48 protein-coding genes, 1 tRNA gene and 1 pseudogene (1 of these 50 running past the window's edge) are annotated in these 57,671 nt (G+C 71.1%); 32 read left to right on the top strand and 18 right to left on the bottom strand.

The genetic code is table 11. The annotated features are described in order from the left end of the window. Positions 1–684: GDP-L-fucose synthase family protein (locus ME121_RS11290; RefSeq protein WP_059408890.1), on the bottom strand; the 684-nt coding region annotated here is incomplete at its 3' end. 320 nt (positions 685–1,004) lie between these two features. Between ME121_RS11290 and ME121_RS11295 the strand changes: the two genes are divergently transcribed. The 4 genes from ME121_RS11295 to ME121_RS33560 all read left to right on the top strand — a co-directional run bounded on the left by ME121_RS11295 (position 1,005) and on the right by ME121_RS33560 (position 5,415). Further along, positions 1,005–2,483, top strand: a complete 1,479-nt coding sequence (locus ME121_RS11295) for a hypothetical protein (RefSeq protein ID WP_244413261.1) — start codon at positions 1,005–1,007, stop codon at positions 2,481–2,483. 74 nt (positions 2,484–2,557) lie between these two features. Beyond that, on the top strand, positions 2,558–4,081 hold the full coding sequence (locus tag ME121_RS11300) for a phytoene desaturase (RefSeq protein WP_059408859.1): 1,524 nt from the start codon (positions 2,558–2,560) through the stop codon (positions 4,079–4,081). A 34-nt stretch (positions 4,082–4,115) separates the two neighbouring features. Continuing rightward, positions 4,116–5,132, top strand: a complete 1,017-nt coding sequence (locus ME121_RS11305) for a phytoene/squalene synthase family protein (RefSeq protein WP_408902644.1) — start codon at positions 4,116–4,118, stop codon at positions 5,130–5,132. Between the two features lie 22 nt (positions 5,133–5,154). Further along, positions 5,155–5,415, top strand: a complete 261-nt coding sequence (locus tag ME121_RS33560) for a hypothetical protein (protein WP_089231597.1) — start codon at positions 5,155–5,157, stop codon at positions 5,413–5,415. Between the two features lie 145 nt (positions 5,416–5,560). Here ME121_RS33560 and ME121_RS11310 read toward each other — a convergent pair whose 3' ends face one another. After that, positions 5,561–6,433 (bottom strand): PhzF family phenazine biosynthesis protein, encoded by an 873-nt coding sequence (locus ME121_RS11310; protein WP_053622165.1) that lies wholly within the window; start codon positions 6,431–6,433, stop codon positions 5,561–5,563. 10 nt (positions 6,434–6,443) lie between these two features. After that, entirely contained in the window at positions 6,444–7,367 is a 924-nt protein-coding gene (hemC, locus tag ME121_RS11315; protein ID WP_059408861.1) for a hydroxymethylbilane synthase, read from the bottom strand. A gap of 184 nt (positions 7,368–7,551) precedes the next feature. Between hemC and ME121_RS11320 the strand changes: the two genes are divergently transcribed. From ME121_RS11320 to ME121_RS11330, 3 genes are all read left to right on the top strand, one after another. After that, positions 7,552–8,472 (top strand): metallophosphoesterase, encoded by a 921-nt coding sequence (locus tag ME121_RS11320; protein WP_024829683.1) that lies wholly within the window; start codon positions 7,552–7,554, stop codon positions 8,470–8,472. Positions 8,473–8,661: 189 nt separating this feature from the next. Next, entirely contained in the window at positions 8,662–9,216 is a 555-nt protein-coding gene (locus ME121_RS11325; protein WP_059408862.1) for a tellurite resistance TerB family protein, read from the top strand. Positions 9,217–9,293: 77 nt separating this feature from the next. After that, on the top strand, positions 9,294–9,755 hold the full coding sequence (locus tag ME121_RS11330) for a hypothetical protein (protein WP_059408863.1): 462 nt from the start codon (positions 9,294–9,296) through the stop codon (positions 9,753–9,755). Positions 9,756–9,791: 36 nt separating this feature from the next. Here the strand turns inward: ME121_RS11330 and ME121_RS11335 are convergent, their stop codons facing one another. Next, positions 9,792–11,324 (bottom strand): acyl-CoA carboxylase subunit beta, encoded by a 1,533-nt coding sequence (locus ME121_RS11335; protein ID WP_012319788.1) that lies wholly within the window; start codon positions 11,322–11,324, stop codon positions 9,792–9,794. Between the two features lie 157 nt (positions 11,325–11,481). Further along, positions 11,482–11,556: transfer RNA gene (locus ME121_RS11340), tRNA-Val, on the bottom strand. A 258-nt stretch (positions 11,557–11,814) separates the two neighbouring features. Here ME121_RS11340 and ME121_RS11345 point away from each other — a divergent pair. Both ME121_RS11345 and ME121_RS11350 read left to right on the top strand, forming a co-directional pair. Continuing rightward, entirely contained in the window at positions 11,815–12,156 is a 342-nt protein-coding gene (locus tag ME121_RS11345; protein ID WP_210383092.1) for an Rdx family protein, read from the top strand. A gap of 55 nt (positions 12,157–12,211) precedes the next feature. Further along, positions 12,212–14,428, top strand: a complete 2,217-nt coding sequence (locus ME121_RS11350; protein WP_012319786.1) for a sensor histidine kinase — start codon at positions 12,212–12,214, stop codon at positions 14,426–14,428. Positions 14,429–14,452: 24 nt separating this feature from the next. Here the strand turns inward: ME121_RS11350 and ME121_RS11355 are convergent, their stop codons facing one another. Genes ME121_RS11355 through ME121_RS11390 form a run of 8 tightly spaced genes read right to left on the bottom strand, consistent with a single transcriptional unit; the run spans position 14,453 to position 25,761 of the window. After that, entirely contained in the window at positions 14,453–15,601 is a 1,149-nt protein-coding gene (locus ME121_RS11355) for an ABC transporter permease (RefSeq protein ID WP_059408891.1), read from the bottom strand. A gap of 11 nt (positions 15,602–15,612) precedes the next feature. Then, the gene (locus ME121_RS11360; RefSeq protein ID WP_012319784.1) at positions 15,613–16,629 is read right to left on the bottom strand and encodes an ABC transporter permease; all 1,017 of its coding nucleotides are present in this window, start codon (positions 16,627–16,629) and stop codon (positions 15,613–15,615) included. After that, positions 16,626–18,593, bottom strand: coding sequence for an ABC transporter substrate-binding protein (locus ME121_RS11365; protein ID WP_059408864.1), 1,968 nt, complete (start codon positions 18,591–18,593; stop codon positions 16,626–16,628). The genes ME121_RS11360 and ME121_RS11365 overlap by 4 nt, the downstream gene beginning before the upstream one ends. Further along, on the bottom strand, positions 18,590–19,456 hold the full coding sequence (locus tag ME121_RS11370) for a hypothetical protein (RefSeq protein WP_012319782.1): 867 nt from the start codon (positions 19,454–19,456) through the stop codon (positions 18,590–18,592). Before ME121_RS11370 ends, ME121_RS11365 begins: the two co-directional genes overlap by 4 nt. Continuing rightward, a complete protein-coding gene (locus ME121_RS11375; protein WP_059408865.1) occupies positions 19,456–21,297 on the bottom strand; it encodes an ABC transporter ATP-binding protein in 1,842 nt (613 codons plus the stop codon). Before ME121_RS11375 ends, ME121_RS11370 begins: the two co-directional genes overlap by 1 nt. After that, positions 21,294–23,246 (bottom strand): glycosyltransferase, encoded by a 1,953-nt coding sequence (locus tag ME121_RS11380; protein WP_059408866.1) that lies wholly within the window; start codon positions 23,244–23,246, stop codon positions 21,294–21,296. The genes ME121_RS11375 and ME121_RS11380 overlap by 4 nt, the downstream gene beginning before the upstream one ends. Next, positions 23,234–24,514 (bottom strand): glycosyltransferase family 4 protein, encoded by a 1,281-nt coding sequence (locus ME121_RS11385; protein WP_059408867.1) that lies wholly within the window; start codon positions 24,512–24,514, stop codon positions 23,234–23,236. The genes ME121_RS11380 and ME121_RS11385 overlap by 13 nt, the downstream gene beginning before the upstream one ends. Further along, complete coding sequence (locus tag ME121_RS11390) at positions 24,511–25,761, bottom strand: glycosyltransferase family protein (protein ID WP_012319778.1); 1,251 nt, start codon at positions 25,759–25,761, stop codon at positions 24,511–24,513. Before ME121_RS11390 ends, ME121_RS11385 begins: the two co-directional genes overlap by 4 nt. Before the next feature lie 147 nt (positions 25,762–25,908). Between ME121_RS11390 and ME121_RS11395 the strand changes: the two genes are divergently transcribed. Continuing rightward, a complete protein-coding gene (locus tag ME121_RS11395) occupies positions 25,909–27,243 on the top strand; it encodes a glycosyltransferase family 87 protein (RefSeq protein WP_059408868.1) in 1,335 nt (444 codons plus the stop codon). Here ME121_RS11395 and ME121_RS11400 read toward each other — a convergent pair. Both ME121_RS11400 and crtD read right to left on the bottom strand, forming a co-directional pair. Then, the gene (locus ME121_RS11400; protein WP_012319776.1) at positions 27,203–28,063 is read right to left on the bottom strand and encodes a carotenoid 1,2-hydratase; all 861 of its coding nucleotides are present in this window, start codon (positions 28,061–28,063) and stop codon (positions 27,203–27,205) included. The two genes, ME121_RS11395 and ME121_RS11400, sit on opposite strands and share 41 nt — an antisense overlap. After that, on the bottom strand, positions 28,060–29,595 hold the full coding sequence (crtD, locus tag ME121_RS11405; protein WP_059408869.1) for a 1-hydroxycarotenoid 3,4-desaturase CrtD: 1,536 nt from the start codon (positions 29,593–29,595) through the stop codon (positions 28,060–28,062). The genes ME121_RS11400 and crtD overlap by 4 nt, the downstream gene beginning before the upstream one ends. Positions 29,596–29,702: 107 nt before the next feature. Between crtD and ME121_RS11410 the strand changes: the two genes are divergently transcribed. The 15 genes from ME121_RS11410 (at position 29,703) to ME121_RS11475 (ending at position 44,219) form a co-directional block, all read left to right on the top strand. Beyond that, complete coding sequence (locus tag ME121_RS11410; protein ID WP_059408870.1) at positions 29,703–30,572, top strand: polyprenyl synthetase family protein; 870 nt, start codon at positions 29,703–29,705, stop codon at positions 30,570–30,572. Between the two features lie 29 nt (positions 30,573–30,601). Beyond that, positions 30,602–31,729, top strand: coding sequence for a methyltransferase (locus tag ME121_RS11415; protein WP_089231599.1), 1,128 nt, complete (start codon positions 30,602–30,604; stop codon positions 31,727–31,729). Positions 31,730–31,823: 94 nt separating this feature from the next. Then, a complete protein-coding gene (gene bchC / locus ME121_RS11420; protein ID WP_059408871.1) occupies positions 31,824–32,762 on the top strand; it encodes a chlorophyll synthesis pathway protein BchC in 939 nt (312 codons plus the stop codon). Further along, positions 32,759–33,763 carry a chlorophyllide a reductase iron protein subunit X gene (locus ME121_RS11425; RefSeq protein ID WP_029357442.1) on the top strand — a complete coding sequence of 335 codons (1,005 nt, stop codon included), beginning with the start codon at positions 32,759–32,761 and terminating at the stop codon, positions 33,761–33,763. The genes bchC and ME121_RS11425 overlap by 4 nt, the downstream gene beginning before the upstream one ends. A gap of 5 nt (positions 33,764–33,768) precedes the next feature. Further along, positions 33,769–35,298, top strand: a complete 1,530-nt coding sequence (bchY, locus tag ME121_RS11430) for a chlorophyllide a reductase subunit Y (RefSeq protein WP_059408872.1) — start codon at positions 33,769–33,771, stop codon at positions 35,296–35,298. Further along, on the top strand, positions 35,298–36,764 hold the full coding sequence (bchZ, locus tag ME121_RS11435; protein WP_024829699.1) for a chlorophyllide a reductase subunit Z: 1,467 nt from the start codon (positions 35,298–35,300) through the stop codon (positions 36,762–36,764). The genes bchY and bchZ overlap by 1 nt, the downstream gene beginning before the upstream one ends. A 35-nt stretch (positions 36,765–36,799) precedes the next feature. Next, complete coding sequence (locus ME121_RS11440) at positions 36,800–37,021, top strand: hypothetical protein (protein ID WP_012319768.1); 222 nt, start codon at positions 36,800–36,802, stop codon at positions 37,019–37,021. 127 nt (positions 37,022–37,148) lie between these two features. Then, a complete protein-coding gene (gene pufB, locus ME121_RS11445; protein ID WP_012319767.1) occupies positions 37,149–37,385 on the top strand; it encodes a light-harvesting antenna LH1, beta subunit in 237 nt (78 codons plus the stop codon). 10 nt (positions 37,386–37,395) lie between these two features. Next, complete coding sequence (pufA, locus tag ME121_RS11450) at positions 37,396–37,587, top strand: light-harvesting antenna LH1, alpha subunit (RefSeq protein WP_012319766.1); 192 nt, start codon at positions 37,396–37,398, stop codon at positions 37,585–37,587. Between the two features lie 80 nt (positions 37,588–37,667). After that, positions 37,668–38,492, top strand: a complete 825-nt coding sequence (pufL, locus tag ME121_RS11455; protein WP_012319765.1) for a photosynthetic reaction center subunit L — start codon at positions 37,668–37,670, stop codon at positions 38,490–38,492. An 80-nt stretch (positions 38,493–38,572) separates the two neighbouring features. Further along, a complete protein-coding gene (pufM, locus tag ME121_RS11460) occupies positions 38,573–39,553 on the top strand; it encodes a photosynthetic reaction center subunit M (protein WP_012319764.1) in 981 nt (326 codons plus the stop codon). A 10-nt stretch (positions 39,554–39,563) separates the two neighbouring features. Further along, on the top strand, positions 39,564–40,667 hold the full coding sequence (pufC, locus tag ME121_RS11465; RefSeq protein WP_012319763.1) for a photosynthetic reaction center cytochrome PufC: 1,104 nt from the start codon (positions 39,564–39,566) through the stop codon (positions 40,665–40,667). A 110-nt stretch (positions 40,668–40,777) separates the two neighbouring features. Next, positions 40,778–40,921 carry a DUF3096 domain-containing protein gene (locus tag ME121_RS33565; protein ID WP_012319762.1) on the top strand — a complete coding sequence of 48 codons (144 nt, stop codon included), beginning with the start codon at positions 40,778–40,780 and terminating at the stop codon, positions 40,919–40,921. 165 nt (positions 40,922–41,086) lie between these two features. After that, entirely contained in the window at positions 41,087–43,777 is a 2,691-nt protein-coding gene (gene ppdK / locus ME121_RS11470) for a pyruvate, phosphate dikinase (protein ID WP_024829700.1), read from the top strand. A 190-nt stretch (positions 43,778–43,967) separates the two neighbouring features. After that, on the top strand, positions 43,968–44,219 hold the full coding sequence (locus tag ME121_RS11475) for a hypothetical protein (protein WP_012319760.1): 252 nt from the start codon (positions 43,968–43,970) through the stop codon (positions 44,217–44,219). An 82-nt stretch (positions 44,220–44,301) separates the two neighbouring features. Here ME121_RS11475 and ME121_RS11480 read toward each other — a convergent pair whose 3' ends face one another. The 3 genes and pseudogenes from ME121_RS11480 to ME121_RS11490 form a co-directional block, all read right to left on the bottom strand. Continuing rightward, positions 44,302–45,801 carry a peptidoglycan L,D-endopeptidase MepK gene (locus ME121_RS11480; RefSeq protein WP_059408873.1) on the bottom strand — a complete coding sequence of 500 codons (1,500 nt, stop codon included), beginning with the start codon at positions 45,799–45,801 and terminating at the stop codon, positions 44,302–44,304. A 142-nt stretch (positions 45,802–45,943) separates the two neighbouring features. Next, positions 45,944–47,969 (bottom strand): annotated as a pseudogene (locus ME121_RS11485) (L,D-transpeptidase family protein). Between the two features lie 246 nt (positions 47,970–48,215). Next, entirely contained in the window at positions 48,216–49,700 is a 1,485-nt protein-coding gene (locus ME121_RS11490; protein ID WP_012319757.1) for a sigma-54-dependent transcriptional regulator, read from the bottom strand. 249 nt (positions 49,701–49,949) lie between these two features. On the opposite strand from ME121_RS11490, the gene ME121_RS11495 reads away from it, so the two are divergent. From ME121_RS11495 to recJ, 7 genes are all read left to right on the top strand, one after another. After that, the gene (locus ME121_RS11495) at positions 49,950–51,821 is read left to right on the top strand and encodes a M3 family oligoendopeptidase (RefSeq protein ID WP_059408874.1); all 1,872 of its coding nucleotides are present in this window, start codon (positions 49,950–49,952) and stop codon (positions 51,819–51,821) included. 109 nt (positions 51,822–51,930) lie between these two features. After that, a complete protein-coding gene (locus tag ME121_RS11500) occupies positions 51,931–53,292 on the top strand; it encodes an ABC1 kinase family protein (RefSeq protein ID WP_012319755.1) in 1,362 nt (453 codons plus the stop codon). Between the two features lie 122 nt (positions 53,293–53,414). Further along, the gene (locus tag ME121_RS11505; RefSeq protein WP_012319754.1) at positions 53,415–53,708 is read left to right on the top strand and encodes an aa3-type cytochrome c oxidase subunit IV; all 294 of its coding nucleotides are present in this window, start codon (positions 53,415–53,417) and stop codon (positions 53,706–53,708) included. A gap of 206 nt (positions 53,709–53,914) precedes the next feature. Then, positions 53,915–55,144 carry a Re/Si-specific NAD(P)(+) transhydrogenase subunit alpha gene (locus ME121_RS11510; RefSeq protein WP_059408875.1) on the top strand — a complete coding sequence of 410 codons (1,230 nt, stop codon included), beginning with the start codon at positions 53,915–53,917 and terminating at the stop codon, positions 55,142–55,144. A gap of 24 nt (positions 55,145–55,168) precedes the next feature. Further along, positions 55,169–55,624 carry a proton-translocating transhydrogenase family protein gene (locus tag ME121_RS11515; RefSeq protein ID WP_020092006.1) on the top strand — a complete coding sequence of 152 codons (456 nt, stop codon included), beginning with the start codon at positions 55,169–55,171 and terminating at the stop codon, positions 55,622–55,624. Positions 55,625–55,628: 4 nt separating this feature from the next. Beyond that, entirely contained in the window at positions 55,629–57,026 is a 1,398-nt protein-coding gene (locus tag ME121_RS11520; protein ID WP_012319751.1) for an NAD(P)(+) transhydrogenase (Re/Si-specific) subunit beta, read from the top strand. A gap of 132 nt (positions 57,027–57,158) precedes the next feature. Further along, positions 57,159–57,671, top strand: the 5' portion of a protein-coding gene (gene recJ / locus ME121_RS11525) for a single-stranded-DNA-specific exonuclease RecJ (protein ID WP_089231604.1). Its footprint extends 1,305 nt past the window's final position; 513 of the gene's 1,818 nt are visible here — the first part of the coding sequence; the start codon lies at positions 57,159–57,161; the stop codon falls past the right edge of the window.

The raw sequence follows: 57,671 nt of genomic DNA on the forward strand, positions 1-57,671 counted from the left end.
CCCCATCACGTAGACGCTGGCCCGCGCCATGTCGTCGACGTGCAGGAACTCGCGCATGGCGCGGCCGGTGCCCCAGACCGTGACCTTCGCCCGACCCTCCTGCTTCGCCTCGTGGAAGCGGCGCATCAGCGCCGGCAGGACGTGGGCGTTCTCGGGATGGAAGTTGTCGTTCGGCCCGTAGAGGTTGGTCGGCATGACGCTGCGATAGCGGCGCCCGTACTGGCGATTGTAGCTCTCGCACATCTTGATCCCCGCGATCTTGGCGATCGCGTAGGGCTCGTTGGTCGGCTCGAGCAGCCCGGTGAGCAGGGCGTCCTCGCGCATCGGCTGCGGGGCGAGCTTCGGGTAGATGCAGGACGAGCCCAGAAACAGCAGCCGGTCGACATCGTGCGTGTGCGCGGCGTCGATCAGGTTCGACTGGATCAGCAGGTTCTCGTGGATGAACTCGGCCGGGTAGGTGTTGTTGGCGTGAATGCCGCCGACGCGGGCGGCGGCGAGGTAGACCTGATCGATGCGGTTTTCGGCGAAGAAGCGCCGGACCGCCGCCTGATCCAGAAGGTCGAGGGTCCGGCGGTCGGCCGTGAGGATCCGCTCGTGACCGAGCTCACGCAGGCGACGCACGATCGCCGAGCCCACCATCCCCCGATGGCCCGCCACGAAAATGGTCTGACCTCGACCGTCCATCACGCAACCGTTCCCTGCCGAAAGCTCGGAATTCCAAGCCCCTATAGCCCCTTTGCGGCGCGATATCGCCGCGCAAACACGCGTTTTCTGAGGCGGGCCGCGGCGCCCGCGCGGGCGCTCGCGGACAGCGTCACTGTACGGGAAACGACGGATCCAAATACAACCGAAAGTTAGCGTTAATCATTCTACCAGAAGCTGCATCTTGTTCCTGCTCACCGACCAGCGGATGGCAGGGCCGGTTCGGAAACGCCCCCGGCCGCGCAGCAATGGAGTTCCAGATGCGTCCCTTGACCGTCGTCCCGGCTGTGCCGCGGACTGCGATGCTCTCTGCCATCCGTCCGGGCGCCGCCCGCGCGATCCCGATCGCGGCCGGCCTCCTCCTCTGCACGGCCCTGGCGACGCCCGCCCGGGCACAGCTCCTCCGCGGCACGCTCGATACAACCACGAATGGCATTCTCGGCACCGGGCTGACCATTGGCACGAGCAGCCCGGGTAGCGGGGTCCTCGGGACCGGCCTCAATGTCGGGACCACGACCGGCGGCAGCGTTCTCGGCACCGGCGTGACGGTGGGCACCACCGCTCCCGGAAGCGGAGTCCTCGGAACGGGGCTCAACGTCGGGACCACCGGCGGGGGCGTGCTCGGGACCGGCGTGCTCGTCGGCACGACCGGTCCGGGAGACGGGCTGCTCGGCACCGGGCTCACTCTGGGAACCGCGGGCGGGACCGGGACCGGAGGCTGCGGCACCTGCGGCGGCGGTGGTGGGACTGGCGGAGGCGGAACTGGTGGTGGGGGAACCGGTGGTGGGGGAACCGGAGGCGGCTCCAATCAGGGCATCTACATCATCACCGGCAACGTGACGCAGTCCCAAGGCCAGACTGTCATCAACGAGCTCAGGCTCTCGCAGCTCACCAGCGTCACGGGCGTCGCCGCCAACAACACCAGCAACCAGGCCGCGCCGATCGCCGTCGGCAGCGACGCGCTGGCTGTGGGCTACGGTTCGAGCGCGGCCGGGACCGCCTCGACAGCCGTCGGCACCGGCGCCAGCGCGGCCAACACCGGCAGCGTCGCCCTCGGCTACGCGGCGAGCGCCCAGGGGCTCGGCGGAACGGCGATCGGCACGGCGTCCGCGGCGTCCGGGGCCGGGAGCACCGCCCTGGGCTTCGTCGCCGGCGCGACCGGAACCGGCTCGACCGCCGTCGGTGCGGCCGCCTCGGCGGCCGGCAACAACAGCGTGGCGCTCGGCAACGGGGCGGCCGCCAATCAGGCCAACACGATCGCCATCGGCGCCAATGTGAAGACGACCCAGGCCAATCAAGTGGCGATCGGCAATTCCGCCAACACCTACAGGCTGGCCGGCATTGCCTCGCAGGCGAGCGCCGCCGCGCAGAGCGGAGCGACGGCCTTCGTGACCACGGACGCGAACGGCAACCTCGCGGCCTCGGCCTACGGACCCTCGACGATCGCCGGCCTCGGCAACCGGATCGACTCGGTGCAGGCGCAGGTCAACAACCTGGAAGCCAAGACCGACTCGGTCCAGCGCTACGCGATCCAGACCCGCAAGGAGGCCCGGCAGGGCGTCGCCATGGCGATCGCGATGGCGACCGCACCCATGCCGTCGGCGCCCGGCAAGACGACATGGGCCACCAACGGCGCGACCTACCGGGGCGAATGGGCCGGTGGCCTCGCGGTGGCGCACCGGTTGCCGACCTGCTGCGTCCCGATCGCCGTGACCGCGGGCGTGGCCTACGGCGGCGACAACGCTGTCGGCGTTCGCGCCGGTCTCGCGGGCGAGTTCTGAACGGTCTGCGCACCGATAGGCCGCGCACGTTTCCGGCCTTGCGCGCCGGGAAAGGACCGCGATAGTGTCAACTGATGCTGACACTCGCGGTCGACCACCGGGTTGCGCAAGAGATCGATCGGCGCCCGCACGCCGTCGTGGTCGGCTCGGGCTTCGGCGGTCTCGCCGCGGCGGTCCGGCTGGGCGCCCGCGGCTACCGCGTGACCGTGCTCGAGCGCCTCGCGCAGCCGGGGGGACGCGCCCGCGTCCACCGGCAGGACGGCTTCACCTTCGACGCCGGTCCAACCATCGTCACCGCGCCGCAGCTGTTCGAGGAACTCTGGCATCTCGCCGGTCGCAGGCTCGCCGACGACGTGACGCTAGTTCCGATGGATCCGTTCTACCGGATCCGCTTCGCCGACGGGACGTCCTTCGCCTACAGCGGCAACGTGGACCGGATGCGCGCCGAGGTGGCGCGCTTCGCGCCCGATGATGTTGCGGGCTACGAGCGCTTCATGGCGCACAGCCGCGCCGTGTGCCGGATCGGGTTCGAGCAGCTCGGTCACGTGCCCTTCGGCAGCGTCGGCGCGATGCTGAAGATCGCGCCGGACCTGCTCCGCCTCTCGGGCCACCGCTCGGTACACGACGTGGTGGCGCGCTTCATCCGCGACGAGCGGCTGCGGACGGTGTTCAGCTTCCATCCGCTCCTGATCGGGGGAAACCCGTTCCGGGCCAGCGCCATCTACTGCCTGATCGCCGACCTCGAGCGGCGCTGGGGCGTCCACTTCGCCATGGGCGGTACCGGCCAGCTGGTCGACGGTCTGGTGCGGCTGATCCGGTCGCAGGGCGGTCGCCTGCGCCTCGGCGTCGAGGTCGCGCGCATCCGGGTGGAGGAGGGGGCGGCGACGGGCGTGGACCTGACGAGCGGCGAGACGATCGCCGCCGACGTGGTGGTGTCCAACGCCGACTCGGCCGTGACGCACGCGCGTCTGCTGCCGGAGGCGCAGCGCTGGAGCCCGGGGCGGTTCCAGCGCGCCCGCTCGTCGATGGGGCTGTTCGTCTGGTACTTCGGCACCGCGCGGCGCTACCCGGAGGTGGATCACCACACGATCCTGCTCGGGCCGCGATACCGCGGCCTGCTCGCGGACATCTTCGATCGCAAGGTGCTGGCCGAGGATGCGAGCCTGTACCTGCACCGGCCGACCGCGACCGATCCGAGCCTCGCCCCGCCGGGATGCGACGCCTTCTACGTGCTGGCCCCGGTTCCCAACCTCGCCGGCGGCCAGGATTGGCAGACCCTCGCCGAACCGTATCGGCGCCGGATCGCCGCGATGCTGGAGGCGAGCGTGATGCCCGGCCTGTCGGAGGCCATCGTGACCTCGAAGGTGACGACGCCGCTGGATTTCCAGGACGACTTCCTGAGCTACCGCGGATCGGGCTTCGGCTTGGAGCCGGTGCTGACGCAATCGGCCTGGTTCCGTCCGCACAACCGGTCGAGCGCGGTCCGCAATCTCTACCTCGTCGGGGCCGGCACGCATCCGGGTGCGGGCCTCCCCGGGGTGCTCTCCTCCGCCCGCATCCTCGACAGCGTGGTCCCCGATGCCCGCGTTACCGCCTGAATTCGCCGCCGCAGCCGACCGGACCGCCTGCCGGATGGCGATCCGGGCCGGCTCGAAGAGCTTCTTCGCGGCCGGCCGATTGCTGCCGGCGGATATGCGCGAGGCGGCCTACGGCCTCTACGCCTTCTGCCGGCTGTCGGACGACCTCGTCGACGATGCGGCGAGCCCGGCCGAGAGGCGCAGCGCCGTGGCGCGGCTCGAGAGCAGGATCGGCCAAGCCTATGCCGGCCGCCCCGCCGACGCCCCGGCTGACCGCACCTTCGCGGAGATCGTCACGGCCCACGCGATCCCGGAGGCGCTTCCGCGCGCGTTGATCGAAGGCTTCGCGTGGGATGCCGAGGGCCGGCGCTACGCCGATCTCGGGGAGCTCCACGCTTACGCCGCCCGGGTGGCGGGCTCTGTCGGGGCGATGATGGCCCTGATCATGGGAACCCGCGATCCCGACGCGCTCGCCCGCGCCTGCGATCTCGGCGCAGCGATGCAGCTCACCAACATCGCGCGCGACGTCGGCGAGGACGCGCGGATGGGCCGCCTCTACCTGCCGCTGGACTGGATGCGGGAGGCCGGACTCGATCCGGACGCCTTCCTCGCCGATCCGCGGCCGAGCCCGGCGCTGGCTGGCACCGTGGCCCGTCTCCTCGCCGAGGCGGACGGCCTCTACGCCCGCGCGGAGGCCGGGATCGCGGTGCTGCCCCGCGGCTGCCGGCCCTCGATCCGGGCGGCGGGGCTGATCTATGCCGAGATCGGCAAGGTCGTGGCGGCGCAAGGCTACGATTCGGTTCGCCACCGCGCCCGCGTCACGACGGGGCGGAAGCTCGCGCTGATCGCCCGCGCGCTCCGCACGCCCGCGGACGCGGCCGGCCTCGGCGCGCCGCCGCTTCCCGAGACGGCGTTCCTGATCGAGGCGGTAACGGCCCAGCCGTTCCTGCCGATGCGCGGGCGACCGCCGCTGCGGCCCTGGTACGACGTCAGCGGCCGGGTCGTGCACGTCCTCGACCTGATCGAGCGGATGCGCGAGCGCGAGGCGTTCGGCCGCTCCGCATCGTCCTGATCGGCGCGGCGGAGGCTCCCGGGTGAGCGGCCGAGCGTTCGCCGCCCACGATATCGGCCTCGTCTTCGCCCCCGCACTGGGCGTCGGGGTCTGGCAGCAAATCGCGGTCCGCTCCAGCATCCGCCGCGATCTGGACGGCGAAGCGGATCGAATCGACCGCGACGGACGCCGGCCCCTCCAAGGTGTGACGGCTCGACGCAAACCTCCCCGCGATCCGGCCGCGCTCATCCACCGCGATCTCGCCCTTTCCGGCCGGATACCGCGCCAGGCACAGGCGGATTAGGCCTTCCACGAGGCCCAGGGCGCCTCGACGTTGATGATGTCGCGCCGGCTCACGTCCGGCGGCGTCGCCGCCTCGCGGACGTCGATGATGTGCTACGTCGTCGAGCCCTCCGACCTTCCGTGGACGGGCGCGGGTCGTCCCCGTCCTAGTGGCCGGACCTGTCGAGAGCGACGTCGCCCTCCAGCAGACACCCGACCGGGCGCCCGTTCGCGAAGCCGAGCCGCACCCGGATCTCGGACAGGCGGCCCATGACTCGGCCCTGCAGGATCCGGATCGGACGGTCGTCCGGCTCGATGAGGCCGTCCTGCAGCAGCCCGAAGGCCAGGGCCGCGGCGGCGATGCCCGTGGCGGCATCCTCGGGATAGCCGGACGCGCGGGGGAATTGCCGCGCCTCGAACAGCCGGGTCGGCCCGTCGAGCACGGCGTAGGGATACAGCCCGGTCGAGCCGATCCGCGCGCAGGCGGCCTCGACGGCGTCGCTCGCGGGCGCGAGGGCGTTGAGTGCGGCCGCATCGCGCATCGGCACGAGCGTCTTGACCCGCGAGGTCACGGCGTTGTGGACCGGCCGCGCGGCGAGGGCGTCCCGCCCGGACCCGAGCGCCGCCTGGACGTCGGCGCTCTGCTCGTCCGTCAGCGGCCGCACGCGGCCGACCGGCTGCGTGATCGCGACGCTCCAGACATCCGCGCCGCGCGAGCTCACGAATCCCGTCACGGAGCCGCTGCCGGTCGCGATCCGGACCGACGCTTCCGGAAGCCGCCCCTCGCGAGCGAGCACCCACAGGACGCCGATGGTGGCGTGGGCACACATCTCCATCTCGTGGTTCGGCACGAAGAAGCGCAGGCGCAGATCATGGGCGGCATCCTCCGCCGGCAGCGCGAAGCCCGATTCGTGGCCGTAGCGCCGCGCGACGTCGCGCATGGCGGACGCGTCGAGGTCCCGCGCGTCGGTCACGACGGGGCAGGGATTGCCGCCCGCGCCCGCGTGCGTGAAGACGTCGACCAGGGTCACGGGCGGCATCGGCCGGATCTCACTGGAGGTGGCGGGTGTAGGTGTCGCCGGCCGCCGCCTTGAGCGCGGCCCCCGCCTCGCGGCCGATGCGCTCTGCCTCCGCGACGAGCCCCTGCCGGGACGCGGCCCAGTGGCGGCTGCCGTCGGGCAGGAACAGAAGCCCGTCGATCCGCAGGCTATCCCCGTCGATCTGCGCGAGGGCCGCGATGGGGGTCCGGCAGGACCCGTCGAGTTCCGCGAGCAGCGCCCGCTCGGCCGAGACCGCGACGGTGGTCCGCTCGCACGCGATCGGCACCAGGAGGTCGCGGATCACCGCGTCGTCCGCGCGACACTCGATCCCCAGGGCACCCTGCGCCACGGCCGGCAGCATCTCCTCGACCGAGAGGACGCTGCGCGCCATGCTTTCCAGGCCGAGGCGCTGCAGGCCCGCCAGGGCGAGGAGCGTCGCGTCGCACTCACCGGCCTCGAGCTTGCGCATCCGCGTGTTGGCGTTGCCCCGCAGCGGCACGACCCGGAGATCGGGCCGCCGCATCAGGACCTGCGCACCGCGGCGGAGCGACGAGGTCCCGACCCGCGCGCCCGGCGCCAGCCCCGCCAGACCATCGGCGTGCGGCGACAGGAACGCGTCCCGCGGGTCGTCGCGCTCGAGGATGCAGGCGATGGTGAGGCCGTCGGGGAGCCAGGTCTCCACGTCCTTCATGGAATGCACGGCGACGTCGACCTCGCCGGCGAACAGGGCCTGCTCCAACTCCTTGGTGAACAGGCCCTTGCCGCCGATCTCGGACAGGGGCCGGTCCAGGATCTTGTCGGCCACGGTGGTCACGACCACCAGCTCGGTCTCCAAGCCCGGATTGGCCGCCACGATCCGGTCACGCACCATCCCGGTCTGCGCGAGCGCCATCGGAGAGCCGCGGGTGCCGATGCGCAGGGGGCGGTTCAACATCTGGTTCCGGATCACTTCGCTGGACGGGACACCGCCTTATAGACCGAGCGCGGCGGCAGGCCACATTCCGTCAACCGGTTTCGGGCCAGGGTCCTGCGGCCGTTGAGTCGGTCGCGCCCCGCTTTCGCCGGACTGCGCGCCTAGCGGGACACGGCGGGTTATCGAGTCAACAGGTCGTATCGCGATGCTGATCATGCCGAGCCGACGGCAGTTCCTGGGCGGGCTCGGCGTGGGGGCCGGCCTGACCGCCGCGACGGGCGTCTACGCCTTCGACGTCGAGCCGCTGCACCGGCTGGTGGTGACGTCCTACGCGCCGACCCTGCCGCGCTGGGATCCGGCGCTGCGCTTGCGGGTGGCGGTGCTGGCGGATTTCCACATCTGCGAGCCGTACATGCCGTTCGACCGGGTGGCGGAGATCGTCGCGGCCACCAACGCCCTCGAGCCGGATCTGGTCCTGCTGCTCGGCGACTACCCGGCCGGGCGCATCGCGTGGCGCAAGCTGCCGCTCGATCAGTTCGCCCGGATGATGACCGAGCTCAAGGCGCCCCTCGGCACGCACGCGATCCTCGGCAACCACGATTGGTGGGACGACCACGCGGTCCAGCGGGCCGGCCGCGGCGTGCCGGCGGTCCGGCGCCTGCTGGAGGCGCAGGGCATTCCGGTGCTGGAGAATCAGGCCGTGCGCCTCGTGAAGGACGGGCGGCCGTTCTGGCTGGCCGGGCTCGGCGACCAGCAGCCGTTCTTGAACGCGTGGAGCACCTTCAGCCTCGCGGACCTGCCGCGAACCTTGCAGGCGGTCACGGACTCGGCGCCCGTGATCCTGATGGCCCACGAGCCCGACATCTTCGTCTCGGTGCCCGACCGCGTGTCGCTGACCCTCGCCGGCCACACTCACGGCGGCCAGGTCCGCCTGTTCGGCCACGCGCCCGCCATCCGCAAGGTGCGCGGGCACGACTATTCCTACGGCCACGTCGTCCAGGACGGCCGCCACATGATCGTCTCGGGCGGCTTCGGGATGAGCCGCATCCCCGTCCGGATGGGCGTTCCGCCGGAGATCGTTCTCCTCGAACTCGGCAAGGCGGACACGTCCGCGGCGGCCAGCTGAGCGGCGGGCGCAACGAACTTCACTGTTGACCCATGTATCAGCGAAGTACACCTCGGTCGCGCGCAATGAATTCTTTTCCTGTGTCCACGTATCCGCGATGCATTCCGGTAATCGTCAGGCATTGACGCTGGTTTGACACGCCGAGATGCCCGTGAGATCGTCCCGCGTCGATTCGATCTGGGTACGCCCATGCCGATTTTGCTCGGCCTCATCGGGATCATCGTTGCGGGACTGTTCTGGATCTTGCGGACGCACGGGACCGTGAAGGGCCTGCAGGAGGTCAACCGGGACACGAAGGGCCTCCAGCGCCGCGCTGTCTCGACCTTCGAGAACCTCGTGGGGACGCCGTTGCAGCGCGTCCGCGATCCGCGCCTGGCGGCGGTCATCCTGATGATCCAGCTGGTCCGAACGGGCAGCCCCCTGACCGCCAGCGAGAAGACACGGATCCTCGAATACATGGAGACGCCGCTGGCTGTGGATCGGATCTCCGCGACCTTCGAGCGGGCCTGGGGCTATACGCAGGCGCGGCTACCGTTCTCGCAGGTCGCCGACACCCTGGCGCCGCTGCTGCGCGACGCGCTGACGCCGGCCGAGCGGGGCGAGCTGATCGCGATGCTGACCCAGGTGGCCGGCGCGCATTCCCCGCCCAGCGAGTTGCAGCGCGAGGGCATCGCCCGCCTCAAGGGGCGCCTCCTCGTCGGAGAGGGACCCGTCCTGGTCCAGAGGCGGGGCGAATCCGCCTGATCCGGATCGGAGCGGGGCCAGGCGCGCCGGAACGCCGCGCCGCTCGCCTTTCCGGATCGCCGCGCTACCTCGCGGGCATGCGCGCGCTCCTGCCTCTCATCGTCTTCACCGCCCTCTCGGCCGGCGCCGGCGCCGCTCGGGCACAATCCTGCGACGCGCTGGTCGACAAGGTCACGGCCGAGACGGAGGCCAAGACGGCCGAGCGCCGGAGCGATTATGCCAGCTTCACCGCCGGTCCGGACATGACCCTGACGCTGGCCTGTGGCGGGCCGGACCTGTCCTCGGTGGGCGCGCAGTTTCGCGGCGCCAACCCGCCGGACCGCTACTACGACCTGTTCGGGCACGCCGGGCACGCGGTGACCGGCATCGACGCCGCCGTGATCACCGAGGCGGCGCATCGTGCCCAGGCGACGGCCACGAAGCTCCGGCACAGCAACGTCGACCTCGGCGGTGCCCGGGTCACCTGTTCGGCGATGGTCTCGTCCGACAAGGGTCCGCTGACGCTGTGCGCGGTGATCGAGAACAGCAACCGGAGCTGAGGCCGGCGGCCACAGCCGCCGGCCCGGGCACCCGCCTCAGAGCGGGATGTTGTCGTGCTTCTTCCAGGGCTGCTCCATCTTCTTGGTGCGGAGCATGCCGAGGGCCTTGGCGATCCGGCGACGGGTCGAGTGCGGCATGATCACCTCGTCGATATAGCCGCGCTCGGCCGCGACGAAGGGTGAGAGGAACCGGTCCTCGTACTCGCCGGTGCGCGCCGCGATCTTCTCCGGATCACCGATCTCGCTCCGGAAGATGATCTCGACCGCGCCCTTCGCGCCCATCACGGCGATCTGCGCCGTCGGCCACGCGTAGTTCACGTCCGCGCCGACGTGCTTCGACGCCATGACGTCGTAGGCGCCGCCGAAGGCCTTGCGGGTGATGATGGTGACCAGCGGCACCGTCGCCTGCGAGTAGGCGAAGAGCAGCTTGGCGCCGTGCTTGATCAGGCCGCCGTACTCCTGCGCCGTGCCCGGCAGGAAGCCCGGCACGTCCACGAAGGTGACGATCGGGATGCCGAAGGCGTCGCAGTAGCGCACGAAGCGCGCGGCCTTCCGCGAGGCGTCCGAATCGAGCACGCCCGCGAGCACCAGCGGCTGGTTGGCTACGAAGCCGACCGTGCGGCCCTCGATCCGGCCGAACCCGGTGATGATGTTGCGCGCGTAGGCGGACTGGATCTCGAAAAAGTCACCCTCGTCCACGACGCGGCGGATCAGCTCGCCCATGTCGTAGGGCTTGTTCGGGTTGTCCGGGATCAGCGTGTCGAGGGACGCGTCGATCCGGCTGACGTCGTCGAAGCTCTCCAGCTCCGGCACGCCGTCGATGTTGTTGGCCGGCAGGAAGTCGAGGAGGCGACGGATCTGCAGGATCGCCTCGACGTCGTTCTCGAAGGACCCGTCCGCGATCGACGACTTGGTCGTGTGAACCTTGGCACCGCCGAGTTCCTCGGCGGTCACGACCTCGTTGGTGACGGTCTTCACCACGTCAGGGCCGGTCACGAACATGTAGCTCGTGTCGCGGACCATGAAGATGAAGTCGGTCATGGCCGGCGAGTAGACGTCGCCGCCCGCGCACGGCCCCATGATCACCGAGATCTGCGGGATGACGCCCGAGGCCATGACGTTGCGGCGGAACACCTCGCCGTAGCCGCCGAGCGCCGCGACGCCTTCCTGGATACGCGCGCCGCCGGCATCGAAGATGCCGATGATCGGGGCGCGCATCTTCAGCGCCATGTCCTGCACCTTCACGATCTTCTGGGCATGCGCCTCCGAGAGGGAGCCTCCGAACACGGTGAAGTCCTTCGAGAAGAGGAAGACCGTGCGGCCGTTGATCGTGCCCCAGCCGGTGACGACGCCGTCACCCGGGATCTTCTGCTTCTCCATGCCGAAATCGGTGGAGCGATGCTGCACGAACATGTCGAACTCTTCGAACGACCCGTGGTCGAGGAGGAGTTCGATCCGCTCGCGCGCCGTCAGCTTGCCGCGCTTGTGCTGCGCCTCGACGCGCTTCTCACCGCCGCCGAGCCGGGCCTGCGCCCGACGCTCTTCGAGCTTGTCGAGGATATCCTTCATGGCTGTTCCCGCCCTTCCCCTGCCCGTGGCCTGCGACCCGGATCGGGCCGGGTCCAAGCTTATGCGTTCACCGATCGAGCGCCCTTAGCACGCGGTTTTCGGGTGGCAAACCGACGCGGGGCGCGGCGGGATCAGACCTTCGGGGGATGGGGGATAATGGTGGACGGTGCAGGGATCGAACCTGCGACCTTTCCCGTGTGAAGGGAACGCACTACCGCTGTGCTAACCGTCCGTACCGGCGAGTCGCCTGAGCGCACGCCATCGTCGCTCGCCCTCGGGGGCGCCGCGACCCGGTGGCGGGCCTTCTAGTGCGCGGCAGGCCGCGCCGTCAAGCGTGGCCGGCGATGTTTGGCGACAACCGGACGAGCATCCGGAAGGCCTGTCAGATCCCGGTTCGCCCGGGCGCGGCGCAGCCGAAGCCGGCCTGGGGCTCGCCATCGTGTGCGCGGGCGAGGTTGACAAGGCCGCCGTGCCGGTGCGCTCTGCGGGCATGCACGATGGCCCAGCGGGCGCGGAGCCCGGCAGCGACGTGACGGCGGAGGGCGCGGCGGGGCCGGGCCGGCCGCGCGTCGCGATCACCTACTGCACGCAGTGCAACTGGCTGCTGCGCGCGGCCTGGATGGCGCAGGAACTCCTCTCGACCTTCCGGGACGACCTCGGCGAGGTCGCCCTGGTGCCGGCCACCGGCGGCACCTTCCGCATCGAGCTGGGCGCGGCCCTCCTGTGGGAACGGGTGCGCGACGGCGGCTTTCCGGACGTGAAGGCGCTGAAGCAGCGGGTGCGCGACCACCTCGACCCGGCGCGCGATCTCGGTCATATCGACCGGTCATGAGGCGAGGGAACGGCGACGAGCCCGCGGGGCGCCGCGGGCCGGGGACGGACCCCGCTTGAGTCCGGACCATCATGCCGAGGGCGCGGGCGTCCCCGCGGTGATCCCCGCGCGCCGTTCCTGGCTGTCGCGGCGGCTGCACCGCTTCGGGCGCAACGGCTTCTCGACCCAGGTCTACCTGATCGCGCTGGTGATCGCGCTGATCGGTCCCGGCCTGCTGTTCACCAGCATACTACTGATGCGCTACGCCTCCGCGGAACGGGCGCGGTTCGAGCAGGACGCCCGCGAGAACGTGCGCGGCATCGGCCTGTCTCTGGACCGCGACACCGCCGGCCTCGTGTCGGTGCTGCAGACGCTGGCGACCTCGCCGCGGATCCGGCAGGGCGAGTTCGAGGCGTTCGACGCCCAGGCGCGCCTCGTCCGCGAATCGATCGACCTGGACGTGCTCCTGCGCCGGCCCAACGGTCAGGAGGTGGTCAACACCGGCGTGCCGCGCGGCGCGCCGATGCCGATCGTCACGCTTCCCTTCGACCAGGATCTGGCCCGCGGCACGCAGCGCGCCATGGTGAGCGGCTACGTGCCCGGACCGATGCCGGGCGAGGCCACCTACGCGGTCGGCGTGCCGGTGATGGTCGACGGCGAGGTCGGGTACATCCTGAGCTTCACCGTGCCCCTGTCCCGCCTGCAGGGCATCCTGTCCCGCGAGGTCGTCCCGGGCTGGACGACGGGGATCAGCGACCGGTCCGGCATCGTCCTGGCGCGCCTGCCGGATCCCGAGGCGGTGGTCGGCAAGCAGCGCCTCGCCAGCCTCCGCCAGGTGCAGTCGTCGACGCCCGGCGTCTGGGAGGGCCAGGACCGCCAGCACAAGCCGGTGGTGGTGATCGAGGCGCGCTCGCGGCTCACCGGCTGGATGGTCGCGACCAGCATCCCGCAGGCCCTCGTCGACGCGCGGGTGCGGCGCTGGATCTGGGCCTTCGCGGGGTTCGGCCTGCTGGTGCTCGCCACCTCGTCGCTCCTGGCGGTGAACCTCTGGTCGCGGGTCTCGCGCCCCCTCCGGTTGTTGGCGGCGTCCGGGCCAGCCCTGGCCCGGGGCGAGGCGATCCCGCGCGTGTCGTCGCCGGTGCACGAGATCCAGCGGCTCGGGGTCGTGCTGTCGGAGGCGTCGCTGCGGCTGCGCACGCGGGAGGAGGAGCGCGACCGGGCGCTGGCCGAGACCAAGCGCGGCCTGAGCGCCCTCAGCGAGAGCGAGGCGCGCTTCAGGCACATGGCCGATTCGGCCCCGGCCCTGATCTGGATGACCGACGAGACCGGCGCAGTCAGCTTCGCCAACCTCCATTTCGAGCACCTGTTCGGGCTGCCGGCCGCGCAGTTCAACGATGACGGCTGGCACCAGATCGTGCATCCCGACGACTTGGAGAACTTCCGGACGGCCTTCACCGAGGCGTTCGAGGCCCGGATCCCGTTCCGCACCGAGGCGCGGGTGATCGACCGGACGGGCGCGGTGCGCTGGCTCCAGTGCGAGGGCGTGCCGCGGCTCGACGACGCCCAGAACTTCCTGGGCTACACCGGCTGCAACATCGACATCACCGACACGAAGAACGCCGAGGAGCACCTGCTGCTCCTGATCCACGAGCTGAACCACCGGGTGAAGAACACCCTCGCGACGGTGCAGTCGATCGCGGCCCAGTCCCTGCGCGGGCTGGAGGGCGCGGAGGCCGACGCGGCGCGCGCCGCCTTCGAGGCGCGCCTCCTCGCCCTGGCGCGGGTGCACGACGTCCTCACCCGGGAGAGCTGGGAGGGTGCGGAACTCTCCGCCGTCGTGGCGGACGCGATCCGGCCGCTGGAGGCCGGCGACGGCCGGACCTCGCGGTTCCAGGTCTCGGGACCGGCCCTGCGTCTGCCGCCGCGGCTGGCGCTGTCCATCGCCATGGCCCTGCACGAGCTCGGCACGAACGCCGTCAAGTACGGCGCGCTCTCGACTGAGGGCGGCACGGTCGAGATCTCCTGGACGGTGCGGCGCCTGGAGGAGATGCAGCTCTCGCTCCGCTGGTCCGAACGCGGCGGCCCGCCGGTCAAGAAGCCGACACGGACCGGATTCGGCTCGCGCCTGATCGAGCGCAGCTTGGCGCGCGAGCTCGCCGGCGAGGTCGTGCTGAGCTACGAGCCGACCGGCGTGGTCTGCACCATCGACGCCCCCGTGCCGCCGCCGGGCCTCTTGGAGCGCAAGGGCGTCGCCGCCCCGACGCGGATCGCGCCGCTGCCGCTCGCCGGGTAGGCCCGCCCAGCGCGGCGCCTCCCGTCAGTGATACGGATCCGCCGCGTCGCGCAGACCGTCACCCATGAAGTTGAACGCGAGCACGGTCACCAGCACGGGCAGGACCGGCAGCAGCAACCAGGGATAGAGCTGCACCGCCGCGAGATTCTGCGCCTCGTTGAGCAGCACGCCCCAGCTGGTCACCGGCGGTCTGAGGCCGAGGCCCAGGAATGACAGGGCTGTCTCGCCGAGGATCATGGTCGGGATCGACAGGGTCGCCGAGGCGATCAGGTGACTCATGAAGTTGGGGATCAGGTGCCGGCCGATCACACGGGTGGGCGAGGCGCCCATCAACTCGGCGGCCTGGACGTAATCCTCCTCGCGCAGGGCCAGGAGCTTGCCGCGCACCGCCCGCGCCAGCCCCGGCCAGTCGAGCAGGCCGAGGATCACCGTGATACCGAAGAAGATCAGCAGCGGGCTCCAGTTCGGCGGCAGCGCCGCCGACAGGGCGAGCCAGAGCGGCAGCTCCGGCAGGGAGCGCACCACCTCGATCAGCCGCTGCACCCCGGCATCGACGATACCGCCGAAATAGCCCGCGATGCCGCCGAAGAAGAGCCCCAGCGCGAACGAGATGGCGACGCCCACGAGGCCGATGGTGAGCGAGATCCGCGCCCCGTAGATCATGCGCGAGAACAGGTCGCGCCCGAGCTTGTCGGTGCCGAGGAGGAACAGCGTGCCGTTCTCCGGCGGGCAGACGAGATGCAGATCGGTGTGGGCGAGCCCGAGCCAGTCGTAGCCATCGCCCCGGCAGAGAAAGCGCAGTGGCTGCGGGGCGGACGCGTCCACCTTGTAGTCCCGGCGGAACGTGTCGAGGTCCAGGTGGGCCCGGTAGGGGTAGACGAACGGCCCGACGAAGCGGCCCTCGTGGAACAGGTGGACGCGCTGCGGCGGCGCGTAGAGGAAATCGCCGTTGCGGCGGGCCTGCCCGTAGGGCGCGAGCTGCTCGACGAACGGTACCGTGGCGTAGAGCGCGAGCAGGATCAGGGCCGAGGCCACGGCGAGGCGGTGGCGCAGGAACTTCCGGAGGATGAGCCGCCACGCGGAGGCCGTGGCGACCGTGCTCTCGGCCCGGGCCTCGGGCTCGAAGGGTGCCGGATCGACGAAATGTCCGGATGCGGGAAGCGCGTCGGTCATCGCGGGGCGGGTCATCGCAGGCCCATGCGGATGCGCGGATCGAGCCAGACCAGGATCAGGTCCGAGATCAGCATGCCGACGAGGGTCAGGGCCGCGACGAACATCAGGATGAACCCGGCCATGAACTGGTCCTGGCTGCGCAGGGCCTCGAGGAGCAGCGGCCCGACGGTCGGCAGGCTGAGCACCAGGGAGACCAGCACCGAACCCGAGACGAGGTGCGGCAGCAGATTGCCGATATCCGCCACGAACGGGTTCAGCGACATCCGGAACGGGTATTTCAGCAGCGCCTGCAGGGGCGGCAGACCCTTGGCGCGGGCGGTGACGGTGTAGGGCTTGGCCAGTTCGTCGAGCAGGTTGGCGCGCATGCGCCGGATCATGGCCGCGGTGCCGCCGAGGCCGATCACCAGCGTCGGCACGATCAGGTGCGCCATGAGCGAGCGGAGCTTCTCCCAGGTCCAGGGCTGGTTGGTGAGGGCCGAATCGTAGAGACCGCCGATCGACAGCCCGAACCACCGGTTGGCGTAGAACAGAAGGATCAGGGCGAGCAGGAAGCCCGGCACCGCGAGGCCGACATAGCCGAGCAGAGTGACGACAGCGTCGCCGAACGTGTTGCGGTGCGTCGCGGAGTAGATCGCCGCCGGGATCGCCACGAGGTGGACGAACACCACCGCCGTCAGGTTGATCAGCAGGGTGAGCCACAGGGCGTCGCCGACGACGTCCGCCACCGGCTTGTCGTACTCGAACGACCAGCCCCAGTCGCCCTGAAGCAGCCCCGAGAACCCGACCGACCCGGGCAGCACGCCGATCCACATCAGGTATTGCTGCCAGACCGGCCGGTCGAGCCCGTACTGCTTGATGAGCAGCTCGGCCTTCGCCACGGAACTGGCGTCGCCGGTGGCCCGCAGCTCCATGATCCGGTTGGTCAGGTAGTCACCGGGCGGCAGCTTGATGATCACGAAGACGAGGGCCGAGATGACCAGCAGCGTCACCGCCATGGTGACGACGCGGCGAAGGATCTGGGCGATCACCGGGCCTCCGCGCGCTTGTCGGCGCCAGGCTCGGCGCCCTTGTCCCAGAACAGCTCGTCGAGGCGCTGCACGCCGATCATCGCGGTGGGCTCCCAGGAGTAGAGGGCGCGCTTCGGGAGGTTGATCAGGCGATCGGCGCCGACCACCGGCTGGAGCGCGCCCGCCACCGTGCCGATCACCCACGTGTTGCGCGCGTGGTTCATCAGCATCTCGCGCCAGATCGCGGCCTGCCGGCCGGCATCGTCGGTGTGGCGCCACTCCCGGTCGAGCTCGATGAGGCGCTGGACTTCCGGGACGTCGCAGGGCTCGCCGCTCTTGCCGCGGCTCTCGACGTTCATGCTCCACAACGGCCAGGAATAGTGCTCCGGCTGGGCCGGGCTCAGCTCGGTCGGCGGCATGATCGCGGTCGGGACGGCCAGATCGAGGCCCTGGGCGGCCACCATGACGGTGACACCCGCGATGGAGCGCCGGTGCAGGTTCGTGCGCTCCTGCGGCTTGGTGATCAGGCGGATGCCGACCTCGCGCCAGAATTCCGTGATGAGGAGCAGCGCGTCGAGCACCATCTCGGCCTCGCCGTCGCTCTCCACCACCAGCTCCAGCGCGCGCCCGCCGGGCAGCAGCCGGGTGCCGGACCCGTCGCGGGCCGTCAGCCCGATCTCGTCCAGCAGCTTGGCGGCCCGGGCCGGGTCGTAGGTTGCGTGGAGGGTCCGCATCTCGGGCTCGAACAGCGCGCTCTCCGGCACGATCGTGTCGTTGCCCTCGGTACCCAGGCCAAACAGGAGCGTGTTGTTCAGGGTGCGCCGGTCGATGGCGAGCGACAGGGCGTGCCGGTAACGCACGTCGCGGTTGAGCTGCCGCCACGCCGGATCCGTCGTGGTGAGGTTGGGGTAGAGCGCGATCTCCGAGCCGCGGGCCACGGGCCACAGGTTGGTGCGATAGCGATGCGCCGCCTCACCCTCCTTGAGACTCGGGATATCGGGCATCATCAGGCCGCGGAACATCAGGTCCGCCTCGCCTGCGTTGGTCTTGGCGACCAAGAGGCCCTGGGAGGCCACGTCCATCACGATCGTGTCGACGTAGGGCAGCTGCGTGCCAGCCGTGTCGACCCGGTGGTAGCTGCGGTTGCGCTCAAACCGGAACCGGGTGGCCGGCGAGCGGGTCCGCGGCACCCAGCCCTGCAGGGTCGGGCAGTCCGGGTTGTTCAGCTCGTAATTGTCGTCGAGACGATTGTGCAGGGCCGCCCAGCTGCGGAGCTTGAGCGCCTTGGCCTTCGCGTCGGCCGCATCCTTCCCGATGTAGCGGGCGTGATACGGCTTGAGGTAGTGCGACGGCCGGTAGATCAGCGGGTCGCGCGGCGCCGCCAGGGCCGGCAGGAACATCGGGTTCGGCCGATCCCAACTGTAGCGGACGGTGACCGGATCGAGGAACTCGACCGTCGGCAGCTTGCCGTCCACGCGGAAGAAGGCCGGCGGCCCGTCGGGGCTCAGCGCCTTCTCGTTGGCGACATCCTCCCAGTAGTAGCGGAAATCCTCCGTGGTGAACGGGTGCCCGTCCGACCAGCGGTGGCCCTGGCGAAGCGTGAAGGTGAAGCGGCCGCCCTCGACATCGACGCGCTCCAGCACGTCGGGCCGCAGGTTGAGATCGGCATCGTAGCCGATGAGGCGGGTGTAGCCGTAGACCGACAGGTAGCGGACGTCCCGTGCCTTGGCGATCAGGGTCCGGATCGTGCCGCCGGCGCTGCCGAGGCGGCGTCCGTGGGCGGCGAGGTCGGCCACGTAGGGGGTGGCCGGCAGCCCGGGCGCGTCGGCCGGCGGGGTGTCGGCGAAGGCCCGCGACGGCGCACGCGCCCAGATCGCCGCGGCGCCGAGCCCGGCGAGGAGGGCGCGGCGGGACACGGTACTGTCGCCTACGTTCCGGTGCGGGAGAGCGGACGGGACGACGTCCCCGGGGTCCCAGGTCGTCATGGGCTGCCCCGCAAGGTCACGGAGGTGAGCCGCGCGGGCGAGTAGCCGGTCGCCCTGTGCAGGTCGTCGAACGCGTGGGACCGGGCGATCAGCCCGGCGGCCTGCCGCACCAGGGCGTCGTCGGCCGGCTGCTCGAAGTGGCGGCCGTTCCGCGTCCAGCGGATCGGCTCCGGGCTGCGCTCGGGCCCGGTGATCATCGCGATGGTCGGATGCGCGGGGCCACCATGGGCGTGGATCCGGTGCCCGGCCGCGTCGTCGTCGAAGAGCAGTCGGGTCAGCCCACGGGCCTGCGCCTCGACGACCCGCCGGCCCTGCGCGACGTGGTCGTCGAAGAACGCCACCGTCCGCGCCGGGTCGAGCACAGCCCAGTCGGCGGTCGACCAGTCGGCGGTGCTGTAGCGCGCCTGCCGGTCGCGGTACTGGAGGCCCGACAGGTCCGGATCGTGGCAGAAGATCCGCGCCCGCGGGCGGGCCTGCCGGATCACCCAGGTGGTGAGGCCTCGGAAGACGCCCGATTCGATCACGAAGTCGGGCCGCAGCGCGCGCATGGCGACGTAGAGCTGCAGCGCGCCGTTGAAGCCGCTACCGCCGCGCCGCTGCCGGACGGGGGCTGTCGGAATCAGATCCCAGAACGCCCGGACCTGCCCGAGCACGTCGCCGTCGGGGACGAGGCCGGCGGCGGCGAGATCGCGTTCCAGGATGGCGGCTGCCGATTCGAGCAGGGTCGCCACCTCGCGCGGCGAGGTCGGCCGGTGACTCCAGTCGGGGGCGGCTGGGACGAGGTCGTAGCCCAGGCGGTCGAAGAAGGGCGACAGCACCTTGCGGCGCAGGCGCTCCAGCATCACGGGCGGCCGGGCCTGCATCACGCGGCCTCCGCCCTGGGGGCGGCGCCGAAGCGCACCCGGTGGCCGGTCTCGACCGCGCGCATCGCGCCGGCCTCGTCGGGAGCCAGGCGGAAGGGCTCCTCCCAGCGGGTCGGGTCGTTGCGGTCGGCGGCGACGGCCGCGAAATCCAGGGGATGGTCCAGGCTCGGATCGGGCACGGCGGCGAGCAGCGCCCGCGTGTAGGGATGGACGGGCCGGCGGAACAGGGCCGCGCGCGGCGCCTCCTCGACGATGCGGCCCCGGCACATCACGCTGATGGTGTCCGCCATGTAGTCGATCACTGCCAGATTGTGGGAAACGATGAGGTAGGAGAGGCCCAGGGCGGCCTGGAGGTCCTTGAGCAGGTTCAGGATCTGCGCCTGGACCGAGACGTCGAGGGCCGAGACCGGCTCGTCAAGCACCAGCAGCCGCGGCTTCGGGGCCAGCGCCCGGGCGATGCCGATGCGCTGCCGCTGCCCGCCCGAGAAGGCGTGCGGGTAGCGGCCGAGACCGCTCGGCTCCAGGCCGACCATGGCCATCAGGGCGCGGCAGCGCTCCCGCCGCTCCGCCGCCGGGACGCCGTGGATCTCCATCGGCTCCGACAGGATCTGCCGGACTGTCATGCGCGGATCGAGGGACGCGTAGGGGTCCTGGAACACGAACTGGACCGTGCGGCGATAGGCGAAGAGTGCGTCGCCGCTCAGGCCGTGGACGTCCCGCGGGCCGCTGCCGTCGTCGAACAGGATGCGCCCGGAATCCGGTCGGAGCGCCCGCATGATCATCTTCGAGACCGTGGTCTTGCCCGACCCGGACTCGCCGACGAGCCCCAGCGTCTGGCCCGCCGCCAAACTCAAGGAGACGTCGGACACGGCGTGGACGATCCGCGGCTTCTGCCACAGCCGACCGGCACGCAGCGTGAAGCTCTTGCTCACACCCTCCACTTGCAGGATCGGCCCGGCCAGGGGCGCGGGAGCCTGGCCGGGCGGGATCTCGGCCTTGGCCGGGCGGATCGGCGTCAGCCGCTCGCCGGGCGCCATATCGAACCGCGGCACCGCGTGGAGGAGCGCGCGGAGGTAGGCGTGCCCCGGCGCGCGCATCACCGTGTCGCGCGGACCCGCCTCGACGAGGCGCCCGCGGTAGAGGACGGCGACGTCGTGGGCGATGTTGGCGACCACGCCGAGATCGTGGGTGATCAGCAGGATCGCCATCCCGGTCTCGTCCTGGAGCCGGGCCAGCAGGGCGAGGATCTGGGCCTGCGTGGTGACGTCGAGGGCGGTGGTCGGCTCGTCGGCGACCAGGAGCGCGGGTTTCAGGATCAGCGCCATGGCGATCATGGCGCGCTGGCGCAGGCCGCCGGACAGCTCGAACGGGTAGGTCCGCAGGGCGCGATGCGGGTCGGGGAAGCCGACCCGGGCGAGAGCCTCCTCGGTCCGGGCATCGGCCTCCTTGCGGTCCGCCCCGGTATGGATCCGCAGCGCCTCGCCGATCTGGTCGCCCACCGTGTGGAGGGGTGACAGGCAGGTCATCGGCTCCTGGAAGATCATCGCGATGCGCTGGCCGCGTATCGCCCGCATCGTCTCGCCCTCGGACGGGAGTCGCGCGATGTCGGTCTCGGTCTCGCCGTCCCGGAACAGGATCCGGCCGCGGGTGATGGCGGCGGCGGGCGGCAGGATCCGCAGGATCGCCTGCGCGGTCACCGACTTGCCCGAGCCGGACTCGCCGACCAGCGCGAGGGTCCGGCCGCGGCGGACGTCGAGGGACAGGCCGTGCAGGGCCTCGAATTGACCGCTCTCCGTGCGGAACGCGACCGCGAGGTCGCGGATGGACAATAGCGGGCTCAACCCGTCCTCGCGATCTGTGAGACCTGAGACTTAGAAACCGCCGGCCCCATGTCCATCGCGGCCGCGCCGAAGTGTCCCCGAAGATCCAAGACCTGTATCGCCGGATGCCGCAGGAGCTTATCCACCAGCGCGCCGACGAAGTCCCAGACGGCCTCATCGTGGATGCGGTGGTGGGTGAGAAGGCCGAGCGGCCGCTCCGGCGCGCCGGCGATGTCGGCGGCGAGGCCGCGCAGCAGGCAGTCGGGATCGATCAAGCCCCGGGTGCCACGCCAGTCGATCGGGTCGAGGGTGGCGTCGAGGCGGAGCAGCCCCGGGATCGGCGGACCCGGCACGGCCGAGAGGCCGCGATAGCCGAGATCCGGGAGGGCGGCGGCGAGGTCGGGCGCGACGCGATTCCACGGCGGCACGAAAACCGGCAGCAGCGACGCCTCCGGCAGCCGCTGCCGGGCGATTTGCAGTCCGGCAGCGGCGTCGGCCATCAGGGCCTCGAGGGGCCGGTGCGCGCCGAACTCCGCCCGCTTCTCGCCCGGCGGGGCATGATTGCGATGGGCGCGGCCGTGGACGGCGACCGAGACGCCGGCAGCCGTTTCGAGCCGCCGCGGGAGGGAGGACTCGATCTTGGTCGGGATCGCGGCGAGGAGCAGCGGGACGCCGTGCCCTGCGGCGAGAGCGACGAGCCGGTCGAGTTGCGGACCACCCGCGACCGCGTCGTCGTCGCGCCAGAACAGCCGAACGCGCTGGCCCCGCGCCGCGACGGCATCGAGGGCGCGGTGGACGGCGTCGAAGGCCGGATACGCTGCCGGGAGGCGGCCGCGCCGCCCGCGCTCGCCCGCGTGCAGCGCCTCGGCCAGCGCGACCGTACGGGCGGCGCCGTCCAGATCGATCCTGTGGTCCCCGGGCGCCGGGAGGGCACTTTGCGACGCGATGGCCTGCACCAGGCTCTCGGGCGTCAGCGCCGATTCGGGCAGCACCCGGGCGAGTCGCCGGGCGGCGAGGCGCTCGGCACGCAGGCGCTGCTCGGTCTCGCCGCCGGCCTCGAAGGGTATCAGGACGGCAGGTGTCCGGGTAACGAGGAGATCGACGGCCGTGTTGTAGCCGCACTGGCTGACCGAGACGGCGGCGCCGGACAGGAGGGCGCGATAGTCGGGTCGGGCGCGACCGAGGATGCCGGGCTCCAGACCGTGGCCGATCTGGGACAGCGCCGCCTCGGGCACGCCGTGGCCGGCCAGGATCCGCCAGCCGAGATCCGGCCGCTGCCGGGCCGCATCGGCGGCCGCACGCAGCAGGACGAACCCCGCCGGCCCGGATCCGGCGGCGACCAGCACGCCGGAGCGGTGCGAGGCCGGCGCTGGAGCGGTCCCCTCATCCACGTATCCGGTGTAGCGGACCTTCGCGGCGGTCGCCGCGTCGAGGGGCCACGAGGCCTCGAGCGGGATGAGCGCCGGATCGCCGTGGACCAGCACGGCGTCGTAGAGGTCCGCAACCCGCGCGTGCGACTCGGCGATGCGCTGCGGCTTGGTCGAGGCCACGAGGACGTCGCGCACGGAGGCGAGGACGAGCGGGCGCCGCCGCCGGGTGCGAGCCGCGTCCACCAATGCCATGAACTCGGGCGCCAGGGCGCGCCGGCCGAACGGGAACAGCTCGGTGACGACCGCGTCCGGCCCGAAGGCTGCCAGAGCCTCGATCATCAGGCTGCGGCGGCGCTCGAGCAGTGCCGGCCCGGCCGCGTGTCCGTCGGGGTCCAGCAGCGTCGAGAAATCCGTGCCGGCGATCCGGAGCGGCGGCAGCTGCACGAGGCGCAGGCCGTCGGAGCGGACCATCGGTGCCGGGACGCCGCCCGAGACCAGCATCGTCTCGTGGCCGGCCGCCGCGAAGGCGCGGGCGATGGCGGCCGAACGGGTGAGGTGCCCCGCGCCGAGCAGATGCGTGACCGCGATCAGGACGCGCACGCGGACAGCTCCGGTTCGTGGGCGGCCGCGTCCTGCGGCAGACCCGCGGAGGCGCGCAGCCGGCCGGCGATCAGCGCGATCGCCGCTTCCGCGGAGAAGTCCTGCACGAGCCGGGCCAAGGCCGCCGCGCCGAGCCGCTGGCGGTAGCCAGGATCGCCCGCGAGACGGGTGAGAGCGTCGGCGAGCGCCGCCGGCTCGCCGGGCGGGACCAGGACGCCGTGGACCCCGTCGGTGATGAATTCCGGCGTGCCGGCGAAGGCGGTCGCCAGGATCGGGAGCGCCTGACTTGCGGCCTCCATCAGCACGTTCGGCAGGCCGTCGCGGTCGCCGCCGGGCGCGGGCTTCGTCGGCAGGACGAAGAGGTCGGCCGCGCGCATGGCCTCGATCACCGCGGGCTGCGCCAGCGCGCCGCGGAAACGGACCCGCTCCGCGAGGCCGCCGGCAGCGATCCGGGCCTCCAGGGCGTCGCGGAGGTCGCCGCCGCCGATCAGGTCGAGCCGCCAGTGCAGGTGCGCGGGCAGGGCGGCGAGAGCGTCGATGAGGTCGTCGTGCCCCTTCTTGGCGACCAGCCGGCCGACGCAGAGGAGCCGGAGGGCGCGGTCCGGATCCGTCCCGTCGCGCGGTTCGCGCGGCGGCGGGGGGGCCGGAAAGCGCGCCAGGTCGAGCCCGTGATAGGCGAGCTGCGTCCGGCCCGGCGCGAGGGCCTGCAGGCGCGCGAGCCCGTCGCGGGTGCAGGTCACGCCCCATTCGGCGTCGCGCAGCTTCTCGGTCAGCTCCCAGTCGGGCGTCGTCCAGATGTCCTTGGCGTGCGCCGAGAAGCTCCACCGGCGCCCGGTCAGGAGCGCGGCGTAGCGGGCGACGCTGGCGGGCGTGTGGAGGAAGTGCACGTGGATATGGGCGACCTCGGCCGGCAATTCCCGGGCGAGGACCAGTGCCTGCCCGAGGCGCCGCAGCCGCGACGCCGTCGGGTCGCGCCGGAGATCGCGGGCGAACAGCGCCAGCAGCGCGGGCAGGTTCGGCCGGCGGAGTGCCGCGCCCAGCCCGCGAAGCACCCGCAGCGGCGCGTCGCGCAGGTATTCGGGCAGGTAGGCAGCGCCGGCGCGGATCTGCGCGTGCATCGGGTGGCGCGCCCGGTCGGTCGGGCGCCGGAGCGACCAGATCTCGAGGGCCAGGCCGCACCGTTCCAGCGCCAGCAACTCCTGGGCGATGAAGGTCTCGGAGAGCCGCGGATAGCCCTTCAGCACCACGGCGACCCGCTTGGCGCTCACGAATAGGCCTGCAGGCACGGGCGGGCTGCGGCGTCCGCGCCGCCGCGCGCGGTGAGCGCCCTGACGCGGCGCGCGACCGCGTCGAGGCCGTCGAGCAGACCCGGCACCAGCACCCGCGACGGCGGGTCCTGTCCCGGCAAGTCGCGGAGTGCCGTCGCCATGCGCGCCGGCGCCCGACCTTCCGCCTCCATCAGCACCCGCGCGAGGCCGAGCCGCTCGGCCGCGAGCGCCCGGATCGCCTGCTCCCGCCGCGGCTCGGTCCGGGGCACGAGGACCGCCCGGCGGTCGAAGGACAGGATCTCGCAGAAGGTGTTGTAGCCCCCCATAGCGACCACGCCGGTGGCCTTGCGCATCAGGAACTCGATCTCGCTGTCGAAGGTGATGGCCGCGATCCGGTCGCCGAGGCGGCGGATGCGCGCCGCGAACCCGTCCCGGGTCCCGGCATCGAGGAAGGGACCGAAGGCGATGAGCGCGGGGAGGGGAATCGCGGGATCGGCCTCGTAGGCGGCGATCACCCAGTCGATCAGGGCTGCCCCGTCGCCGCCACCGCCCGGCGTCACCAGGATGAAGGGGCCGTCGGCCACCGGCGGCTCCTCGCGGCCGGCGCGGCGTTCCGGGAGCTCCCGGCGAAGATAGCCGGTGTAGATCAGGCGCGCGTCGATGCGGGCGGCCATGTCGGGCTCCATCGGCAGCGCCGCCAGGGGCTCGTGGATGCGGCTCAGCCCGTAGACCCAGATCTCGTCGTAGAATCGCGCCATCGTCTCGGCCGCACCCTTGCGCTCCCATTCGGGGACGAGGCGGTCGGCGTCGTCGAGGACGTCGCGCAGGCCCAGGACGAGGCGGATGTCGCGTTCGGCGGCCTGCTCCAGCACAGGCAGCAGCTCGCCGTGGAAGCCGGCCGGTTCCTTGTCGACGATGATCAGGTCGGGCCGAAAGGCGGCGCAGGCCTGGGCGATGATCGCGGAGCGCTGCTCGACGGTGCGCGCCAGCGGGGTCGCGCCGTCCAGGCTGGCATAGCCGCCGTCGGCGAACTTGGTCACCGGCGGCAGCCGGACCGTGCGAACACCCGGCGCGAAGGCGAAGCGGTCGACCACCGGCGAGCCCGAGACGATCATCGCCCGGGCGCTGCGGTTGCTCGCCACGATCGCGTTGGCGATCGCCCGCGAGCGGCGCAGATGCCCGAGCCCGAAGGTATCGTGGCTGTAGATCAGGACGCGCGGGGCCGATGACGGCTCGTCCAGTCGCATCGATGTGATCGCCCCGGTTGACGGCGCGAGGATCGCAGCCGCCGCCCTCTTGCACAAGCCGGGCCGGGCCGCAAACACCCCTGTTAACGGGCCCGGAACCGCGCGCGCCTAGGCTGTCGCGGAATCCGGTCGCGGAAATCCTCCGTCATGCCTGCGCCCATCGAGACCCGCGCGCCGGGCCCACCGACCGCACGCGCCGCCGCGCTCTGGTCAGATCTCGCCGATCTCCTGAGCAGCGACGCCCGTCTGTCAGCGTTCGCCAGGCGGGCGGCCTGGGTGCTGGTCCCGTTCGGCCTCGCCATGGTCCTTCTGGTCTACGGCACCGGCCCGGAGCCGCAACGCAACTGGTACGGCGACCCGCTCGGCAACGATTTCGTCCAGGTCTGGGTGGCGGGCCGTTCGGCACTGGCAGGTCGTGGAGCTGAGCCCTACGACCTGCCGGTGCATCTGGCGAACCTGAAGGCGGCCTGCGGTCAGGAATGTCGGTTCGCCTGGCACTATCCGCCGGTGTTCCTCCTGCCGGCGGCCGCGATGGCGCTGCTGGACTTGCGGCCGGCCTACCTGCTCTGGACCGCGCTCTCCCTCGCCCTGTTCGCCCTCGCGATGCGGGTAGCGGCCGGCCGGCGGGACGCGGCCGTCGTCGCGCTCGCGCACCCGCTGGTGCTCGGCAACCTCGCCTACGGCCAGAACGGCCTGTTCACCGCGTCGCTGCTGACCCTCGGCGCGGTCCTCGCCGATCGCCGCCCGTGGCTGGCCGGGCTCTGCTTCGGCCTGCTGGCCTACAAGCCGCACTTCGCGGCGCTGGCCCCCCTGCTCCTGCTGGTGACGGGGCGGCGAGACTGCTTGGCCGCCTGCGTTTCGACGGTGCTGGCCCTCTGCCTCGCGTCCCTCGCGCTGTTCGGGACGGCGCCCTGGATCGGCTTCTTCGGAACGCTGGGGGATACGAACCGGATCATCCTGCAGAACGCGGCGGCGGGCCTCGACCTCAATGCCAGCGCGTTCGGAGCGGTGCGCCTGCTCGGCGGGTCGATGGCCGTCGCCTGGACGGCGCAGGGCATCGTCGCCGCGCTGGCGCTCGGCCTTGCCTGCCGCGCCTGGTGCCGGCCCACCGACCCGACGCTCCGGGCGGCCGCGCTCGTCGTCTCCGCACCGCTGCTGTCGCCCTACCTCCCGGTCTACGACCTGGCGCCCCTCGTGCCGGCCGCGCTCCTGCTGGCGCTCGCCGCGCACCAAGCCGGCGGCTTGCGGCCGCACGAGCGGGCCCTCCTGTGCGCTGTGCCGCTCTTCGCGGTCGTCCGAGAGGCGGCGGGGCTGACCGGATTCCCGCTCGGCCTCGTGCTGAGCCTCGCGACGTTCGCCTGCGTCGCCGGACGCGTCCGGCCGTGGAGCGCCGCCCCGGGCCGGCAGCCATCCGGGACCGGCGGCGTCGACGTCCGCACTCTCACCGCGCCAGCGGCCGCGGGATCCGGAACGGCAGCATGAGCCGCACCATCGGGTTTCGGAACCGGTCGAGCGACAGGCTCTCGTGCATGGCCCGCACCGGCTCGCCGCAGAGCGTCGAGGCGAGCAGCGAGCGGGCGTAGAACGGCGTGTCCTCGTAGGTCGCGAGCACCCGCGATCGGCCGCCGTCGCTGCGGGTCTCGCGCGGCATCCGCCAGAAGCGCGTCGCCGGAAGCGTCGCGCCGGGCGGAGGCCGGATCTCGCGGCGGCTGCCGTCGGCGGAGAACCTGAGCGACAGGTTCTGACCGCCGCCGTCGCGGTGATGCACGTCGTACAGGATCGCCGCGCCGTCCGGCAGATCGGCCCGGCACCATGTCCATCGCGCGAACGCGACCTCCAGGGGCTCGTCGCCGTCGTTGGTGTCGAAGTAGCCGCTGCCGCTCCAGCGGAGGTCTGGCTGGTCGAAGTCCACCTCGACCCGCGAGGACGGCGACATCGGCCACCAGCGGTGGCGGCCAGCCCGGTCGAGATGGAACGGGCCCCCCGTGAACCCGCGCGGCTCGAGGCGCACCGTGCCGCGGATCCTGCGGGGCAGGGGAGCTCCGCGCTCGTCGATCCGCACCGTCAGCGCGGTGCCGTCCCAGTGCATGGCACTGGGTCCGACGGCGATGTGGTCGGCGCTGCGCGACAGGCTGGCGGCGCGGCGCTCGGTCATGGCGAAGCGGCCGCGGTCGCCGTAGAGCACCACGTTCATGGCGCAGTGGGCGAAGGGGTCCTTCTCGGCGCTCCAGGCGTAGTAGGGCGAGAACACGCTGCCGATGAAGGCGATGATCGTGAGGCCCTGGCGGCCGTCGTCGCTCACCGCATCGACGTACCACCACGCGTAGCCGCCCCGCGCGACCGCGCCATCGAATCGCGGTCGTCCAGGATCGCTGCCGCTGCCAGCCGCCCCGACTGCGCCGCCATCGGCACGCCCGGACCCGGATGGATCGAGCCCCCCGCGAGGTACAGGCCCTGCAGCGCCGTCCGCGCGCCCGCGCGCTTGAAGGTCGTCGCCCAGCCCTGCGCCGCCCGTCCGTAGAGGGCCCCGCCCGTCCCGGGGAAGAGGGCGTCGAAGTCCCGCGGCGTCGTCGTGACCGCCGACGACGTGAAGTCCAGGGTGAGCCCGCAGGCCTCCAGCCGGCGGAACAGGTTCCTCTCGCATCTCTCGGTCTCCGGCGGCGTGAGCGGTCGCTCCCGGCCGTCCGCCGGAGCGTTGACGAGCAGGAGCAGACGTTCCGGCCCCTGGGGCGCGGCACCCGCCGCGTCCCGGTCCTGGGCACAGACGTAAACGGTGGGGTCGTCGGGCAGGCGACGGGCGCGCAGGAGCGTGTCGAACTCGGCCCGGTAGTCGCGCGAGAAGAAGACCGTGTGGTGCGCCAGCGGGAAACCCGCGGACTCCGCCTCCGCGCAGATCGTGACGGCGGAGAGCGAGCGCTCGCCGGGCGCGAGCCGCTCGCCGGCCGCGGCGGCCTCGGGCCCGAGCAGGCCCGCACCCAGGGCCGCGCAGTCCGCGTTGCAGACGACGTGGTCGGCGGCCACCGTCGCGCCGTCCGTCAGGCGCACGCCGGTGACCCGGCCGCCGTCCGTGAGGATCCGCGCGACCTCCGCGCCGTAGCGGAAGGTCGCGCCCCGCTGGGCGGCCAGATCGGCCACCGCCCGCGCGAGGCCGCTGAGCCCCCCCGCGACGGTCCAGACGCCGGCCTGCTCGACATGGGCGACGAGCATCAGCGTCGCCGGCGCGGTGAAGGGCGAGGCGCCGCAATAGGTGGCGTAGCGGCCGAACAGCTGGCGCAGCCGCGGGTCGCGGAAATACGCGCCCAGCGCCGACCAGAGGGTCGCGAAGGGCTGGATCCGCCAGAGATCGCCGAGGCCCGACAGCCCGACCCGCTGCGCGAGGCCGGCGGGCCCAGTCCGGCCCTCGCGGATGAACGGACCCTCGAGGGTGCGGTAGACCTCGGCCGACCGGGCACAGAAGCGCCGGTAGCCCTCCGCCTCGCGCGGTCCCGCGAGGGCCGCGATCGCGTCCGCCGACGCGTCGATATCGGCGAAGAGGTCCAAACGCTCGTCCCGGCTCCACGCGTGGCGGGCGAGGAGCCGCGCCGGTGCCAGGGCGACGCGGTCGCCGAGCTCGGCGCCGCACTCGGCGAACAGCTCGTCGAAGACCCAGCGCATCGTGAACACGGTCGGACCGGCCTCGACGGCGCGATCTCCGACCGGGACGGCGCGCATCTTCCCGCCGGGATGCGGCGCGCGCTCGAGAACCGTCGTGTCGACACCGGCATGGGCGAGCCGCAGGGCGGCGGCGAGGCCACCGATCCCAGCACCGATCACGATGACGCGCTCCTGCGCCACGGCCGCTCCGAACTCCCCCGACCACGGGATTGATCTCGCCTCGCCGAAGTGTCAATAAGAAATGACACCTGTTGCTGACAACCGCATACAACACGGGAGGCAACGCGATGGAGTCCGGTCAGCGGATCGAGATGGCGCTCGATCGCGCCGTTGCGCACGCGGAGGCGCCCGGCGCGCCGCCCCTCCTGGCGGAGGCTCTCCGCTACGCGGTGTTTCCCGGCGGCCACCGGATCCGACCGCGCCTGTGCCTCTCGGTGGCCCGCGCCTGCGGCGACGACGACCCGGCAGGATCCGTCGCGGCCGCCGCCGCCATCGAGTTCCTGCACTGCGCTTCCCTGGTCCACGACGACCTGCCGTGCTTCGACGACGCGCCGATGCGGCGGCAGAAGCCCTCCGTCCACGTCGCCTTCGGCGAGCCGATCGCCGTCCTGACCGGCGACGCCCTCATCGTCCTCGCCTTCGAGACCCTGGCGCGATCCGTCGGGCGGCATCCGGCGCGCCTCGGCCGCCTCGTCGGGCTTCTCGGCCGCGCCGCCGGGTCGCCGTCGGGCATCGCGGCCGGGCAGGCCTGGGAATCGGAGGCGCATATCAGCCTGAGCGACTACCAGCAGGCGAAGACCGGCGCGCTGTTCGCCGCCGCCACCGTGGCAGGCGCTGCCGCGGCGGGGGCTGAGCCGGAGCCCTGGCGTCGCCTCGGCGAGTGCCTGGGAGAGGCCTATCAGGTCGCCGACGACCTGCGCGACGTCGCCTGCCGGCAGGAGGAGATCGGCAAGCCCGCCGGGCGCGACGCGACGCTGGGCCGCCCCAACGCCGCAGCCCTCCTGGGCACCGGCGGGGCGATGGAGCGCCTGTCCCGGCTGACACGCGAGGCGGTCGCGGCGATCCCGGCCTGTCCGGGCGCGGCCGCGCTCACCGCCGAGATCGAGGCGCAGGCGCGGCTGTTCCTGCCCGCGAGCCTGCGGTCGGTGGTGGCCTGAGCGCCGGATCGCTCCCCGGAGCCGGCACGGTGCCGCCTGCCCCGTCCGCCTGGGCGGACAGGTGGCTCGCGTGGCGCAATCGCCTGGTCGCGAGCCCCCGCTTCCAGCGCTGGGCGGCGGGTTTTCCGCTGACGCGCCGCGTCGCACAGCGCAACACGCGCGCGCTGTTCGACCTCTGCGCCGGCTTCGTCTACGCGCAGGTTCTGACCGCCTGCATCCGCCTCGACCTGTTCGCGATCCTGGCCGAAGGCCCCCTGACCGTCGACGCGCTGGCGCGGCGGCTCGACCTTCCGCCGGACGCAGCGCGACGCCTGCTGCGCGCCGCCGAGTCCCTCGGGCTGCTGCGCGCCCTGTCGGGCGACCGTTTCGGGCTGGCCGACCTGGGAGCCGCGCTCGTCGGCAATCCCGGCATCGCCGCCATGATCGAGCATCACGCGCTGCTCTACGCCGACCTCGCGGATCCGGTCGCCCTGCTGCGCGGACAGGCGCAGCCGACCCGCCTCGCGGGCTACTGGCCCTATGCGGCGGGGGCGGCGGGCGACGCGCACGCGGTGGCCCCCTACAGCAGTCTGATGGGCGCCTCGCAGGCGCTGATCGCCGATGACGTGCTCGACGCCTGCGACCTGTCGCGCGTCCGGCACCTCATGGATGTCGGCGGGGGCGAGGGCGCCTTCCTGCGGGCGGTTGCGGCGCGGCACGCGACACCCCGCCTGACCCTGTTCGACCTGCCGGCCGTCGCCGACCGCGCCGCCGCGCGCCTCGGGCAATCCGACCTCCGCGAGAGGATTGCCTGCCGCGGCGGCGACTTCCACGACGGGCTGCCCGCGGGCGCCGACACGATCTCGCTGGTGCGGATCGTCCACGATCACGACGACGCGCCGGCCCAGGCGCTGCTGGGCGCGGCCTACGCGGCGCTGCCGCCGGGCGGCACGCTGCTCATCGCGGAGCCGATGGCCGGGACGCCGGGCGCGGAGCCGGTCGGCGACGCCTATTTCGGTTTCTATCTCCTGGCGATGGGCTCCGGCCGACCGCGCCGGGCCGAGGAACTGCGCGCGATGCTCGCGGCCGCAGGATTCACCGCCACACGCGAACATCCGACACGACGCCCTCTCCTCGCGCGGGTGCTGAGAGCCCGAAAAACGGGCGCCCAAAAGTAAGTGTGACTTGACGCTAGCTTGTGTCTATCTAGGATGACACAAAGCGGCTTCGTACCGGAGAGAGTCGCGACGCAAAGGGTGGACAGTTCCAGCCATGGACGCTCTGGCCGTCATTCTGGAAAACCCGGAGCACCTCTCGGTTCAGCGCCTGGTCCTGACGCCGCCCGGCGATGCGGACGCGGTCGTGGCAGTGGCGTGGAGCGGGATCAGCACCGGCACCGAGCGCCTGCTCTGGTCGGGGCGGATGCCGCCCTTTCCGGGCATGGGCTACCCGCTGGTGCCGGGATACGAATCGGTCGGCACCGTCGTGGAGGCGGACTCGGGCGCCTCGGTCCGTGTCGGCCAGACCGTCTACGTCCCGGGGGCCCGCTGCTTCGGCGCTGTCCGCGGCCTGTTCGGTGGCGCGGCGTCCCATCTGGTCGCGCCGGCCGCGCGCCTCGTGCCGGTGGACGGGGCCCTGGGTGAGCGGGCCTGCCTCCTGGCGCTGGCAGCGACCGCCCATCGCGCCCTCGGGCGCCTCGTTCCCGGCGCGACGCCGCTCATCGTCGGGCACGGGGTGCTCGGCCGGCTGCTCGCCCGGCTGACGCTGGCGGCGGGCGCCGCGCCCACCGTCTGGGAAACCGACCCCGTCCGCGCGTTGGGCGACCACGGCTACGCCGTCGTTGCGCCCGACGCGGATCCGCGCCGCGACTACGCGACGATCACGGATGTCAGCGGGAACGCCGCCGGCCTCGATGACCTGATCGCCCGCCTGGCACCGGGAGGCGAGATCGTCCTCGCCGGTTTCTACGAGGCGCCCCTCAGCTTCGCCTTCCCGCCCGCCTTCATGCGCGAGGCCCGGATCCGGATCTCCGCGGAGTTCCGGCCCGAGGACACGGCCGCGGTGACGCGGCTGATCGACGACGGTCGGCTCTCGCTCGACGGGCTGATCACCCACCGTGCCCCGGCGGCACAGGCCCAGGACGCCTACCGCACCGCGTTCGCGGATCCGGGCTGCCTGAAGATGATCCTCGACTGGAGGGACGCCGCGTGAACGTTCAGCTCAACAAGGCCGCCCTGTCCCAAGCGACCCAGCTCCGCGCCGAGGCCGCGATCGAGCCCGACGCGGTCGCCACCGCGCCGGCGAAGAAAGAGACGCAGATCATCGCGATCTACGGCAAGGGCGGCATCGGCAAGTCGTTCACGCTCGCCAATCTGAGCTACATGATGGCCCAGCAGGGCAAGAAGGTCCTGCTGATCGGCTGCGATCCGAAGAGCGACACCACGTCCCTCCTCTTCGGCGGCAAGGCCTGCCCGACCATCATCGAGACCTCGACCAGGAAGAAGCTCGCGGGCGAGTCGGTCGCGATCGGCGACGTCTGCTTCAAGCGCGACGGCGTCTACGCCATGGAGCTCGGCGGCCCCGAGGTCGGGCGCGGCTGCGGCGGGCGCGGCATCATCCACGGCTTCGAGCTGCTCGAGAAGCTCGGCTTCCACGAATGGGGCTTCGACTTCGTCCTGCTGGACTTCCTGGGCGACGTGGTCTGCGGCGGCTTCGGCCTGCCGATCGCGCGTGACATGTGCCAGAAGGTCATCGTCGTCGGCTCGAACGACCTGCAGTCGCTCTACGTCGCCAACAACGTCTGCTCGGCGGTGGAGTATTTCCGCAAGCTCGGCGGCAATGTCGGCGTCGGCGGCCTCGTGATCAACAAGGACGACGGCACCGGCGAGGCCCAGGCCTTCGCGGAGACCGCCGGCATCCCGGTCCTGGCCTCGATCCCGGCCGACGACGACATCCGCCGCAAGAGCGCGAATTACGAGATCATCGGCAAGCCGGAGGGGCGCTGGGGCACCCTGTTCGCGGAGCTCGCCGCGAACGTCGCCGAGGCCGCGCCGCATCGCCCGACGCCGCTCACGCAGGACGGGCTGCTCGGCCTGTTCTCCAGCGAGACCACCGGCCGCGACGTGGTCCTGGTCCCCGCGACCCACGAGGACATGTGCGGGGTCGCCCAGGTGTCCAAGCCGTCCCTCGAAGTCGTCTACGACGAGGTCTGACGCGCATGGCCGTCTCCCTCGACATCGCCGATCTCCGCGCCCGCCAGGCGCCGGCCAACGTCGACGTGGCCGCCGCGCAGAGCGACGGCCTGGGCTGCCACGCCGGCAAGGACGCGATGGTGGCGGCCGCCGAGGCCGCCGGCATGTCGGAGACCCTGGCGCAGCTCCGCAGCGACTATCCGCAGGGACCGCACGACCAGCCGCAGAGCATGTGCCCGGCCTTCGGCTCGCTGCGCGTCGGACTGCGCATGCGGCGCACGGCGACGATCCTGTCGGGCTCGGCCTGCTGCGTGTACGGCCTGACCTTCACGTCGCACTTCTACGGCGCGCGGCGCAGCGTCGGCTACGTGCCGTTCAACTCCGAGACGCTCGTCACCGGCAAGCTGTTCGAGGACATCCGCGAGGCGGTCCACGCCACCGCGAAGCCGGAGGAGTACGACGCCGTCGTCGTCATCAACCTCTGCGTCCCGACCGCGTCCGGCGTGCCGTTGCGCCTGCTGCCGAAGGAGATCGACGGCGTCCGGGTGATCGGCATCGACGTGCCGGGCTTCGGCGTGCCGACCCACGCCGAGGCCAAGGACGTCCTGGCCGGCGCGATGCTGAAGGTCGCGCGCTCGGAAGCCGAGCAGGGCCCCGTTGCGGCGCCGCGCGGTGGCCGTTCCGAGCGCCCCAGCGTGGCGCTCCTCGGCGAGGTCTTCCCGGCCGATCCGGTGGTGATCGGATCGCTCCTGGAGCCGCTGGGGCTGTCTGCCGGCCCGGTGGTGCCGACCCGCGAGTGGCGCGAACTCTACGCGGCCCTCGACTGCGCCGCGGTGGCGGCGATCCACCCGTTCTACACGGCCTCGATCCGCGAGTTCGAGGCGGCGGGCCGCCCGATCGTCGGCTCGGCCCCTGTCGGCGTTGACGGCACCGCCGACTGGCTGGACCGGATCGGCGAGGCCTGCGGGGTCGCGCGGGCAACCGTCGAGGCGGCCAAGAACACGATCCTGCCCGGCATCCGCGGGGCGCTCGGCGCGATGCCGATCAGGGGTCGGATCACGCTCTCGGGCTACGAGGGGTCGGAGCTGCTCGTGGCGCGCCTCCTCGTCGAGAGCGGCGCCGAGGTTCCCTACGTCGGCACGGCCTGCCCGCGCACGCCCTGGTCAGAGGCGGATCGCGACTGGCTGGAAGCCCGCGGCACGCAGGTGCATTACCGCGCCTCGCTGGAGGACGATCTCTACGCCTTCGAGTCGCTGAAGCCCGATCTCGCCATCGGCACGACGCCGGTGGTGCAGCGGGCCAAGGAGCGCGGCACCCCGGCGCTCTACTTCACCAACCTGATCTCGGCGCGCCCGCTGATGGGTGCGGCCGGCGCGGGCTCGCTCGCCACGGTGATCAACGCGGCGCTGGGCAACAGGGCGCGGTTCGACGCCATGCGCGACTTCTTCGAAGGCGTCGGCACCGGACACGCCGCCGGCGTCTGGCAAGAGGTGCCGCAGAAGCGCCAGGGACCGAAGATCGAGGGCCCCAAGACGCCGATCGGGGAGATGGCCTGATGCTGATCCTCGATCACGACCGGGCCGGCGGCTACTGGGGCGCGGTCTACGTCTTCACGGCGATCAAGGGCCTGCAGGTCGTCATCGACGGCCCCGTGGGCTGCGAGAACCTGCCGGTCACCTCGGTGCTGCACTACACCGACGCGCTGCCGCCGCACGAATTGCCGATCGTCGTCACCGGTCTCGCCGAGGAGGAGCTCGGCCGCCACGGCACCGAGGGCGCGATGAAGCGCGCCCACGCGACCCTCGATCCGGGCCAGCCCAGCGTGGTGGTCACCGGCTCCATCGCCGAGATGATCGGCGGCGGCGTGACACCGGAGGGCACGGGCCTCCAGCGCTTCCTGCCGCGCACCATCGACGAGGACCAGTGGCAGGCCGCCGACCGGGCGATGCGCTGGCTCTGGCAGGAATACGGCGCCAAGAGATTCGCCAAGAAGGGCATCCCGGCCCGGCCCGAGAAGAAGCCCGGCGAGAAGCCGCGGGTGAACCTGATCGGCCCGGCCTACGGCACGTTCAACATGCCCTCGGACCTCGCCGAGATTCGCCGACTGGTCGAGGGGATCGGCGCCGAGGTGAACCTGACTTTCCCCCTCGGCGCGCACCTCGCCGACGTGCCGAAGCTCGTCAACGCCGACGCCAACATCTGCCTGTACCGGGAGTTCGGCCGGCTGCTCTGCGAGGATCTTGGGCGGCCCTACCTGCAGGCGCCGATCGGCATCCTCTCGACGACCAAGTTCCTGCGCTCGCTCGGCGAGATCCTGGGCCTCGATCCCGAGCCGTTCATCGAGCGGGAGCGGCACACGACCATCAAGCCGGTCTGGGATCTCTGGCGCTCGGTGACCCAGGACTTCTTCGGCACCGCGAGCTTCGGCATCGTCGCCACCGAGACCTACGCGCGCGGCGTTCGCCACTTCCTCGAAGACGAGATGGGCCTGCCCTGCCACTTCGCCTTCGGGCGCTCGGCCGGGCTGAAGCCCGACAACGCCGCGGTCCGCGCCGCCGTCGCGGCCAGGCCGCCCCTGGTGCTGTTCGGTTCGTTCAACGAGCGGATGTACCTCGCCGAGACCGGGGCCCGGGCGGCCTACGTCCCGGCCTCCTTCCCCGGCGCGATCATCCGGCGGCACACCGGCACGCCGTTCATGGGCTACGCCGGGGCGACCTACCTGGTTCAGGAGGTCTGCAACGCCCTGTTCGACACCCTCTTCCACATCCTGCCGCTCGCCCGCGACATGGACAAGGTCGAGGCGACTCCGACCCGGCGCCACGCCGAGCTGCCGTGGGACGAGGCCGCCCGGCAGGCGCTCGACGCCCTGGTCGAGGCCCAGCCGGTGCTCGCCCGCATCTCCGCCGCCAAGCGCCTGCGCGACGCCGCCGAGCGGGCCGCCCGCGACACCGAGGCCGCCGCCGTGGCGCCCACCCACGTGGCGCGCGCCCGGGCCGCCCTCGTCGCGGGAGCCCCCGCATGAGCCGCCTTTCCGTTTCACCCAGAGGAGACCTGACGATGCGAACGATGGTCCCGACCGGCCGCCAGCACCAGGAGGCGGTCCAGTTCCGACTGATCCTGGCGGCGACCTACCCGTTCTTCCTCGCCGCCGCGGCGCTGAACCGGTTCCGGCCGAGCCGCGAGACGGCCCGCCCGGGCCTGACGCCGGCGCGCCGCTCGGTCTTCGGCGAGGCCCGCGCCATGGCGGTTCAGGCGATCCCCTTCGCCTTCATGGGCTGACACGCCCCTGAGCGAGACGCTTCCGTCCGGTCACGCGGGGGAAGTCGGGCCGTGATCGCCGAGAGGCATCGCGGCTGAACCCGTCGCGTCTCGCCAGAGGCGCGGCCAACACACGGAGGTCTGAACGATGGCGAGTGGACCCGTCACAACAGAGAGACCGAGCAGCCTGTCCGGGCTGACGGAACCGGAAGCCAAGGAGTTCCACGCGATCTTCCTGACGAGCTTCCTCATCTTCACGGCGATCGCCGTGGTCGCCCACATCCTCGTCTGGCTGTGGCGTCCGTGGCTCCCCGGACCGCAGGGCTACGCCTCTCTCGAGGGCGTCCGCGACGCGGCCCACGCCCTCGTCACGATGATCGGCTGAGGAGGATCGGATGCACAAGGTTTGGTTGCTCTTCGATCCGCGGCGCACGCTGGTGGCTCTGTTCACCTTCCTCTTCATCCTGGCGCTGCTGATCCATTTCATCCTGCTCTCGACCGACCGGTTCAACTGGCTGGACGGCCCGAGAAACAACAAGGCGGCCGAGAATACCATCACGCTCGCCCTGCCGCAGATGCCGGCCTGACCGCCGGTCCGGACCGCGGCGCGCGAGGGCCGCGGTCACCCTTCCTTCCTCTTCTCCGGCCTGACTGAGGAGCAGCCGCCATGGCGATGCTGAGCTTCGAGCGCAAATACAGGGTCCGCGGCGGCACCTTGCTCGGCGGCGACCTGTTCGACTTCTGGGTCGGGCCGTTCTTCGTCGGTTTCTTCGGCGTGGTCGGGATGTTCTTCACGGTACTGGGCACCGCGCTCGTCATCTACGGCGCGGCGATCGGACCGACCTGGAACGTCTGGCAGATCAACATCGCGCCGCCCGACATCAGCTACGGCCTGCGGCTGGCGCCGCTCAAGGAGGGCGGTCTCTGGCAGATCATCACCATGTGCGCGCTGGGCTCGTTCGTGTGCTGGGCGCTGCGCGAGGTCGAGATCTGTCGCAAGCTCGGCATCGGCTACCACGTGCCCGTGGCCTTCGGGATGGCGATCTTCGCCTACTTCACCCTCGTGGTGATCCGGCCGCTTCTGATGGGCGCCTGGGGCTACGGCTTCCCGTACGGCATCCTCAGTCACCTCGATTGGGTGTCCAACACCGGCTACCAGTATCTCCACTTCCACTACAACCCGGCCCACATGCTGGCCGTGACGTTCTTCTTCACGACGACTTTGGCCCTGGCGATGCACGGTGGCCTGATCCTGTCGGCGACCAATCCCAAGAAGGGCGAGACCGTCAAGACGCCCGAGCACGAGGACACGTTCTTCCGCGACACGATCGGCTACTCGATCGGCACGCTCGGCGTTCACCGCCTCGGCCTGTTCCTGGCCCTGTCGGCGGGATTCTGGAGCGCGGTCTGCATCGTCATCAGCGGGCCGTTCTGGACGCAGGGCTGGCCGCAATGGTGGGGCTGGTGGCTCAACCTGCCGGTGTGGCGATGATTGATCGCACGGGATCGGAACGAGGGGACTAACGCGGGTCGCCGCCGCTCGGCGCGCGGCACTCCGGGGGAGGGCAGGCCATGGCCTATTACCAGAACATCTTCACGCAGGTTCAGGTGCGCCCGCTGGTACCGGAGCACGGCGTCCCGGTGGCGGTCGACGACCGCGTCGGCAAGCCGTTCAACAGCTACCTGTTCGGGCTCATCGGCAACAGCCAGGTCGGACCGATCTACATCGGCTATATCGCGGCGCTGTCGATCACCTGCGGCCTGATCGCCTTCGAGATCATCGGGCTCAACATGTGGGCGTCGGTGAACTGGGATCCGGTCCAGTTCGTCCGGCAGCTGCCGTGGCTGGCCCTGGAGCCGCCCCTGCCGAAATACGGGCTGAAGGTGCTCCCGCCCCTCAACGAGGGCGGCTGGTGGCTCATCGCCGGCTTCTTTCTGACGGCCTCGATCCTGCTCTGGTGGGTTCACCTCTACCGGCGGGCGCGGGCACTCGGGCTGGGCACCCACGTGCCGTGGGCCTTCGCGTCGGCCATCTGGCTCTATCTCGTCCTCGGCTTCATCCGGCCGCTCCTGATGGGTTCGTGGTCGGAAGCCGTGCCCTTCGGCATCTTCCCGCACCTCGACTGGACCGCGGCCTTCTCGCTCCGCTACGGGAACCTGTTCTACAACCCGTTCCACATGCTCTCGATCACGTTCCTCTACGGATCGACGCTGCTGTTCGCCATGCACGGGGGCACGATCCTGGCCTGCTCGCGCTACGGCGCGGAGCGCGAGATCGACCAGATCGTCGACCGCGGCACGGCCACCGAGCGCGCCGCCCTGTTCTGGCGCTGGACCATGGGCTTCAACGCCACGATGGAGTCGATCCACCGCTGGGCGTGGTGGTTCGCCGTGCTGACGACGCTGACCGGCGGCATCGGCATCCTGCTCACCGGGACCGTGGTCGACAACTGGTACCTCTGGGCCGTCAAGCACGGCGTCGCGCCCTCCTACCCGCAGGTCTACGGCCCGATCGTGGATCCCGCCCATCTCGCACCCGGCATGAAGCCGTGAGGAGGCCGTCATGAAGACGATTCTGGCGGTCGCCGGCGGGGCGCTGGCCCTCTTCCTCACCATCGCGATGTTCGGCGGCGCCGGCTGGACCCATCCGCCGATGGCGAACAAGCAGACCGGCTTCCGCGGGACGGGGATGGACCTGATCCGCACCAGAGCCGGCAACGAGGCGCTGTCGGACGCCAACAGGGCGCCCGCGCCGGCCGATCCGGCCGAGGCGGGCGGCGACAAGGCCTCGGCCGTCTATCAGAACGTCCAAGTTCTGGGCGATCTCTCGGCCGAGCAGTTCAACCGTCTGATGGTGTCGATCACCGAGTGGGTCGCGCCGCAGCAGGGCTGCACCTACTGCCACAGCACCGAGAACATGGCGTCCGACGAACTTTACCAGAAGCGCGTCGCCCGCCGCATGATCCAGATGACGCAGTACATCAACGCCACGTGGAAGGAGAATCACGTCCATCAGGCGGGGGTGACCTGCTACACCTGCCACCGCGGCAATCCGGTGCCGGCCAATATCTGGTTCGACCACCCGGTTCAGGGGGCGGGGCGCTTCATCCCGCGCAACAACAGCCAGAACCTGGCCTCCGCGGAAGTCGGCAACACCTCGCTGCCGTACGACGTCTATCAGGCCTTCTACCAGCACAAGGAGACGTCGGAGGACGCGGTCCGGGTCAACGCGACCACGGCGCTGCCCGAGACGAAGGGCAAGCCGATCCAGGACGCGGAGAAGACCTTCGCGATCATGATCAGCATGTCGCAGTCGCTCGGGGTGAACTGCACCTTCTGCCACAACACCCGCTCGGTCGCGCAGTGGGACACCAGCACGCCCAACCGCGTCCATGCCTGGTACGGCATCCGCATGGTGCGTGACCTCAACCAGGACTACATGGAGCCGCTGACCACGACATTCCCGCGCAACCGGCTCGGGATCCTGGGCGACGCGCCGAAGATCAACTGCGCAACTTGCCACAACGGCGCCAACAAGCCGCTCAACGGCGCCAACGTGATCGAACCCTATCCGGAGCTGTCGCGCCCGACGATCGCCGTGAGCCTGCCCACCGGCGAGGCCAAGGACCCGATCCCCGGGACCGAGACCCCGACGCCGAAGCCCTGATCGGGCCCGGAGCGGCCGGACCGATCGGCCGCTCCGCTCAAGCTACAGGGAACCTCCGTGAGGTAGGGGCGTCGATACCGGCGGCCAAGCTCGGCCCTGCGGAGGCGCCCGTGACCATCACCATCTCGAACCTCCAGCCGCTGATCGCGATCCTGGCCGGGATCCTGATCCTCGTGATGCCGCGGCTGCTCAACTACATCGTCGCGATCTACCTGATCGTCGTCGGCGTGATCGGGCTCGGAATCCTGCATTGAGGGGTTGCGCCCACACCGCGACGTCGCGGGCCTGACAGACCGTCGAACCCGTCAGCCACGCACGCACAGGGCCATCGCGCGTTCATCTTGCGTTGCGTTGCGGGATGGTCCAACCCCGCCCATCAGCTCGGCCGGCGCCGGGCACCAGATACGGACGGGATCGACATGGCGACCGGCAGCGCGAAGTGGGTCTATGCCTTCGGCGACGGCAAGGCGGAGGGCAAGTCGCAGATGCGCGACTTGCTCGGCGGCAAGGGCGCCAATCTGGCCGAGATGTCCAACCTGGGCCTGCCCGTCCCGCCCGGCTTCACCATCACCACCGAGGTCTGCACCTACTTTTACGATCACGGCAAGGCCTACCCGCCGGAGCTGAAGGACCAGGTCTCGGCCGCGCTCGCGCAGGTCGGCGCGCTCACCGGCCGCAAGTTCGGCGACTCGACCAATCCGCTGCTCGTCTCGGTCCGCTCGGGCGCCCGGGCCTCGATGCCCGGCATGATGGACACGGTGCTCAATCTCGGCCTCAACGACGAGACCGTCCTGGCCCTCGCCAAGGAGGCCGACGACGAGCGCTTCGCCTACGATTCCTATCGCCGCTTCATCACCATGTACTCCAACGTCGTCCTCGGCGTGGAGCACCACGCCTTCGAGGAGGCGCTGGAGCAGTACAAGGAAGGCAAGGGCTTCGACCTCGACACCGAGCTCGGCGCCGGCGACTGGAAGACCCTCATCCAGACCTACAAGAAGATCGTGCGCGACGAGCACGGCTCCGACTTCCCGCAGGGGGCGGACGACCAGCTCTGGGGCGCGATCGGCGCCGTGTTCAATTCCTGGATGATTCCCCGCGCGAAGAAGTACCGGGAGCTGAACAACATCCCGGAGAGCTGGGGCACGGCCGTCAACGTGCAGGCCATGGTGTTCGGCAACATGGGCGACACCTCGGCCACCGGCGTCGCCTTCACCCGCAATCCCTCCACCGGCGAGAAGGCGCTGTACGGCGAGTTCCTGATCAACGCGCAGGGCGAGGACGTGGTGGCGGGCATCCGCACGCCGCAGAACATCACCGAGAAGGCGCGGGAAGAGGCCGGAAGCGACAAGCCTTCGATGGAGAAGGCCATGCCCGAGAGCTTCGCGGAGCTGACCCGGATCTACGGGATCCTGGAGTCGCATTACCGTGACATGCAGGACATGGAGTTCACCATCGAGAAGGGGAAGCTCTGGATGCTCCAGACCCGCAACGGCAAGCGCACGGCCAAGGCCGCCCTGCGCATCGCCGTCGATCTGGCGGGCGAGGGGCTGATCTCCCGCGAGGAGGCGATCGGCCGCGTCGAGCCCGGCGCCCTCGATCAGCTCCTGCACCCGACGATCGACCCGAAGGCCGAGCGCAAGGTCATCGCCTCCGGCCTGCCGGCCTCGCCCGGCGCGGCGACCGGCGAGATCGTGTTCAACTCCGAGGACGCGGAGGCGCACCGCAAGGCCGAGCGCAAGTGCATCCTGGTGCGGATCGAGACCTCGCCCGAGGACATCCACGGCATGCACGCCGCCGAGGGCATCCTCACCACCCGCGGCGGCATGACCAGCCACGCGGCCGTCGTCGCGCGCGGCATGGGCAAGCCCTGCGTCTCCGGCGTCGGCTCGATCCGGATCGACTACAAGGCGCAGACCCTCACGGTCGGAGGCACGACGCTGAAGGCCGGCGACAAGATCACCATCGACGGCTCCACCGGTCAGGTGATCCAGGGTGAGGTGAAGATGCTGGAGCCCGAGCTCTCCGGCGACTTCGCCACGCTGATGGAGTGGGCGGACGCGTTCCGGGCCATGAAGGTCCGGGCGAACGCCGACACCCCGACCGATGCGCGCACCGCCCGCAACTTCGGCGCCGAGGGCATCGGCCTCTGCCGCACGGAGCACATGTTCTTCGAGGGCGACCGCATCATCGCGGTGCGCGAGATGATCCTGGCGGACGACGCCGAGGGCCGCCGCGCGGCGCTGGCGAAGATCCTGCCCTACCAGCGCCAGGACTTCCTGGAGCTGTTCACGATCATGTCCGGCCTGCCGGTCACGATCCGCCTGCTCGACCCGCCGCTCCACGAGTTCCTGCCGCACACCGACGCCGAGGTCGCCGAAGTCGTGAAGGCGACGGGCGTCTCCGAGGAGAAGATCCGGCATCGGATGCGCGAGCTCTCCGAGCACAACCCGATGCTCGGCTTCCGCGGCTGCCGCCTGGCGATCGCCTTCCCGGAGATCGCCGAGATGCAGGCCCGGGCCATCTTCGAGGCCGCCGTCCAGGCTGCCGCGGACACCGGCCAGGCAGTGACGCCCGAAGTCATGGTGCCGCTGGTCTTCACCCGCGCCGAGTTCGACATCGTGAAGGCCCGCATCGACGCCATGGCGAGGGCCGTGTCCGAGGAGAAGGGCGCGACCCTCGACTACCAAGTCGGCACGATGATCGAGCTGCCGCGCGCCGCCCTCAAGGCCGGCGAGATCGCCGAGACCGCGGAGTTCTTCTCCTTCGGCACCAACGACCTGACGCAGACGGCGCTCGGCATCTCCCGCGACGACGCCGCCACCTTCCTGGGGCCCTACACCCAGAAGGGCATCCTGCCGGCCGACCCGTTCATCACGATCGATCAGGAGGGCGTGGGCGAGCTGGTGCGCATCGGCGTGGAGCGCGGCCGCAAGACGCGTCCCGACATCAAGCTGGGCATCTGCGGCGAGCACGGCGGCGATCCCGCCTCGGTGGGCTTCTGCCAGGAGGTCGGGCTCGATTACGTGTCCTGCTCGCCCTACCGGGTGCCGATCGCCCGGCTCGCGGCCGCCCAGGCAGCGCTGGGCAAGGTCGCCGGCAAGGAAGGCTGAGGCCGGTCCGGGGGGGCGCCGAGCGCGCCCCCCTTTCGGCTATCAACCGTCCGGACGAGGATCGGTGGAAAAACTCGCCTTTCGGTCGAACTCGCCTCCTCGTGAGGCGTTCTTCGGTTGAACGGGTACACCCGATGTGCGCCTTATCGGCCCGCGTCGGGTTCAGCATAGCCCGTCAGAGTCGGCCGCCATGTCTCACAGCCCATCGCCGCTGTGCCTCGCCGAGACCGGAGCGGTCGCGTCCGTCCCCAGCGTCGCCGTTCGCGCCTACCTCGCCCTTGTCGCCGGTCTCGGCGGTCTCGTCACGGCAGTGATGCTGATGATGTCCGTCGCGGCCAATAGCGGCAACGAGGCGGAGCGCATCTCGGCGACGCAGGAGGACAGCTACGCGACCACGCTCGTCGGCGCGCTGGCGGTCAACCTCTCCAAGCCCCTGCGCTGAGCTCGCCGGTCACTCCGTGCGACCCACGGGACACGGCCGATTCGCAGCTTCGACGGCGGGTGCTCTGAACGCGCCGCGCGGTTCACCGTGCCCCTGAGACAGGGCGCGCGGCAGAGCCGGTGAAACGGCTGGGCAGATCGTCGCCCGGGCTGCGGGGACTGAACCGCGTCGTGACCCGGTCGGGCGCCGCGCCGACCACCGCATCGGGCGCGGTGCCGCGCAGCCGCGTGGCGGCCACGTGCACGGGAACAGCCCGGCTCGCCGGGGCCACGCCCGGACCGGCCGAGACGGAATCGAACAGGGCCCGCAGCTGTGCCTTCGCGTCCGCGTCCGGCGCCACGAGAGCGCGCGCGCGCGCCGAGAGCGGTGCCGCCGGCTTGTCGAGGGCGCGGATCTCGCCCGCGGGCGCGAGGTTGGCCATCCCGCGCTCCAGCGCCGCGAACTGCACCGGACGCGGCGGCGGCAGCGGCATGGTCAGGCTCGCCGCGACGGCGGTCATATCGGTGGGGCGCCGCGGTGGGAGCGGTGCCGTGACGGCGGTCACCGTATCGTCGACGGCAACCGGCTGACTGGCGGTCAGGAGCGACTTGGCGTCGGCGGGCTTGGACTCGACACCCTTCGCCTGCGCGCGCTCCGCCAGCGAGCCGCGCAGGGCGTCGTCGGCCGCTGGCGCCGCGTAGGCGAGGGCCGCGCGCGCGCCCACCGGATCCTGCGGATCGGCGCTCGCCACGGCGACGACGGGCGCGCGCCGCGCTCGCTTCGCCGTCTCCACCGGGGCCGGCATCGGCGCGGGCTCCGGCGCGGACCGTCCGCCGCCGAACAGGCTGGCCAGGAAGCCGAACAGGCCGGGCCCGTCCTCCTCCTCGCCGCTGGCCATCTGCGTCGTGAGGCCCGCCACGGTGCCGCCACGGGCCAGGATCTCGGCCTTGGCCTCCTCGTAGCGGGGGAAGGGGCGGTTGTCGCTCGGGAGCAGCACGGTCTTGCCGTCCGGGAACAGCCGGGCGAGCTGATCGTGGGTCATGCGCGGCCACATGCGCACTGACCCCACGTCGAGGTGTACGAAGGGCGTTCCGGCATGGGGATACCAGCCGACGCCGCCGCGCTGCATCCGGAGACCGACCTCGCGGATCCGGTCGATCGACACGTCCGGCAGGAAGAAGTCCATCGCCTTGCCGAGCATGTGCTGGCTGTACTCGGCCACCATCTTGGACCGGCGGCGCAGCATCGCGTTGGTGCCCGGCGACCGGTAGGCCGACACGACGTGGATCGGCTGGGTCGCACCGACCTGGCGATAGACCTCCCAGACCGTATCGAACAGCCGCGGGTCCATCTTGGTCGGCTCGTTGACCCGCCAGTCGCGGAGGAGCCAGTTCAGTTGCTCGAGGGCCGCGCGGTCGTACCGGCCATCGCGCTTGAACGTGATGGTCGCGCTCTCTTGCGTGTGCGTGTGATAGATCGTCAGGGAGCGGGTGTCGCCGTTGGCGACCGCGTCCTCGGTCTCGGCCGTCCCGGCGATCAGTCCGAGCACCAGGCCGGATAGGGCGAGGGTGAGATGGCGAAGGGCGCGCGGGAGACTGGGCACGACGGTCCTGATCCTCTCCCGACAGCCTGACCCGACGCCTGTTGAACCGGGTTCGCGGCCGAAACGGCTAAGGCTCGACCGTGGCGAAAACGTGCCCGGCTGTGCGGCCTCGCACGCGAAAGTTGCTGGTGGAGCCGGTGGACTACCACCACCCGCGCGGCGCCGCCTGCTGCGGTGCGGGCGTCCAGAGACCCGGCTCGCCGTATTCCGGCGCGCTGTCGGCCCGGGCGGCGCGGCGCAGGGGGCGGCGCGGCGCGTCCGCCTCCTCGTAGCGTCCGGTCGGCCACGCGTCGGCATCCGCGACCGGGCGCTCGGGGGCGCGGCGATGGACCGTCCGGGTCGCGGGCGGCTTGGGAGCGCGCTCGGCCTTGCGCCGCGGCGGCTCGTCCGGCAGCCGGGCGATCGCCGGCCCGCCACCGCCCGGCAGCCCGAGGGCCGCGCGCATCGGCGCGTCGTAGCCGTAGAGGTCCGGCAGGGTGCGGTAGGTGCCACCGTCGTCCACGAAGGCGGTGAAGTAGGCGAGGTGGACCGGCAGCTTCTCCGGCAGCCGGATCGTGCGCTCACCCTTGCCGATCAGCTTCTTCAACCGGTCCTCGGACCAGTTCGGCAGCACCACGTCGGCGAGGCGGAACGGATCGTCGACGCGCACGCAGCCGTGGCTGAAATCGCGCTTCGAGGCGGAGAACAGCGAGCGGTTCGGCGTGTCGTGCAGGTAGACCGCGTGCTGGTTCGGGAACATGAACTTGATGAAGCCGAGGGCGTTGCGCTCCCCCGGGGGGCTGGCGCAGCGAGATGTGCCCGCCGCGACGGACGACCTCGTAGCCGCCCCAGGTCTTGCCGCCGTAGCCGGCGAGCTTCGGCGCCATCGTCTTCAGGATCGAGGGCGGAACGTACCAGGACGGGTTGACGACCGCGTACTCCATCATCCCGGAGAACAGCGGCGTGCGCGATTCCGGCTTGCCGACGATGACCCGCGCCTCGTCGCGCATGACGCCGCCCCGGTAAGCGCGCAGGCGATATTCCGGCACGTTGACCAGGATGTAATCCGCGCCGAGGTCGCCCGGCAGCCAGCGCCAACGCTCCATGTTGACGATGAGCTCGGCCTCTCCGCCCGTCGGGCGCGCCGTGCGGCCGGCATCGGCGAGGGCCAGGACCGTCTGGACGTTCAGGGTGCCGTTGCCCGGCAGCCCGCGGCCGCGCTGGAACTTCGCCACCGCGTCGGCCACGCCCGAATCGTACTCCTCCGGTTCGCCGGGACCCTTGTCCAGGGTCGCGGCCGGACGGTTCTCGAGGTTGAAATGCGCCCGCAGCAGCGGGACGCGGGCATCGCGCATGCCGACGCGGAGAACCGGCCCGGCCGGGAGGCGCAGCGGCTTGACGGCGGTCGGCGCCGGTCCGCGCAGGGCGGCGAGCCGCGCCTTCAGCGCCAGATAACCCGGGGTTGCGGGATTGTAGGCCTGCAGCGCCTCGCCGGCCTTCGCGCCGGCCTCGTCGAGCTTCGCCAGGACGTCGTTCCCGGCGGGAAGATCGAGGTGCGGGGTGATCAGCCGCGAGATGGAGGCCAGGTTGATCCGGCCGCCGCGGGCATCCCGGGCATAGAGCACCGCCGCCGCGGACAGGCGCAGGTCGGCGTCGGCGACCGCCTTCTCGTCGGGCTTATCGGCGAGGGTCGGGACCGTGTAGGCGCGAGGTTCGAGACCGTCCTCGGCGGCGGCCGCCAGCCGCGCCGAGACCGCCTTCGCGGCGTCGGTCCAGGCTCCGCCGGAGATCCAGAGCGGCTTGAAGCTGCGGGCCTCGTAGAAGCTCCGGATCGCGTCGCGCTCCTTGCCGGTGAGACGCAGCAGAAGGGGGGCGGGATCCGCGAATCGTGCGAAGACCGCCGCGCCGAGCGGGTCCGTCGGGGCGACCGGAACCGCGGCGGCGGGGGCCGGGGCCGGCTCGGCCGCCGGCGCCTCCGGCTTGTAGTCGGGCAGGGCCGTCGTGGCGGGCGCCCCCGGATCCGCCTGCGCGGGCGCGGCCGGCGCAGGCGAGGCAACGGCCGGGGCTGCGGGGACATCGGCGGTCGGCTGGTCCAGTGCGGCCGTCGCGGCACGGGGGGAGCCGGCCGGGGCCAGCGTGCCGCCGAGGAGGGCGGCCAGCGCGATGAGGCTGAAGCGCGGGACGCGCATCGTGATCTCCCGGGGTGCGGCGGCAGGACCGCACGCTCAGATTGTGATTATCCGCGCAAGCGTGGCTTTCAGCAACCGCAGTTATCGCGAATAGAAGGCTGGTCCTGCAGATGAATGTGTCATTTCTGATACCGCTCAGCTTACGATCCGCTCAATGATCTGCCGGCCAGGTGCAGCAGGGCCGAGAATTTCACTGACCGTTGCCGAAACGAATGCGCGCGGTGCGCTAGCGCACGCCGCGCACGATCAGGCCGCATCCTCGGTTTTAGCGTCGTCCTCCAGGCCCAGATCCTTGAGCTTGCGGTAGAGCGTGGACCGGCCGATGCCGAGGCGGCGCGAGACCTCCGACATCCGCTGCCGGTAGAACTGGAGCGCGAAGCGGATGATCTCCGCTTCGAGGACGTCCATCGGCTTCATCTCGCCGGTCTCCTCGGCGACGAGCGACATGGCGTGCGGATCGCGGACCTCGACGCGGACGATCTCGCGCACCGGCTCGGGGGCGTAGGCCGGCATCTGCGGCTGGACCGGCGCCGCCGGGATCCGGACGTCGAAGCCTTCGACCTGCGCGGCGATCTGCGGGAATTCGGAGACAGTCAGTTCGTCGCCGTCTGCCAGCACCACGGCGCGGAACAGGGCATTCTCCAGCTGCCGGACGTTGCCCGGCCAGGGATAGCGCGTGAGCAGGGCCATCGCCTCCGGGCTGATCGCCCGCACGCGCTTGCCTTCCTCGGCCGAGAACCGCGCGCAGAACGAGCGGACGAGATCCGGGATGTCCTCGCGGCGCGCCCGCAAGGGGGGCAGCGTCATCGGGAAGACGTTCAGGCGGTAATAGAGGTCCTCGCGGAACTTGCCCTGCTTCACGAGGTCGAGCAGCGACCGGTTCGTCGCCGAGACGAGCCGGATGTCCACCCGCACCGAGCGCTTGCCGCCGACGGGATCGACCTCGCCCTCCTGGAGGGCGCGCAGCAGCTTGACCTGCGCGTCGAGGGGCAACTCGCCGATCTCGTCGAGGAACAGCGTCCCGCCCGAGGCCTCGACGAACTTGCCGGCGTGCTTCTCGGTGGCGCCGGTGAACGCCCCCTTCTCGTGGCCGAACAGGGTGGATTCCACCAGGTTCTCCGGGATCGCCCCGCAATTGACCGTCACGAACGGCTTGCCGCGCCGGTCGCCCGAGCCCTGGATCGCCCGGGCCAGGACCTCCTTGCCGACGCCGGACTCGCCCTCGATCAGCACCGGGATGTTCGACTTGGCGGCCCGCTCGGCGAGGCGGATCACCCGCTCCATGTCGGGGCTCTTCGAGGTGAGATCCTTGAAGGTGAGCGCCCCGGAGGCGCGGCGGCGCATGCGGCGCACCTCCTCCTCGAGCGTGTCGACCCGCAGGGCGTTCTTGATCGAGACCTGGAGCCGCTCCGCGCCCGCGGGCTTGACCACGAAATCCACCGCGCCGGCCCGCATCGCGCTGACCACCGTGTCGATGGACCCGTTGGAGGTCTGGACGATGACCGGCGTGGCGAGGCCGCTCTTGCGCATCTCGGCCAGGACACCCAGCCCGTCGAGCCCCGGCATGACGAGGTCGAGGAGCACGACATCCGCCCCCTCGGATCTCAGAAGGCTCAGCGCGTCCGCGCCGGTCTCGGCGATCCGCGCCTCGAAGCCGAAACGGCGCACGGCCGCCTCGGCCAGGCGCCGCTGGACCGGATCGTCATCCACGATGAGCACGGTGGCGGACATAGCGGCTCCCTGAACGGCGCACGAAGGCCGGACACGCGACGCGGGTTCGACCCGCTCGCGGCCTCCGATTCGGCGACTGTTTCGTTTCGAGCCGCAGGGTGACCGACACTCGTAAAGTGCCGCTTAACGACGTTCGCGGCGCGTCGTCACCGATCGCGCGCCGGTCCGACGGACCGCCCGCGTTGAACGCGTGGCGGCACGCTCGATATCAGGGTACGGGGCCGGAGCCCTTGGAGAGGATTGCACACCATGATGCCGAGCCACACCGCCTCGCCGGTGACTGTCCGCCTGCCGGAGGGCGTGAGTGCCGCGCGCGCCGCCGCGAAGGCCGCCGACCTCGGCCATCTTCCGGAATGGGACCTCACGGATCTCTATTCCGGCCTCGATGATCCGAACTTCTCCGGCGACATGACTCGCGCCGAGGAGGAGTGCCGCCGCTTCTCCGAGACCTATGCCGGCCGGATCGCCGAGCTCGCCGCCGGGCCGGACGCGTCCGCGCGTCTGGCCGAGGCGGTGCGGACCTACGAGGGGATCGAGGACCTGCTCGGCAAGCTCATGTCGTTCGCGGGGCTCGTGTATTCCGGCGACACCACCGACGAGGCGCGGGCCAAGTTCTACGGCGACACCCGCGAGCGGCTGACCGGCGCCTCGGCGGATCTCCTCTTCTTCGCCCTGGAGCTGAACCGCGTCGACGACGCCGCGATCAACGCCGCGATGGCCGGAGGGCCGCTCGCGCACTACGCCCCGTGGATCGAGGACCTGCGGCGCGAGAAGCCGCACCAGCTCGATGACCGCACCGAGAAGCTGTTTCTCGAGAAGTCGGTCACGTCGAACGCCGCCTGGGACCGGCTGTTCAACGAGACGATCGCCTCGCTGCGCTTCACCGTGCAGGGCGAGGAGATGCCGCTGGAGCCGACGCTCAACAAGCTTCAGGATCCGGACGGCGCGGTCCGCAAGGAGGCGGCCGGCGCGATCAGCGCGGTGCTGCGCGGCCAGCTGCGGGTCTTCACGCTCATCACCAACACGCTGGCGAAGGACAAGGAGATCAGCGACCGCTGGCGCGGGTTCAAGGATGTCGCGGACGCGCGCCACCTGTCGAACCGGGTCGAGCCCGAGGTGGTGGAAGCCCTCGTCGACGCGGTGCGGGCAGCCTATCCCCGCCTGTCCCACCGCTACTACACGCTCAAAGCGAAGTGGTTCGGGCAGGAGGCGCTGCCCTACTGGGACCGCAATGCGCCGCTGCCGCGCGTCGAGCAGCGCACGATCCCGTGGACGGAGGCCCGCGACACGGTGCTGTCCGCCTACGACGCGTTCTCGCCGAAGATGGCAGGGATCGCGCGGCGCTTCTTCGACGAGCGCTGGATCGACGCGCCGACCCGTCCGGGCAAGGCGCCGGGCGCCTTCGCGCATCCGACCGTGCCCTCCGTCCACCCCTACGTGCTGGTCAACTACCAGGGCAAGCCGCGGGACGTGATGACGCTGGCGCACGAGCTCGGCCACGGCGTCCACCAGGTGCTCGCCGGGCCGAACGGCGCCCTGATGGCGCCGACACCCCTGACCCTCGCCGAGACGGCGAGCGTGTTCGGCGAGATGCTGACCTTCCGTCGGCTCCTCGCCGCGACCACCGACACGACCCAGCGCCGGGCCATGCTCGCCGCCAAGGTCGAGGACATGATCAACACGGTGGTGCGCCAGATCGCGTTCTACTCGTTCGAGCGGAAGGTCCATCTCGCCCGCGCCAAGGGCGAGCTGACCACCGACCAGATCAACGCGCTGTGGCTGTCCGTCCAGGCGGAATCGCTCGGTCCGGCGATCACGCTGGATTCAGGCTACGAGCCGTTCTGGGCCTACATCCCGCATTTCATCCACTCCCCGTTCTACGTCTACGCCTACGCGTTCGGCGACTGCCTGGTGAACTCGCTCTACGGCGTCTACGCCCGGGCGGAGGAGGGCTTCGTGGACCGCTACTTCGCGCTGCTCTCGGCCGGCGGCTCGAAGCCCTACGGCGAGCTGCTCGCGCCCTTCGGCCTCGACGCCAAGGATCCGGGCTTCTGGCAGATCGGTCTCGGGATGATCGAGAGCATGATCGTCGAGCTGGAGAGCATGGAAGGTCGGGCCTGAGCGGGGCGCCGCGGGCTCGGCCGATGCCCGCGGCGCAGGGACCCACGCCCCTGGTTCGCGGCCGGGGGCGGCTTATCTGCGGATCATCGTCAGACGAGCAGATCGAGTGATGGCCGAGACCGACCGCGAAGCCAACCGCTTCTCCGCCCGCGCCGGGCGCTACGCCAGCGTGGGCGCCAATGTCGGCGGCGTCGCCGCCCGGATGGCCATGGCGCGGCTGTTCGGAAAGGAGGGCACCACCAACGCCGCCGCCCTGGCGCAGGCGCTGGGCGGCCTGAAGGGGCCGATCATGAAGGTGGCCCAGCTGCTGGCCACCGTCCCGGACCTGCTCCCGCCGGAATACGCCACCGAGCTGCAGAAGCTCCAGGCCGACGCGCCGCCGATGGGCGCGGCCTTCGTCCGACGCCGGATGCAGTCGGAACTGGGCGCCGGCTGGCAGGCGCGATTCGGGAGCTTCGACCTCAAGCCCGCGGCCGCGGCCTCGCTGGGGCAGGTCCACCGCGCGACCACCGAGGACGGCGAGCGGCTCGCCTGCAAGCTGCAATATCCGGACATGCAATCGGCCGTGGAGGCCGACCTCAAGCAGCTGGAGGTCGCATTCGCGCTGCACCGCCGGATGAACACGTGGCTCGATACGCGCGAGATCGCGAAGGAGATCGGCGCCCGGGTGCGCGAGGAACTCGACTACGAGCGCGAGGCCAAGCACGCGGCGCTCTACGGGGCCGTGCTGAAGGACATCGCCGCGGTGCGCGTGCCGCGCGTCTTCCCTGAGCTCTCGACGAAGCGCCTGCTCACGCTCGGCTGGCTCGACGGAGACAAGATCCTGGGCTTCGCCGACGAGCCCGTCGAAGTGCGTAACCGGATCGCTCAGGCGATGTTCAAGGCGTGGTGGCACCCGTTTAGCCGGGCGGCGGTGATCCACGGCGACCCGCATCTCGGCAATTACACGGTCTTCTCTGACGCCGGAGAGGCCGCCGGGATCAACCTGCTGGATTACGGCTGCGTCCGGATCTTCCATCCGCGATTCGTCGGCGGCGTCGTCGATCTCTATCGCGGCCTGCTGGAGAACGACGACGCCCGCATCGTCCACGCCTACGAGGTCTGGGGTTTCAAGGACCTCGACAAGGAGAAGATCGAGATCCTGAACATCTGGGCCCGGTTCATCTACGGGCCGCTGCTCGAGGACCGCACCCGCACCGTCGCGGACGGGGTGAAGCCGGGGGAGTACGGTCGGCGGCAGGCCTTCCAGGTCCATCAGGCCCTGAAGGAGCGGGGACCCGTGACGGTGCCGCAGGAATTCGTCTTCATGGATCGTGCCGCCGTGGGCCTGGGCGCCGTGTTCCTCCACCTCAGGTCGGAACTCAACTACCACCGGTTGTTCGAAGCCGAGATCGAGCATTTCTCGCTGGACGAACTCACGAAGCGTCAGGGTCGGGTGCTCGCCGAGGCGGACCTGCCGAAACCGGCCTGAGTCGGCGCGAAGATCCACCGAGAGAGCGATCAACTTGCGTGCGTCCGATTGCGGCAGGTAAACGCTTGAGCTACATCCGACCGCGACCGCAAGAAGTCGCGTCTTAGGGAAACGAGCGCACGATGGCCGAGAGTGACACGGTGGCCGGGCACACCTACAGCCCGGCGATGGACGCGAAGACTCACGAGCAGACCTATCGCGGGTTCGTCCGGTTCGTCGAAATCGCCACCGGCGTCGTGATCTGCTGGGTGCTGGCCCTCGCCATCGGCGGGATCCGCGAAGCTTGGCTGCTGGCCATCGTCGGCGTGATCGCTTCGGGAGCCGCGGGCGCGGTGGGCGCTCTCGCACCGGCCGTCGGGTGGAAGGCCCCGCTGGTCGTCGGGATTCTGCTGGTCCTGTACCTGTTCTTCGCCTGAAATGTTCGAGGGCGGTGGCGTTGAGCGCCGCCGCGGATGACGAGCCCGCTCGCGATCGCCGGGCGGGTCGCTGACGCATTGTTGGCAATTAAATTGAGCGCAAGTTACATTCCGGCCGCTTCCAACGCGGTATCGTAGGTCCGCCTCTCGAAAAGCGTCGCCGGTTCGCGCATTCGAAGGCCGAGCTTTTCCAGGGGAACCCTCGCATGCGCATTGCTGTGCTGTCCGAGACGGACTCCGCGGAGCCGCGCGTCGCCGCGGTTCCTGAGACCGTCAAGAAGTTCAAATCTCTCGGTGCTGACGTCGTGGTGCAGTCCGGAGCGGGCCAGAGGGCCGGCATTCTGGATTCCGAGTACGAGGCCGCCGGCGCCAGCATAGCGGGGAGCGCCGCCGATGCCGCCAGGGATGCCGACCTCGTGCTGAAGGTCCGGCGCCCGAGCGCCGAAGAGCTGCCGCGGTTGAAGCGTGGCGCCACCGTGATCGCGATCATGGACCCCTACGGCAACGAGGAAGCCTTGAGGGCGATGGCCGAGGCCGGCGTCGACGGCTTCGCCATGGAGCTGATGCCCCGCATCACCCGCGCGCAGGTGATGGACGTCCTGTCCTCGCAGGCGAATCTCGCCGGTTACCGCGCGGTCGTCGACGGCGCCGCCGAGTACGGCCGGGCGATGCCGATGATGATGACCGCCGCCGGCACGGTGCCGGCCGCCCGCGTGTTCGTCATGGGTGTCGGCGTGGCCGGCCTCCAGGCCATCGCGACCGCCCGACGCCTCGGCGCGGTTGTCACCGCCACCGATGTCCGGCCCGCCACCAAGGAGCAGGTCGAATCGCTGGGCGCCAAGTTCGTCGCCGTCGAGGACGACGAGTTCAAGCAGGCCGAGACCGCCGGCGGTTACGCCAAGGAGATGTCGGCCGAGTATCAGAAGAAGCAGGCAGAGCTGGTCAAGGGCCACATCGCCAAGCAGGATATCGTCATCACCACCGCGCTGATCCCCGGCCGGCCGGCGCCGAAGCTGGTCTCCGAGGAGATGGTGGCGTCGATGAAGCCGGGTTCGGTGCTGGTCGACCTCGCGGTGGAGCGCGGCGGCAACGTCGCCGGCGCCAAGGCCGGCGAGGTCGTCACGAACGACCGCGGCGTGAAGATCGTCGGCCACGTCAATGTGCCGGGGCGGCTCGCCGCCACGTCGTCGAGCCTCTACGCCCGCAACCTCTACGCCTTCGTCGAGACCCTGATCGACAAGGAGTCGAAGGCGCTGGCCATCAACTGGGACGACGAGCTGGTGAAGGCCACGAACCTCACCCGCGACGGCGCGGTCGTGCACGCGTCCTTCCAGCCCAAGACCGATGGCGCAGCCTCGGAAGCCGCCTCCGTGGGGCTGGCCAAGTCGGAGGCCAACAAGGCGTCCGGCACGGCCACCCCGGCGGGCGCGCAGTGAAGCCCGGCCGAGAGGAGTAGCAGAATGGCAAACGTCATCGTCCCTCCCGACCAGGCCGCCGATCAGGCCCGCGTGCTGGCCGACGCCGCGCGCGCGGCGGCCGCGGTGGCGCGCAACGCCGCGGACCAGGCGCAGGTCATCGCCGACGGCATGGGCCACGGGCTGAGCGCCGCCACGGGCGGCGCGGTCGATCCCACGGTGTTCCGGCTGGCGATCTTCGTGCTGGCGATCTTCGTCGGATACTACGTAGTCTGGTCGGTGACCCCGGCCCTGCACACCCCGCTCATGTCGGTCACCAACGCGATCTCGTCGGTGATCATCGTGGGCGCGATCCTGGCGGTCGGCGTTCCGCTGATCGAGAAGGGCACCGGGCTGGCCCGGTTCTTCGGCTTCATCGGCATCGTGCTCGCCAGCGTGAACATCTTCGGCGGCTTCCTCGTCACGCAACGCATGCTCGGCATGTACAAGAAGAAGGGCTGAGCCGGTGTCAGAGAACGTCTCCTCCCTTCTCTATATCGTCGCCGGCGTCCTGTTCATCATGGCGCTGCGGGGGCTCTCGCACCCCACAACCTCCCGGCAGGGCAACCTGTACGGCATGGTCGGCATGGGGCTCGCGATCCTGACGACGCTCGTCGGCCACCCGCCGGCGGGTGCCGGCGCCTGGATCCTCGTGCTGCTGGGCCTCGGCATCGGCGGCGGCGCGGGCGCGGTGATCGCCAAGCGCGTGCCGATGACCGCGATGCCGCAGCTCGTGGCGGCGTTCCACTCGCTGGTCGGCCTCGCGGCCGTCTTCGTGGCGGCGGGCGCACTCTACGCCCCGCAGGCCTTCGGCATCATCGAGAACGGCCACTTCCACAAGCAGTCGCTCTTCGAGATGGGTCTCGGCGTCGCCATCGGCGCCATCACCTTCACCGGCTCGGTGATCGCGTTCGCCAAGCTCGACGGTCGCATGTCCGGCAAGCCGATCATGCTGCCCCAGCGCCACCTGATCAACGCGCTGCTGGCCGCCGGCCTCGTGCTGCTGATCGCCCTGTTCATCGGCACCGAGTCGAAGGCGATCTTCTGGCTGATCGTCATCGCCTCGCTCGTGCTGGGCGGGCTGATCATCATCCCGATCGGCGGCGCCGACATGCCGGTGGTCGTGTCGATGCTCAACTCCTACTCGGGCTGGGCGGCGGCGGGCATCGGCTTCACTCTGGGCAACCTCGCGCTGATCATCACCGGCTCGCTGGTCGGATCCTCGGGCGCGATCCTGTCGTACATCATGTGCCACGCGATGAACCGGTCGTTCATCTCGGTCATCCTCGGCGGCTTCGGCGGCGACACGGCCGCGGCCGGCACCGGTCAGGTCGAGACCCGGCCCGTGAAGCAGGGTTCGGCCGACGACGCGGCCTACATCATGAAGAACGCCGAGCGGGTCATCATCGTCCCGGGCTACGGCATGGCGGTCGCCCAGGCGCAGCATTCGCTGCGCGAGATGGCCGACATGCTGAAGAAGGAGGGCGTCGACGTGAAGTACGCCATCCATCCGGTGGCGGGCCGCATGCCGGGCCACATGAACGTGCTGCTGGCCGAGGCCAACGTGCCCTACGACGAGGTGTTCGAGCTGGAGGACATCAACGGCGAGTTCCCGCAGGCGGACGTCGCCTTCGTGATCGGCGCCAACGACGTGACGAACCCGGCTGCCAAGACCGACAAGGCCTCGCCGATCTACGGCATGCCGATCCTGGACGTGGAGAAGGCCAAGACCGTGCTGTTCATCAAGCGCGGCATGGGCTCCGGCTACGCGGGCGTCGAAAACGAGGTGTTCTTCCGCGACAACACCATGATGCTGTTCGGCGACGCCAAGAAGGTCGTCGACAACATCCTGAAGTCGCTCTGAGACTCAGGTCTCCGGCAGATCCGACGGGCGGGCAGCGATGCCCGCCCTTTTTCGTTGTGCCGGATCGCGTTCGCCGTCGCTGTTGCGGCGAGGCGCAAGATTCCCCGCGCGGCCCGGTGTAGGGTGGCGCCCGTGTCGTCCGCTCCGCTCCTCGCCGAACCGCCGCCCTTCCTGGGTGTCGCCGCCTCCGTGACCGGTCGGCGCTGGCAGGAGCGCTGCGGCGGCGCGGCCGTCCAGAATCAGATCGCCAAGATGGTCCAGGCCCACGGCCTCCCGGAGTTGCTGGCCCGGGTCCTGGCGGGACGGGGCATCGTCCCGGAAGCGGCGCCCCGTCACCTCGCGCCGCGGCTGCGGGACCTGATGCCGGATCCGGACACGCTGCTCGATATGGAGGCGGCCGTCCGCCGCCTCGTCCGCGCCGTGAAGCGCGGGGAGACGGTGGCGGTGTTCGGCGACTACGATGTCGACGGCGCCGCGAGCGCGGCGCTCCTCGCCGGCTATCTCCGCAACCTGGGACTGCGCGCGCCGATCCACATCCCCGACCGGATCACCGAGGGCTACGGCCCCAACGTCGCGGCGATCACCGCGCTGGCGGCGGAGGGCGCGACACTCCTCGTCTGCGTCGATTGCGGGACGAGCGGCCAC

Source organism: Methylobacterium sp. ME121 (assembly GCF_000974725.1).
GTDB classification, from domain to species: Bacteria; Pseudomonadota; Alphaproteobacteria; order Rhizobiales; family Beijerinckiaceae; genus Methylobacterium; species Methylobacterium radiotolerans.

Excerpts from the sequence above, each read along its gene's own strand:
- ME121_RS11295 (WP_244413261.1), top strand. The coding sequence starts at position 1,005 with ATGCTCTCTGCCATCCGTCCGGGCGCCGCCCGCGCGATCCCGATCGCG.
- ME121_RS11300 (WP_059408859.1), top strand. The coding sequence starts at position 2,558 with ATGCTGACACTCGCGGTCGACCACCGGGTTGCGCAAGAGATCGATCGG.
- ME121_RS11305 (WP_408902644.1), top strand. The coding sequence starts at position 4,116 with ATGGCGATCCGGGCCGGCTCGAAGAGCTTCTTCGCGGCCGGCCGATTG.
- ME121_RS11310 (WP_053622165.1), bottom strand. The coding sequence starts at position 6,433 with ATGCCGCCCGTGACCCTGGTCGACGTCTTCACGCACGCGGGCGCGGGC.
- hemC (WP_059408861.1), bottom strand. The coding sequence starts at position 7,367 with ATGTTGAACCGCCCCCTGCGCATCGGCACCCGCGGCTCTCCGATGGCG.
- ME121_RS11320 (WP_024829683.1), top strand. The coding sequence starts at position 7,552 with ATGCTGATCATGCCGAGCCGACGGCAGTTCCTGGGCGGGCTCGGCGTG.
- ME121_RS11325 (WP_059408862.1), top strand. The coding sequence starts at position 8,662 with ATGCCGATTTTGCTCGGCCTCATCGGGATCATCGTTGCGGGACTGTTC.
- ME121_RS11330 (WP_059408863.1), top strand. The coding sequence starts at position 9,294 with ATGCGCGCGCTCCTGCCTCTCATCGTCTTCACCGCCCTCTCGGCCGGC.
- ME121_RS11335 (WP_012319788.1), bottom strand. The coding sequence starts at position 11,324 with ATGAAGGATATCCTCGACAAGCTCGAAGAGCGTCGGGCGCAGGCCCGG.
- ME121_RS11345 (WP_210383092.1), top strand. The coding sequence starts at position 11,815 with ATGCACGATGGCCCAGCGGGCGCGGAGCCCGGCAGCGACGTGACGGCG.
- ME121_RS11355 (WP_059408891.1), bottom strand. The coding sequence starts at position 15,601 with ATGACCGACGCGCTTCCCGCATCCGGACATTTCGTCGATCCGGCACCC.
- ME121_RS11365 (WP_059408864.1), bottom strand. The coding sequence starts at position 18,593 with ATGACGACCTGGGACCCCGGGGACGTCGTCCCGTCCGCTCTCCCGCAC.
- ME121_RS11370 (WP_012319782.1), bottom strand. The coding sequence starts at position 19,456 with ATGCAGGCCCGGCCGCCCGTGATGCTGGAGCGCCTGCGCCGCAAGGTG.
- ME121_RS11390 (WP_012319778.1), bottom strand. The coding sequence starts at position 25,761 with ATGCGACTGGACGAGCCGTCATCGGCCCCGCGCGTCCTGATCTACAGC.
- ME121_RS11395 (WP_059408868.1), top strand. The coding sequence starts at position 25,909 with ATGCCTGCGCCCATCGAGACCCGCGCGCCGGGCCCACCGACCGCACGC.
- ME121_RS11410 (WP_059408870.1), top strand. The coding sequence starts at position 29,703 with ATGGAGTCCGGTCAGCGGATCGAGATGGCGCTCGATCGCGCCGTTGCG.
- bchC (WP_059408871.1), top strand. The coding sequence starts at position 31,824 with ATGGACGCTCTGGCCGTCATTCTGGAAAACCCGGAGCACCTCTCGGTT.
- bchY (WP_059408872.1), top strand. The coding sequence starts at position 33,769 with ATGGCCGTCTCCCTCGACATCGCCGATCTCCGCGCCCGCCAGGCGCCG.
- bchZ (WP_024829699.1), top strand. The coding sequence starts at position 35,298 with ATGCTGATCCTCGATCACGACCGGGCCGGCGGCTACTGGGGCGCGGTC.
- ME121_RS11440 (WP_012319768.1), top strand. The coding sequence starts at position 36,800 with ATGCGAACGATGGTCCCGACCGGCCGCCAGCACCAGGAGGCGGTCCAG.
- pufB (WP_012319767.1), top strand. The coding sequence starts at position 37,149 with ATGGCGAGTGGACCCGTCACAACAGAGAGACCGAGCAGCCTGTCCGGG.
- pufA (WP_012319766.1), top strand. The coding sequence starts at position 37,396 with ATGCACAAGGTTTGGTTGCTCTTCGATCCGCGGCGCACGCTGGTGGCT.
- pufL (WP_012319765.1), top strand. The coding sequence starts at position 37,668 with ATGGCGATGCTGAGCTTCGAGCGCAAATACAGGGTCCGCGGCGGCACC.
- pufM (WP_012319764.1), top strand. The coding sequence starts at position 38,573 with ATGGCCTATTACCAGAACATCTTCACGCAGGTTCAGGTGCGCCCGCTG.
- pufC (WP_012319763.1), top strand. The coding sequence starts at position 39,564 with ATGAAGACGATTCTGGCGGTCGCCGGCGGGGCGCTGGCCCTCTTCCTC.
- ppdK (WP_024829700.1), top strand. The coding sequence starts at position 41,087 with ATGGCGACCGGCAGCGCGAAGTGGGTCTATGCCTTCGGCGACGGCAAG.
- ME121_RS11475 (WP_012319760.1), top strand. The coding sequence starts at position 43,968 with ATGTCTCACAGCCCATCGCCGCTGTGCCTCGCCGAGACCGGAGCGGTC.
- ME121_RS11490 (WP_012319757.1), bottom strand. The coding sequence starts at position 49,700 with ATGTCCGCCACCGTGCTCATCGTGGATGACGATCCGGTCCAGCGGCGC.
- ME121_RS11495 (WP_059408874.1), top strand. The coding sequence starts at position 49,950 with ATGATGCCGAGCCACACCGCCTCGCCGGTGACTGTCCGCCTGCCGGAG.
- ME121_RS11500 (WP_012319755.1), top strand. The coding sequence starts at position 51,931 with ATGGCCGAGACCGACCGCGAAGCCAACCGCTTCTCCGCCCGCGCCGGG.
- ME121_RS11505 (WP_012319754.1), top strand. The coding sequence starts at position 53,415 with ATGGCCGAGAGTGACACGGTGGCCGGGCACACCTACAGCCCGGCGATG.
- ME121_RS11510 (WP_059408875.1), top strand. The coding sequence starts at position 53,915 with ATGCGCATTGCTGTGCTGTCCGAGACGGACTCCGCGGAGCCGCGCGTC.
- ME121_RS11515 (WP_020092006.1), top strand. The coding sequence starts at position 55,169 with ATGGCAAACGTCATCGTCCCTCCCGACCAGGCCGCCGATCAGGCCCGC.